At 60.1% G+C, this 57,154-nt stretch carries 51 protein-coding genes (2 of these 51 only partly in view); 19 read left to right on the plus strand and 32 right to left on the minus strand.

Features of this window, described 5'->3' with window-relative positions:
• Positions 1-902, minus strand: partial view of a beta-ketoacyl-[acyl-carrier-protein] synthase family protein gene (locus ACVWXD_RS01625; protein WP_260367579.1) — the 5' portion only. 373 nt of this gene lie to the left of the window's left edge; 902 of the gene's 1,275 nt are visible here — the first part of the coding sequence; it begins with the start codon at positions 900-902; its stop codon lies off the left edge, out of view.
• Between the two features lie 9 nt (positions 903-911).
• Complete coding sequence (locus ACVWXD_RS01630) at positions 912-1,481, minus strand: acyl carrier protein (RefSeq protein ID WP_032890945.1); 570 nt, start codon at positions 1,479-1,481, stop codon at positions 912-914.
• Between the two features lie 325 nt (positions 1,482-1,806).
• On the opposite strand from ACVWXD_RS01630, the gene nadA reads away from it, so the two are divergent.
• On the plus strand, positions 1,807-2,865 hold the full coding sequence (gene nadA, locus ACVWXD_RS01635) for a quinolinate synthase NadA (protein ID WP_032890946.1): 1,059 nt from the start codon (positions 1,807-1,809) through the stop codon (positions 2,863-2,865).
• A gap of 138 nt (positions 2,866-3,003) precedes the next feature.
• Here nadA and ACVWXD_RS01640 read toward each other — a convergent pair whose 3' ends face one another.
• From ACVWXD_RS01640 to gcvH, 6 genes are all read right to left on the minus strand, one after another.
• Positions 3,004-3,492: an RDD family protein gene (locus ACVWXD_RS01640; protein WP_032890948.1), complete on the minus strand. Its 489-nt coding sequence runs from the start codon at positions 3,490-3,492 to the stop codon at positions 3,004-3,006.
• Positions 3,493-3,586: 94 nt separating this feature from the next.
• Entirely contained in the window at positions 3,587-3,799 is a 213-nt protein-coding gene (locus tag ACVWXD_RS01645) for a cold-shock protein (protein ID WP_014339904.1), read from the minus strand.
• Between the two features lie 392 nt (positions 3,800-4,191).
• Positions 4,192-5,316 carry a glycine cleavage system aminomethyltransferase GcvT gene (gcvT, locus tag ACVWXD_RS01650; RefSeq protein ID WP_457370615.1) on the minus strand — a complete coding sequence of 375 codons (1,125 nt, stop codon included), beginning with the start codon at positions 5,314-5,316 and terminating at the stop codon, positions 4,192-4,194.
• A gap of 39 nt (positions 5,317-5,355) precedes the next feature.
• Complete coding sequence (locus tag ACVWXD_RS01655; RefSeq protein WP_032890951.1) at positions 5,356-6,732, minus strand: L-serine ammonia-lyase; 1,377 nt, start codon at positions 6,730-6,732, stop codon at positions 5,356-5,358.
• Between the two features lie 158 nt (positions 6,733-6,890).
• Entirely contained in the window at positions 6,891-9,728 is a 2,838-nt protein-coding gene (gcvP, locus tag ACVWXD_RS01660) for an aminomethyl-transferring glycine dehydrogenase (protein ID WP_260367583.1), read from the minus strand.
• A gap of 10 nt (positions 9,729-9,738) precedes the next feature.
• Positions 9,739-10,122 (minus strand): glycine cleavage system protein GcvH, encoded by a 384-nt coding sequence (gene gcvH, locus ACVWXD_RS01665; protein WP_032890954.1) that lies wholly within the window; start codon positions 10,120-10,122, stop codon positions 9,739-9,741.
• A gap of 357 nt (positions 10,123-10,479) precedes the next feature.
• Here gcvH and ACVWXD_RS01670 point away from each other — a divergent pair, with 357 nt between their 5' ends.
• Entirely contained in the window at positions 10,480-15,144 is a 4,665-nt protein-coding gene (locus ACVWXD_RS01670) for a hypothetical protein (protein WP_260367585.1), read from the plus strand.
• Positions 15,145-15,153: 9 nt separating this feature from the next.
• Here ACVWXD_RS01670 and ACVWXD_RS01675 read toward each other — a convergent pair whose 3' ends face one another.
• The 6 genes from ACVWXD_RS01675 to arcD (ACVWXD_RS01700) form a co-directional block, all read right to left on the minus strand.
• Complete coding sequence (locus ACVWXD_RS01675) at positions 15,154-16,662, minus strand: sigma-54-dependent transcriptional regulator (RefSeq protein WP_122680760.1); 1,509 nt, start codon at positions 16,660-16,662, stop codon at positions 15,154-15,156.
• Positions 16,663-16,852: 190 nt separating this feature from the next.
• On the minus strand, positions 16,853-17,215 hold the full coding sequence (locus ACVWXD_RS01680; protein ID WP_032890958.1) for a DUF5064 family protein: 363 nt from the start codon (positions 17,213-17,215) through the stop codon (positions 16,853-16,855).
• An 18-nt stretch (positions 17,216-17,233) separates the two neighbouring features.
• Entirely contained in the window at positions 17,234-18,163 is a 930-nt protein-coding gene (gene arcC / locus ACVWXD_RS01685) for a carbamate kinase (RefSeq protein WP_095185751.1), read from the minus strand.
• Between the two features lie 157 nt (positions 18,164-18,320).
• Positions 18,321-19,331, minus strand: a complete 1,011-nt coding sequence (locus tag ACVWXD_RS01690) for an ornithine carbamoyltransferase (protein ID WP_032890962.1) — start codon at positions 19,329-19,331, stop codon at positions 18,321-18,323.
• 68 nt (positions 19,332-19,399) lie between these two features.
• Positions 19,400-20,656 (minus strand): arginine deiminase, encoded by a 1,257-nt coding sequence (gene arcA / locus ACVWXD_RS01695; RefSeq protein WP_032890964.1) that lies wholly within the window; start codon positions 20,654-20,656, stop codon positions 19,400-19,402.
• Between the two features lie 24 nt (positions 20,657-20,680).
• Positions 20,681-22,108, minus strand: a complete 1,428-nt coding sequence (gene arcD, locus ACVWXD_RS01700) for an arginine-ornithine antiporter (RefSeq protein ID WP_032890966.1) — start codon at positions 22,106-22,108, stop codon at positions 20,681-20,683.
• Between the two features lie 450 nt (positions 22,109-22,558).
• Here arcD (ACVWXD_RS01700) and arcD (ACVWXD_RS01705) point away from each other — a divergent pair, with 450 nt between their 5' ends.
• The gene (arcD, locus tag ACVWXD_RS01705) at positions 22,559-23,944 is read left to right on the plus strand and encodes an arginine-ornithine antiporter (RefSeq protein WP_457370616.1); all 1,386 of its coding nucleotides are present in this window, start codon (positions 22,559-22,561) and stop codon (positions 23,942-23,944) included.
• Between the two features lie 369 nt (positions 23,945-24,313).
• On the opposite strand, the gene ACVWXD_RS01710 is transcribed toward arcD (ACVWXD_RS01705), so the two are convergent.
• The 7 genes from ACVWXD_RS01710 to ACVWXD_RS01740 form a co-directional block, all read right to left on the minus strand.
• Positions 24,314-25,663 (minus strand): CoA transferase, encoded by a 1,350-nt coding sequence (locus tag ACVWXD_RS01710; protein ID WP_457370617.1) that lies wholly within the window; start codon positions 25,661-25,663, stop codon positions 24,314-24,316.
• 40 nt (positions 25,664-25,703) lie between these two features.
• Entirely contained in the window at positions 25,704-27,047 is a 1,344-nt protein-coding gene (locus ACVWXD_RS01715; RefSeq protein ID WP_095185748.1) for a sensor histidine kinase, read from the minus strand.
• A gap of 68 nt (positions 27,048-27,115) precedes the next feature.
• Complete coding sequence (locus ACVWXD_RS01720) at positions 27,116-27,580, minus strand: LTXXQ domain protein (protein WP_032890971.1); 465 nt, start codon at positions 27,578-27,580, stop codon at positions 27,116-27,118.
• A gap of 124 nt (positions 27,581-27,704) precedes the next feature.
• The gene (locus ACVWXD_RS01725) at positions 27,705-28,382 is read right to left on the minus strand and encodes a response regulator transcription factor (RefSeq protein WP_457370618.1); all 678 of its coding nucleotides are present in this window, start codon (positions 28,380-28,382) and stop codon (positions 27,705-27,707) included.
• Between the two features lie 7 nt (positions 28,383-28,389).
• The gene (locus ACVWXD_RS01730) at positions 28,390-28,797 is read right to left on the minus strand and encodes a translation initiation factor 2 (protein WP_457370619.1); all 408 of its coding nucleotides are present in this window, start codon (positions 28,795-28,797) and stop codon (positions 28,390-28,392) included.
• Between the two features lie 106 nt (positions 28,798-28,903).
• Positions 28,904-29,203, minus strand: coding sequence for a YciI family protein (locus ACVWXD_RS01735; RefSeq protein WP_027605568.1), 300 nt, complete (start codon positions 29,201-29,203; stop codon positions 28,904-28,906).
• Position 29,204: 1 nt separating this feature from the next.
• Positions 29,205-29,801, minus strand: a complete 597-nt coding sequence (locus ACVWXD_RS01740) for a septation protein A (RefSeq protein WP_032890974.1) — start codon at positions 29,799-29,801, stop codon at positions 29,205-29,207.
• An 87-nt stretch (positions 29,802-29,888) separates the two neighbouring features.
• Here ACVWXD_RS01740 and ACVWXD_RS01745 point away from each other — a divergent pair, with 87 nt between their 5' ends.
• From ACVWXD_RS01745 to ACVWXD_RS01775, 7 genes are all read left to right on the plus strand, one after another.
• The gene (locus ACVWXD_RS01745) at positions 29,889-30,752 is read left to right on the plus strand and encodes a PHP domain-containing protein (protein ID WP_032890975.1); all 864 of its coding nucleotides are present in this window, start codon (positions 29,889-29,891) and stop codon (positions 30,750-30,752) included.
• A 13-nt stretch (positions 30,753-30,765) separates the two neighbouring features.
• On the plus strand, positions 30,766-31,395 hold the full coding sequence (locus ACVWXD_RS01750; protein ID WP_015885581.1) for an L-threonylcarbamoyladenylate synthase: 630 nt from the start codon (positions 30,766-30,768) through the stop codon (positions 31,393-31,395).
• 120 nt (positions 31,396-31,515) lie between these two features.
• Positions 31,516-32,214 carry a segregation and condensation protein A gene (locus tag ACVWXD_RS01755; protein WP_177326464.1) on the plus strand — a complete coding sequence of 233 codons (699 nt, stop codon included), beginning with the start codon at positions 31,516-31,518 and terminating at the stop codon, positions 32,212-32,214.
• Between the two features lie 12 nt (positions 32,215-32,226).
• Positions 32,227-33,153, plus strand: coding sequence for an SMC-Scp complex subunit ScpB (gene scpB, locus ACVWXD_RS01760; protein WP_401381085.1), 927 nt, complete (start codon positions 32,227-32,229; stop codon positions 33,151-33,153).
• A gap of 27 nt (positions 33,154-33,180) precedes the next feature.
• On the plus strand, positions 33,181-33,372 hold the full coding sequence (locus tag ACVWXD_RS01765) for a DUF1289 domain-containing protein (protein ID WP_032890979.1): 192 nt from the start codon (positions 33,181-33,183) through the stop codon (positions 33,370-33,372).
• Between the two features lie 144 nt (positions 33,373-33,516).
• Positions 33,517-34,728, plus strand: coding sequence for a 23S rRNA pseudouridine(2605) synthase RluB (gene rluB, locus ACVWXD_RS01770; RefSeq protein ID WP_457370620.1), 1,212 nt, complete (start codon positions 33,517-33,519; stop codon positions 34,726-34,728).
• 200 nt (positions 34,729-34,928) lie between these two features.
• Positions 34,929-35,858 (plus strand): tyrosinase family protein, encoded by a 930-nt coding sequence (locus ACVWXD_RS01775; protein ID WP_081797857.1) that lies wholly within the window; start codon positions 34,929-34,931, stop codon positions 35,856-35,858.
• Between the two features lie 126 nt (positions 35,859-35,984).
• Here ACVWXD_RS01775 and ACVWXD_RS01780 read toward each other — a convergent pair whose 3' ends face one another.
• Complete coding sequence (locus ACVWXD_RS01780) at positions 35,985-36,944, minus strand: M29 family metallopeptidase (RefSeq protein WP_122756146.1); 960 nt, start codon at positions 36,942-36,944, stop codon at positions 35,985-35,987.
• A 70-nt stretch (positions 36,945-37,014) separates the two neighbouring features.
• Positions 37,015-37,152, minus strand: a complete 138-nt coding sequence (locus tag ACVWXD_RS01785; protein ID WP_003175756.1) for a hypothetical protein — start codon at positions 37,150-37,152, stop codon at positions 37,015-37,017.
• Between the two features lie 636 nt (positions 37,153-37,788).
• Between ACVWXD_RS01785 and ACVWXD_RS01790 the strand changes: the two genes are divergently transcribed.
• Positions 37,789-39,207: an amino acid permease gene (locus ACVWXD_RS01790; RefSeq protein WP_260367593.1), complete on the plus strand. Its 1,419-nt coding sequence runs from the start codon at positions 37,789-37,791 to the stop codon at positions 39,205-39,207.
• A gap of 179 nt (positions 39,208-39,386) precedes the next feature.
• Entirely contained in the window at positions 39,387-39,800 is a 414-nt protein-coding gene (arfB, locus tag ACVWXD_RS01795; protein WP_095185741.1) for an alternative ribosome rescue aminoacyl-tRNA hydrolase ArfB, read from the plus strand.
• Here arfB and ACVWXD_RS01800 read toward each other — a convergent pair.
• The 3 genes from ACVWXD_RS01800 to ACVWXD_RS01810 all read right to left on the minus strand — a co-directional run bounded on the left by ACVWXD_RS01800 (position 39,797) and on the right by ACVWXD_RS01810 (position 41,956).
• On the minus strand, positions 39,797-40,993 hold the full coding sequence (locus ACVWXD_RS01800; RefSeq protein WP_032890985.1) for an MFS transporter: 1,197 nt from the start codon (positions 40,991-40,993) through the stop codon (positions 39,797-39,799). The genes arfB and ACVWXD_RS01800 overlap by 4 nt on opposite strands.
• 105 nt (positions 40,994-41,098) lie before the next feature.
• The gene (locus tag ACVWXD_RS01805; protein WP_032890986.1) at positions 41,099-41,281 is read right to left on the minus strand and encodes a hypothetical protein; all 183 of its coding nucleotides are present in this window, start codon (positions 41,279-41,281) and stop codon (positions 41,099-41,101) included.
• Positions 41,282-41,644: 363 nt separating this feature from the next.
• Positions 41,645-41,956 carry a DUF962 domain-containing protein gene (locus ACVWXD_RS01810; protein ID WP_032890988.1) on the minus strand — a complete coding sequence of 104 codons (312 nt, stop codon included), beginning with the start codon at positions 41,954-41,956 and terminating at the stop codon, positions 41,645-41,647.
• A gap of 162 nt (positions 41,957-42,118) precedes the next feature.
• Here ACVWXD_RS01810 and ACVWXD_RS01815 point away from each other — a divergent pair, with 162 nt between their 5' ends.
• The gene (locus ACVWXD_RS01815; protein WP_122680752.1) at positions 42,119-43,177 is read left to right on the plus strand and encodes an AraC family transcriptional regulator; all 1,059 of its coding nucleotides are present in this window, start codon (positions 42,119-42,121) and stop codon (positions 43,175-43,177) included.
• On the opposite strand, the gene ACVWXD_RS01820 is transcribed toward ACVWXD_RS01815, so the two are convergent.
• The 6 genes from ACVWXD_RS01820 to ACVWXD_RS01845 form a co-directional block, all read right to left on the minus strand.
• The gene (locus tag ACVWXD_RS01820) at positions 43,134-44,588 is read right to left on the minus strand and encodes a TrkH family potassium uptake protein (RefSeq protein WP_457370621.1); all 1,455 of its coding nucleotides are present in this window, start codon (positions 44,586-44,588) and stop codon (positions 43,134-43,136) included. The two genes, ACVWXD_RS01815 and ACVWXD_RS01820, sit on opposite strands and share 44 nt — an antisense overlap.
• Positions 44,589-44,846: 258 nt before the next feature.
• Positions 44,847-46,190: an imelysin family protein gene (locus ACVWXD_RS01825; RefSeq protein ID WP_457370622.1), complete on the minus strand. Its 1,344-nt coding sequence runs from the start codon at positions 46,188-46,190 to the stop codon at positions 44,847-44,849.
• A 126-nt stretch (positions 46,191-46,316) separates the two neighbouring features.
• Positions 46,317-48,368, minus strand: a complete 2,052-nt coding sequence (locus tag ACVWXD_RS01830) for a putative bifunctional diguanylate cyclase/phosphodiesterase (protein WP_099602785.1) — start codon at positions 48,366-48,368, stop codon at positions 46,317-46,319.
• A 514-nt stretch (positions 48,369-48,882) separates the two neighbouring features.
• Positions 48,883-49,479 (minus strand): superoxide dismutase, encoded by a 597-nt coding sequence (locus tag ACVWXD_RS01835; RefSeq protein ID WP_032862548.1) that lies wholly within the window; start codon positions 49,477-49,479, stop codon positions 48,883-48,885.
• Between the two features lie 177 nt (positions 49,480-49,656).
• Complete coding sequence (locus ACVWXD_RS01840) at positions 49,657-50,259, minus strand: LysE/ArgO family amino acid transporter (protein ID WP_032890993.1); 603 nt, start codon at positions 50,257-50,259, stop codon at positions 49,657-49,659.
• A gap of 5 nt (positions 50,260-50,264) precedes the next feature.
• Positions 50,265-50,666, minus strand: a complete 402-nt coding sequence (locus ACVWXD_RS01845; protein ID WP_032890994.1) for an ACT domain-containing protein — start codon at positions 50,664-50,666, stop codon at positions 50,265-50,267.
• Positions 50,667-50,763: 97 nt separating this feature from the next.
• On the opposite strand from ACVWXD_RS01845, the gene ACVWXD_RS01850 reads away from it, so the two are divergent.
• From ACVWXD_RS01850 to ACVWXD_RS01875, 6 genes are all read left to right on the plus strand, one after another.
• Positions 50,764-51,657: a LysR family transcriptional regulator ArgP gene (locus ACVWXD_RS01850; protein WP_032890995.1), complete on the plus strand. Its 894-nt coding sequence runs from the start codon at positions 50,764-50,766 to the stop codon at positions 51,655-51,657.
• Positions 51,658-51,709: 52 nt separating this feature from the next.
• Entirely contained in the window at positions 51,710-52,708 is a 999-nt protein-coding gene (locus tag ACVWXD_RS01855; RefSeq protein WP_032890997.1) for an NAD-dependent epimerase/dehydratase family protein, read from the plus strand.
• A 126-nt stretch (positions 52,709-52,834) separates the two neighbouring features.
• Positions 52,835-53,680, plus strand: a complete 846-nt coding sequence (locus ACVWXD_RS01860) for an ATPase (protein WP_032890998.1) — start codon at positions 52,835-52,837, stop codon at positions 53,678-53,680.
• A 250-nt stretch (positions 53,681-53,930) separates the two neighbouring features.
• The gene (locus tag ACVWXD_RS01865; protein ID WP_260367601.1) at positions 53,931-55,190 is read left to right on the plus strand and encodes a D-mannose isomerase; all 1,260 of its coding nucleotides are present in this window, start codon (positions 53,931-53,933) and stop codon (positions 55,188-55,190) included.
• A 104-nt stretch (positions 55,191-55,294) separates the two neighbouring features.
• Positions 55,295-56,581: an ABC transporter substrate-binding protein gene (locus ACVWXD_RS01870; RefSeq protein ID WP_032891000.1), complete on the plus strand. Its 1,287-nt coding sequence runs from the start codon at positions 55,295-55,297 to the stop codon at positions 56,579-56,581.
• 80 nt (positions 56,582-56,661) lie between these two features.
• Positions 56,662-57,154: the 5' portion of a carbohydrate ABC transporter permease gene (locus ACVWXD_RS01875; protein WP_003175732.1), read on the plus strand. The gene runs 416 nt beyond the window's last position; only the first 493 of its 909 coding nucleotides appear in the window; it begins with the start codon at positions 56,662-56,664; its stop codon lies beyond the right edge, outside the window.

Consider the following 57,154-nt stretch of genomic DNA (forward strand, 5'->3'; position numbering starts at 1 on the left):
ACGATGGCGGCTTGCATGCAGTGGGCGTAATGGCTGCCATCGCGGCTGCTGGAGGTGATTTTCTGCGCTTCGCAATAGTTGGCGTAACCCAGGACGCGGCCGATCGGGGTGGCCTTGCGTCGTTCGGCATGTTCCCTGGACTCCAGCACGATCATTGCCGCGCCTTCGCCGAGGACGAAACCGCAGCGGTCGTTCATGAACGGGCGGCTCTGTTGTTCGGCAGTGAGGTCGGCCCGCTGGCAAATGGCACCGAGGCCGTCGAAGCTGTAATAGGACAGTTCATGGGCCATCAACTCAACGGCGCCACAGATGGCCAAGTCGATCTCGCCGCGCTCAATGGCGCGAAACGCACTGCCGATCGCCATGGTGCCGGCCGCGCAGGCATCGGAATGGGTGCTGATATGGTCGCGAATGCCGAGCAGGTTGGCGATGTGCCAAGTCTGCTGATCAATCCGTCGAGCAAACGGGCCGCCCGCCAGTGTGTGCTGATCCAAGTAGCGATCAAGGTCGACGCTGCCGGCGTCGTCCATATAGCGGCTGGCCTCTTGCAGGTCACGGCTCACGCAATGCTTGTTGGCGCCGAGGAACACACCGCTGGCCGCGCGGGAGAAGTCCGCGGGAACCAGGCCGGCCTGCTGGAGCGCTTGCCTGGCAACAAACTCGGCGAGCAGGCACTGACGGGGCAGTGGCGTGGCGCCCACCGCAACCTGAGCGCCAATGGCGTGCCACTGATCGTGATCGATATAACCTGCGGCGTTTACCGCAAAACCCAGCTCGGCAAACACCGGGTGTTGACGAATGCACGACCGCTTGGAGCTGATCTGCGAAAACAACGTTGCAGCGTCCAGTACCGTGGGCGCTACCAGCCCGTAGCCTGTGACTAAAACCTCTCGCGGCCCCATGAAAAACTCCTAGGCCGTTTCTGGCAAACGGGACGCGGCAAACTGCTCTACCAGTTGGCGAGAAATTTCGTCGCCTTCCAGCGGCGTCAGTCGCGCACTGCAACCGCCGCACACCACTTGGCGACGCTCATTGAGACGTGCCTGCTCGGCGTTGCACTCAGGGCAGGTGGCGGGCAGGTGGTCAAACATCCGGTAGCACTGTTCGGCCCAATTGCGCACGGTCGTGGCCGCGAACACATCTGCCGGCTGCATGCCTGGACGCAATTGGCCGGGCGCAAATGCGCTCAGGCTTTGCTCCAGAAGGTCCACGCCGGACTGGGTGATACGGCCTTTTTCGACCAGCTCGCTCACGTCGCCAAACACCGCAACCGCATGGTCCAGCACGCTGGTCTTGGGCAATGTGCAGCCGTAATGGCGACCCAGCTGAAAACTCAGGTCGACGATATCCAGGGAGTCGGCATTGAGGTCCTCGACGATGCTGCTGTGTTCGTTCACCTCTGTGAGGTCCATCACCAACAGCTGCGCGAGGATTTCGCGGGTAGTGGTAATGACGCTGTTCAAGTCCAATGGATTGTTCATCGGCTATCTCCCTATAACGCGTGAATGGGGGGCTAAGCAGTGGCGCTGAGGGGCCATTTGCTTGAGGTGATGTGTGAAGGCGGCGCAGCGTAAACCCTCCCCTGAGGGGGAGAGTCAATGTGCCATTACCCTTTTTTGTCGGACAATCGAACGCGTCAAAAGCCAGATTAGGCTTTTGAATCCATTCGATATTCTGTAGCCTTGCGCAGCTTCACTTTTAGCCGTGCTTGATGAACACAATCACTTCGTCCGGCGGCGCCCGAAGGGCTCCAGAGCCGGTGGTACACTCGACTTTCGCGCTACTGCGCCTGCAGGTCTTGCGAACATGACGCAGATATCTGAACGCCTACTGGTTCAAGCCCACCTCGACGCCAAGCAGCCCAAGGCCCTCAGCGCCGATGAAGAGGCGAGCCTGCGTGCCGCCATCGCCGCCGAGCTGAAAGCTCAGGACGCGGTATTGGTTGCCCACTTCTATTGCGATCCGGTGATCCAGGCCCTGGCCGAAGAAACCGGCGGCTGCGTCTCCGACTCCCTGGAAATGGCCCGCTTCGGCGCCGCCCACCCGGCCAAGACCGTACTGGTCGCCGGTGTGCGTTTCATGGGCGAGACCGCCAAGATCCTCACCCCCGAAAAACGCATCCTCATGCCAACCCTGGAAGCCACGTGCTCCCTGGACCTTGGTTGCCCGGTCGATGAATTTTCGGCGTTCTGCGACCAGCATCCCGAGCGCACGGTGGTGGTGTATGCCAACACCTCGGCGGCAGTTAAAGCCCGAGCCGATTGGGTGGTGACCTCCAGCTGCGCGCTGGAAATCGTCGAAAGCCTGATGGACAACGGCGAGACCATCATCTGGGGACCGGACAAGCACCTGGGCACTTACATCCAGCGTCAGACCGGTGCCGACATGCTGCTGTGGGACGGTGCCTGCATCGTCCACGAAGAGTTCAAGTCCAAGCAGCTCGAAGACATGAAGGCGCTATACCCGGATGCAGCGATCCTGGTGCATCCGGAATCGCCGACCGCAGTGATCGAACTGGCGGATGCCGTAGGTTCTACCAGCCAACTGATCGCTGCGGCGCAACGACTGCCGAACAAAACCTTTATCGTCGCCACCGACCGCGGCATCTTCTACAAGATGCAGCAGCTGTGCCCGGACAAGGTCTTCGTCGAAGCGCCCACGGCCGGTAACGGCGCGGCGTGCCGCAGTTGCGCGCATTGCCCGTGGATGGCGATGAACACGCTGGAGCGCACGTTGCAGTGCCTGCGTGAGGGCAGCAACGAGATTTTCGTCGAGCCGTCGGTGATTCCTCACGCTGTTCGACCGCTCAAGCGCATGCTGGATTTCACTCAGGCGGCGCGTCTGAAGCTGGCGGGCAACGCCTGAACCGAGGCGAGCTCGGTTAAAAATGTGAGAGGGGGCTTGCCCCCGATGACGGTGTGTCAGTCAATAGAAATATTGAATGTAGAGCCGCTATCGGGGGCAAGCCCCCTCCCACATGTAGATCTTTAATTAAGAAGGGTTTTATTTCTTTTGCTTCGGGATGCGCACTAACTGGGTGTCCGAATAGATGTCATGCCAGCCGCGTTTCTGTTTATCGAACAACGCCCAGATAAACCCCAGCCCCACGCACAACCACGACGCAATCGACACCACAAAGCGCAACAGCGCCTGCCACAGGCTGATGCGCGAGCCATCGGCGTTCTGCACGCGCACGCCCCACACCTGCATGCCCAGGGTCTGCCCGGAATGGGTCCAGAACTTGGCGAAGAAGCCGAACAGCACAAAGAACAGAATCGTCGACAGCAGCGGGTCGCCGTCCAGGGCACCGGATTCGGTGAGGGTACGCATCCTGGCTTCGCCTAGAAATGCCATCCACACCAGCTTGTAGATAAATGCGGTGACGATCAGCAGGGCGGTGCACAACAGGAAGTCATAGAACATCGCTGCCAGGCGACGGCCCAGGCCAACGGCGGGGAATTCGCCTTGGGGGCTCAGCAGGGGTTTGGACATGGCAGGATTCTCTGAGGAAAAAACGCATTTTACGGAATCGCGTCCATAAAAAAGCCCCTGATGTCATATCAGGGGCTTTTTGTCGCAGTAAGGATCAACCTTCTGCTTGTACTTCGTCAGCCTGCATGCCTTTTTGGCCCTGCACCGCAACGAATGTCACTTTCTGGCCTTCTTTGAGGCTCTTGAACCCGTTGCCCTGAATAGCGCGGAAATGTACGAACAGATCCGGACCGCTTTCTGGAGTGATAAAACCAAACCCTTTTTCGTCGTTAAACCACTTGACGGTACCGCTCTGACGATCAGCCATTTTCTTATTTCCTTGACGCTATAAATTAATGACAGCCCCTTTCACATGAAAGAGTACTGGGCTGGGTTGCAGGAAAGTAAGAGACGTCGAACGGGTTGTAGCACAACTACTTCAGCTACTGCCCAGGTCCAGGTTCCAAGCGACCCATGCAAACACAGTGGGCAAACTCTACGCCAACTAATAGAGAAAAAACAAGCCCTGCAAAACCCCATGTTTTGCTCGGCCGCATGACACTTCGTTGAATAATGTAGAGCGGACTTATTCGATAGATTCGCTCACTTGTTATAGCTGTACACCTATAACAATAACTATCGTGAATGCACTGTTTTATGGCGGTTGCGTTACAGATTAGTGCACGTTAACGCAACCGCGTTACTTATAGGAACAGTCAATCAACCACGATAGTAACGCTGTGGCACGAATGGCATTTTACTTACACGAAGCGGCACCTTTTTCCCACGCACCAACGCAGAGACTTCGGTATCCAGTGCAATGAATGCGCTGTCCAGGTAACCCATGGCCAAAGGGCCGCCGAGGCTTGGGCCAAAGCCGCCGCTGCAGACGCTGCCGATCACAGTGCCGTGCTCATCGACAATTTCTGCCCCTTCGCGCACCGGAGTGCGTTCCAGGGGTAACAGGCCGACGCGTTTGCGGCTTACACCGGTCTGCTGCTGGGTGAAGATTCGGTCGGCACCCGGGAAGCCGCCGGCGCGTGCGCCATCGGCACGGCGGGCCTTGGAGATGGCCCACAGCAGGCTGGCTTCAATCGGTGTGGTTTCGGTGTTCATGTCGTGGCCGTACAGGCACAGGCCGGCTTCCAGGCGCAGGGAGTCGCGGGCGCCCAGGCCGATGGCCTGTACTTCGCTCTCGGCCAACAAGCTGCGCGCGAGGCTTTCGGCATTGGCCGCAGGCACGGAGATTTCAAAGCCGTCTTCACCGGTATAACCGGAGCGGCTGACGTAGCAGTCCACACCCAGCAGGCGCAGCGAAGCGAACTGCATAAAGGTCATCTTGGTCACTTCCGGCGCCAGGCGCGCCAGCACCTTCACCGCTGCGGGGCCTTGCAGGGCAAGCAGGGCGCGTTCTTCGAACAGCGGCTCGATGGTGCACTGATCACCAATGTGTTTGCGCAGGTGCGCTAGGTCCTGGTCCTTGCAGGCGGCGTTGACCACCAGGAACAGTTCGTCGTTGCCCAGGTTGGCGACCATCAGGTCATCCAGGATGCCGCCTTGCTCGTTGGTGAACATTGCGTAGCGCTGCATACCTACGGGCAGGTCGATGATGTCCACGGGCACCAGGGTTTCGAGGGCCTTGGCGGCATTGGCGCCGGTCAGGCGGATCTGGCCCATGTGGGACACGTCAAATAACCCGGCGTGTTCACGGGTGTGCAGGTGTTCCTTCATCACACCCAGTGGATATTGCACCGGCATGTCATAGCCGGCGAAGGGCACCATGCGTGCGCCCAGTTCGATGTGCAGGGCGTGCAATGGGGTTTTCAACAGGGTTTCGGTGGACATATTCAGCTCCTGAAAAACGTGCTGCCGCGCCTTTAGGCGTCAGCACTCGATAATGTTGACCGCCAAACCGCCACGGGCGGTTTCCTTGTATTTGCTTTTCATATCGGCACCGGTCTGGCGCATGGTGCGGATGACCTTATCCAGCGAAACGAAATGCTGCCCGTCGCCGCGCAAAGCCATGCGCACCGCATTGATGGCCTTCACCGAGCCCATGGCGTTGCGCTCGATGCACGGCACCTGAACCAGGCCGCCAATCGGATCGCAGGTCAGGCCGAGGTTGTGTTCCATGCCGATCTCGGCAGCGTTCTCCACTTGGGACACGCTGCCGCCCAGCACTTCGCACAGCGCGCCGGCAGCCATGGAACAGGCCACGCCGACTTCGCCCTGACAACCGACTTCGGCGCCGGAGATCGACGCGTTTTCCTTGTACAAAATCCCGATGGCGGCGGCGGTGAGCAGGAAGCGCACCACGCCGTCTTCGTTCGCGCCTGGGATAAAGCGCATGTAGTAATGCAGCACGGCCGGAATGATCCCGGCTGCACCATTGGTGGGCGCCGTGACCACGCGCCCGCCGTTGGCGTTTTCTTCGTTGACCGCCAGCGCGTACAGGTTGACCCAATCGAGCACCGACAACGGATCACGCAGCGCCGATTCCGGGTGCTTGCACAGTTGGCGATGCAGCGCGGCGGCACGGCGTTTGACCTTCAGGCCACCGGGCAAAATCCCTTCATTGCGACAACCGGCGTCCACGCAGTCCTGCATCACCTGCCAGATTTTCAGCAGGCCAGCGCGGGTTTCCGCTTCAGGGCGCCAGGCACTTTCATTGGTCAGCATCACTTGGCTGATGGACAGGCCGTAAGTGGCGCAATGGCCGAGCAAGTCCTTGGCGTGCTTGAAGGGGAATGTCAGCGGCGTGGCATCTTCGACAATCCGGTCGGCACCGGCGGCGTCTTCATCCACTACAAAACCACCGCCGACCGAGTAGTACTCGCGGCTGCGAATCTGGATGTTGGCAGCGTCGAAGGCACGAAAAATCATGCCGTTGGGATGGTAGGCGAGGGGCTTGCGAATCATCGCCAAGTGTTCTTTCTCGTTGAACGCAATGCTGTGTTCGCCGAGCAGGTTCAAGCGGCCATCGCTGCGCATCTGTGCCAGGCGTGCGGCGACGGTTTCAGTGTTCACGGTGTCCGGGTGTTCGCCTTCCAGGCCAAGCAACACAGCCTTGTCGCTGCCGTGACCTTTACCGGTGGCACCGAGGGAACCGTAGAGTTCCACCTTGATGCTGCAGGTGGTGGTCAGCAGGTTGTCACGTTTGAGGCCTTCGACGAATCGAGCGGCGGCGCGCATGGGGCCGACGGTGTGGGAACTGGAGGGGCCGATGCCAATCTTGAACAGGTCGAACACGCTTAAAGACATGAGTGGTTCTCCGGTTTCTTATTATGTTTTGGGTGTACTCGGTCAGTGTGGGAGGGGGCTTGCTCCCGATGGCAGTGCGTCAGTCAACAGAGATGTTGAATGTAAAACCGCCATCGGGAGCAAGCCCCCTCCCACATTTGATTGAGTTCAGCCTCAGGTTACGCGTAGCTCTCGATTGAAGGGCATGCGCATACGAGATTGCGATCACCAAACACGTTGTCGACCCGACCAACCGGCGGCCAGTACTTGCCTTCGATCAGCGAAGCAACCGGATACACCGCCTGTTCACGGCTGTAGGGGTGGCTCCATTCGCCCACCAGTTCCGCCGCAGTGTGCGGAGCGTTCTTGAGTGGGTTGTCGTCCTTGTCCAGGGTGCCGTTTTCCACTGCGCGGATTTCTTCGCGAATGGCGATCATGGCGTCGCAGAAGCGGTCCAGTTCTTCTTTGGATTCACTTTCCGTCGGCTCGATCATCAAGGTGCCAGCCACCGGGAACGACATGGTCGGTGCGTGGAAACCGAAGTCGATCAAGCGCTTGGCCACGTCATCCACGCTGATGCCGCTGCTGTCTTTCAGTGGGCGCAGGTCGAGGATGCATTCATGCGCCACCAGGCCGTTGCTGCCGGTGTAGAGCACGGGGTAGTGCTCTTCCAGGCGGCGGGAGATGTAGTTGGCATTCAGGATCGCCAGTTGCGAAGCGCGCTTCAGGCCCGCGCCGCCCATCATGCTGATGTACATCCAGGTGATCGGCAGAATGCTCGCGCTGCCGAACGGTGCCGCACAGACCGCGCCTTCTTTGCGCTCCATGGCCGCGTGGCCCGGCAGGAATGGCGTGAGGTGGGACTTGACGCCAATCGGGCCAACGCCCGGGCCGCCACCGCCGTGAGGAATGCAGAACGTCTTGTGCAGGTTCAGGTGGGACACGTCGCCGCCGAACTTGCCCGGGGCGCAGAGGCCGACCATCGCGTTCATGTTGGCGCCGTCGATGTACACCTGGCCGCCGTTGTCGTGGATGACGCCGCAAATCTCGCGGATGCCTTCCTCGAACACGCCGTGGGTAGACGGGTAGGTGATCATCAGTGCCGCGAGGTGATCGCGGTGCTCGATGGCCTTGGCGCGCAGGTCTTCAATGTCCACGTTGCCACGTGCGTCGCAGGCGGTCACGACCACGCGCATGCCAGCCATGTTGGCGGTGGCCGGGTTGGTGCCGTGGGCCGAAGACGGGATCAGGCAGATGTCGCGGCGTTCTTCGCCACGGCTCTGGTGATAGGCACGAATGGCCAACAGACCGGCGTATTCGCCTTGGGAACCGGCGTTCGGCTGCAGCGAGATCGCGTCATAGCCGGTGGCCGCGCAGAGCATGGCTTCCAGGTCGGAGGTCAGTTGCAGGTAGCCGGCGCTTTGTGCGGCTGGTGCGAAGGGGTGCAGGGCACCGAATTCGGCCCAGGTCACCGGGATCATTTCGCTGGCGGCGTTGAGCTTCATGGTGCACGAGCCCAGCGGGATCATGGTGCGGTCCAGGGCCAGGTCTTTGTCTGCCAGCTTGCGCAGGTAGCGCATCAACTCGGTTTCGGAGTGATAACGGTTGAACACCGGGTGGCTGAGGATCGGCGACTGGCGCAGCAGCGCGGCCGGCAGGGTGCTCTCAGTTGCCGCGAAGGCTGGCAGGGCCTTGCCGTCGGCGAAGATCGCCCACAGGGTTTCGATATCGGCTGGGGTGGTGGTTTCGTCCACCGACAGGCCAACACGCTCAGCGTCCACCACACGCAGGTTGATGCGCTGGGCGCGGGCCTTATCGTGCAGGGCGGCGGTGTGGGCGCCGGTGTTGAGGGTGAGGGTGTCGAAGAAGTGTTCCTGCTCGACCTTCAGGCCCAGCGCGGTCAAGCCCTTGGCGAGGATCGCGGTCAGTTGGTGAATGCGCTGGGCAATCTGCGTCAGGCCTTTAGGCCCGTGGTACACGGCATACATACTGGCGATGTTGGCCAGCAGCACTTGAGCGGTGCAGATGTTGCTGGTGGCCTTCTCGCGGCGGATATGTTGCTCGCGGGTCTGCATGGCCAGGCGCAGGGCCGGCTTGCCGAAGCGGTCAACAGACACACCGACCAGACGGCCCGGCATGTCGCGCTTGAACGCATCCTTGGTGGAGAAGTACGCCGCGTGAGGGCCACCGAAGCCCAGCGGCACGCCGAAGCGTTGCGCGCTGCCGATGGCCACGTCGGCGCCGAATTCGCCCGGAGGGGTCAGCAGGGTCAGGGCCAGCAGATCGGCGGCCACGGCTACCAATGCGTTGGCGGCGTGGAAGCGTTCGGTCAGTTCGCGGTAGTCGAACACGTCACCGTTGCTGGCCGGGTATTGCAGCAGGGCGCCGAAGAACGGGCTGACGTCGGTCAGTTCACGCTCATCGCCCACAACCACATCAATGCCCAGCGGTTCGGCGCGGGTACGCAGCACGTCGAGGGTCTGCGGGTGACTGTGCACCGAGGCGAAGAAGGCGTTGCTGCCTTTGTTCTTGCTCAGGCGTTTGCAGAAAGTCATGGCTTCGGCAGCGGCAGTAGCTTCGTCCAGCAGCGAGGCGTTGGCGATCGGCAGGCCGGTGAGGTCGCTGATCAGGGTCTGGAAGTTCAGCAGCGCTTCCAGGCGGCCTTGGGAAATTTCTGGCTGGTACGGGGTGTAGGCGGTGTACCAGGCCGGGTTTTCCAGCAGGTTGCGCAGGATCGGTGACGGCGTGTGGCAGTTGTAGTAGCCCTGGCCGATGTAGGTCTTGAACAGTTGGTTCTGGCTGGCGATGGCCTTGATCTTCGCCAGGGCCTCGGCTTCGCTCAGGCCGTCTTCCAGGCCGAGCACGCTGGTGCCCTTGATGCTTTCCGGGATCACACTGGCGCTCAGGGCTTCCAGGGAGTCAAAGCCCAGGCTGGCGAGCATGTGCTGCTCATCTTCCTGGCGCGGGCCGATGTGGCGGGCGATGAATTCGTTAGCGGTGCTGAGATTGATCGTCATGGTGCGCTCCTCAGGCTTCAGCGTTGGCTTTGATCAGGCGGTCGTACGCATCCTGATCCAACAGCTTAGCCACTGCGTCGGCATCGGCCGGTTTAAAGCGGAAGAACCAGCCTTCGCCCATTGGATCTTCGTTGACCAGTTCCGGGCTGCCATCGAGCTTGTCGTTCACTTCGAGGACTTCACCGTCCAACGGCATGTACACACCGCTGGCAGCTTTTACCGACTCCACGGTGGACGCTTCGGCGCCCTTGTCATAGGTCTGCAGCTCAGGCAGTTGCACGAAAACCACATCACCCAGCGCGTTCTGCGCAAATGCGGTAATGCCCACGGTGACGCTGCCATCGGCTTCGGCACGCAGCCATTCGTGATCTTCAGTAAAACGCAACTCGCTCATGGAAATTCCTCAGGGCCAGATTCGTCTGGTGGACGGGATTGGAATAATGGGGAGTTACTTAGCAAGATCGCGGCCAATGTTATTAATCACTTATAAATCAATAGCTTAATAATTTTGGCTGCGACGTTGGCGATGGCGGCTGTAGCGATTTCGATACAGCGCGGTGCGCGAAAAAAAGCCTATGTGGATCAAAGCCTTGCATGGCGCGTAAAAAGCAGGGCTGTAGCGATATCGTTCCGCTGTAGCGCTTTCAGTACGGTGAAGGTCGCTTTCAGCCCTTTGTGCAAGATAGATGTACTGCTTTGGGCGTTCCCTGACGCTTTAACGTGCCGTGATCTCGTTATCAGGATGCATCCCATGCGTGCTTCAACTGCAAATTCTCCGGAGCTCACCCAGGCGCGGATGTCCCGCGATTACTTATCCAAAGTGTTTGCCCATCGCTTGAGCCTGACCGCTGTGGCCCAGTCCATGATCCAGGGCTGGCTGGAGGAGCGGTTCGTCGGTGCGCGCCTGCGGGCGCACACTGCTTGGATCGGTGTGATACAGGCTGGCGGTGGTTACACACAGCTCATCACGTTGAGCGATGCGCTGATCAAACGCTGCATGAGCGGCGAAGCGCTGAACTACACGCCAGGCCATCATCAACTGCTGACTCGCTCGGGCGAGCGGGTGTTCGAGGCGGTGACCGACGCGATCACCGTGGACGACATCGAGCAGATGCTCAACGCCCTTGCCCCCGGTGTGCTGGAGGGGTTTGCCGAGCGGTTGGTGGACTACTGGAACGAGCGCGTGTCGGACGGTTCGGCGCACAGTCGCTGGGACGCGGTCGGCCGCCAATTGCGTGCGTGCCTGATGACGGCGCGGCAGAACCCGCCACTAAGCTCGGAGCACGCGCGCGCGCTGCTGGGGCAGGGCGATGAACATACCCAGGTCTGGAGCGACCGCGCGGATCGCGAAGCGTTGGGCCAGCCGCATGTATTGCGGATCTATCAGGTGTTTGCGGTCCAGAACGAACGCCAGGGCGAATGGCTGCCTTTGCTGGTGTTGCAACGTCAGGTGCAGGGCCAGCGTGTCACGCTGCTGTACGTCCCGGCGCTGAACCTGCTGACGCTCGATAACCTCGACGCGTTGGGCAATCTGTTGCCGCGCTATATGAACCACTATTTGCCCGGGGTTCCCGTCCACTGGGTGCTGCGTGAGCCCGAGGGCAACGTGTTCGATGCCCTGGCCCAGACGTTGTTGGAGCGCCAGTTACGCAGCCTGTATCGGGTCGATTGGTCGGCACTGCCGGAGATTGGCAGTTATGAACAGTTGTTCATTTCACTCACCTCACCGCTGGCCTGGTTCGACCCCGACGCACTGCAACAACCCCACGAAGAACAGTTGCCGCTCTGGTTGCAACTGGCCGGCAGCGCAGATCGTCTGGTTTATGGCCAGTGGCTTGAGCGCCTGCAGCAAACCACCGGTGGCGCATCATTTCTGGATGGCCTCGACCCAATAGATGTCTACGCGCGCAACACCCTGCGCCGGCAAATGCGCCTGGACCGCCCCGGCCAGGCGATCATCGACCCGGATGATTACCAACTGACCTTCGAGCGCACCCAGGGCGGCACCGTTGGCTGGACCCAACGCACCGCCAGGACCTTGACCCAATGGTCGCTGGAAAACCCCTTCGTCACGGCATATGCCAGCGTGCAGATCAGCCATCAGACCCAGCCGGAAAGCGTGCCCGGCTGGCTGACAGCTGCGTACCTCAAGCAACTGATCGAACGCGTGGACGTGGGCAAGCACTATCCGACGCTGCTTGAGCGCGCGTTGATTTCGGACCCTGTGGACTGCCCACGTCGGCGTCGCTTGTTTGTTGATCAGATGACGATCCAACTGCCCATGCGCGCCTTTGAAAACAGCCTGCGCCGGCGCCACGGTTTTACCCGGACCGGCGCCCTGGTGGTGCGCACGATGCTGCAGGACGACCCGCTCAAGCGTGTGCTCAGTGGCGAGGTGATTGTGGCGCGGCCCCTGGCGTTCCTGCTCCATGCCGGCGGGCGTGCCCACAAGGCGGACAACCTGTTTGTGATCGGCCCGCGCGATAACAGCCCGCTGCCCCACATTCTTTATCGGCCGGATCACGTCGACGCCGTGTTGCAACAATTCCCCAGTCGCCAGGCGCTACTTGATGAAATCGCCCGCGTCGACAGCGATCTGCAGCGCCTGGTGCTGCAACGCTTGCCGGACGCCAGTCGGGCGTTGTTCGGCAATGGCGGTTTTCTGCGGCCCCACGTTCAGCGTTTTCTGCCTGGGGATGAATACGACGCGCAGCCCACTTCAAGCCCGGTCCTGCTCAGTGATGAAGTGATAACCGGTGATTTTCTGGCGGTCGTGTTTGATGAAAACGCCCACAGCCTCTGGCAACTGGCGGTGAAGCAGTCGGCGTCCAACGAGGCGTTGCGCTGGGCCGTGTTCAAGAATGATCTGTGGCAATTGTTCAATGCGCTGCTGCCCATGATTCGCGGGCCGGTGGCGGTCGCGGGCTGGCTGTTTCAAACCTTCAAGACGTTTCGCGCGGTCCTGGCGCTGCCGCCAGACGCCAGCCAGGAAGACGCCGCCGCTGCCCTCACCGAACTGATCGGTAGCCTGGCCGGGTTGCTCCTGAGCCCGGTGGTCAAACTGGATGAACGTTTGGGCCTGAGTGCGAGCAAATCCGTCACCACCGGCACGGTGCACACCACGGACGTCATCCCGGTCGGCCACGTTCGCCAACCAACGTCGACGTTTGCCTGGCCGCGTTCGCTCGCGGATATCACCGCCATGGATTATTCCTGGGCTAATTCACGGCTCAAGCTCAATCCGCAGCAGCAGGCAAAGCTTGAGACCTTCCAGTGGGCGCCTGGTCGGGGAGAGCGTGGGCCCGACAGGCCCGCGGTGTTCTCGGCCGACAGCCCGGTGCGCGGGCAGGTCCAGGTGCTGCGCGACGGTGGCGCTGCGAGCCAGGAAAACTACACGTTGCTCGACAGCAAGGTATACGGCGTGACGGCAGTGGAAGGTGGCTGGCGAATAGCTGATCTCAGGGATCCCCAGCGCCTGGGGCCGTGGCTCAGGAAAAGCCCGGATGACGTATGGAAAGTCGACCTCGGCCTGCGCTTGCTCGGTGGGCAGAAGAGAAGCCCGGCTGCGCGGCGCTATGCGCAAGTCGAGCGCAAGAGTCTCTTGATTAAGGATGAGTACGACGCGGCTGTCGCTGAACTCATAGCGTGCGAACGCAAAGTGAAGGCAGCCGAAAGCCTGTGCGAAAAGGCCCATTCAAGCGCTGAAGGGCTATTTACCGACCAGCACCGGCGCGATGCCAGGATGCGCTTTTTGGCGGAAATGGAAAAACAAGAGGGCGCGCAACAAAAACAACTCAATCTGCTTATCCGCAAGAACAGCATTAAGCCCATGGATGGTTTTGAAAGAGAGCATTGCGCGCAACTGAAGACCATGCTGGAAACCATGCGCCGACGCATGTACGTATTGACCTTCAATCGTCGTGAGGAGCAGTTGCCACCAGCGCGCATAGAGCAAGTGACCGCGCAGTTTGAGGATGCTGACGTGACGGTGTCCCAGGCCGCCGAGCGTGTGCTGAACGAAGAAGCGCATAAGATCGGCGAGTTCCAGCAATCCATGGTTAACCTGAGCTTCTGGGAGCGTGTGTTCTACCAGCGTTTGCAGGGTATACCTGGCTATAAATCCTTCGTCGGCGACTTGGCGCCTTCGTCCTATGGTGCGCCGCTCGACTGGAGGACGCTGCAGTTGCAGACCCTCAAACAGATGATCTGGCGTCGACGGCCGACGCCCGAAGAACACGACGATTGCATGCGGGTCAAGGGGGCGATCGACGAGGCGATTCAATCGGCCCAGTCGCAAAAAACCATTGATGAAGCGGGCGTGCTCAGTGTGCAGCAGCGCATTGAAGGTATTCGGGCGATTCTTCACGAGTACGCCAGCACCCTGGCGATACTCGCGGAGTACCGCGAAGCACTGCCGGAGGTGATTCACAGCGACATTGAAGTGCCTGTGGAGTCGACAATCCTCAGTCTGGATCAAGAGTCGCGAATATCGTTGGCCAAACTGCTGCGCGAACAGGAGGGTAGCCCCCAGGCCACGGCATTGCGACGCCCTGGCGCCGATCAACGGCTGGTCCGTGACTCGAAAAAACGCTACCAACTGGGGCGGGTGCGTGCGCGTACGCCGGATTCGGGTGAAGAGATCGTCGACCTGATCAGCCCGGTTGATCAGCGCGTGGTGGTCAGTTTGCAGGAGCGGGCCGGTTCAACTGAGTTCGAAGCGATCGCCGAGGCGGCGCCCGTTGTGCCGCGTCCGACACGTTCCCTGGAAAACCTCAAGGGCGACGCCCGCCGTTTGTTGCAACGCGAACCCATGGTGCTGCAACAGGCGCGCAACGAGGCGCTCGGCAATACCCCGCCGGAGAACGTTGAGGCGCGGCTGACGCGGCAATCCGCGACCGTCCGGGCGGTTGCCGACAAGTTGCGCAAGGCGCTGCCAGCCGCGCCCGATGTTGTGTCGCAGACGTTGTTGGATGATCTGGAGAAGGTCGCGCGGCGGTACCTAGAACAGGGGCGATCGTTGCGCATCGAGATGATCAAGCGTATGCCGCCCAATGAAAGCGGGATCGCCTGGCTTCATGCTCAAGACCAACTGCAGATCGTGCGCATCGAGGGGCGTATTGCCCTCAAGCGCGTCGATGATTTTTTGCAGGAGTATGTGGTCAAGGACAAGCAGGGCAGGGTGCTGGCGTACGCGCACTTTCATTATTTGACGCCCACCGCAGCGGATGCCGATTTCAAGGCCGGGCATCTGAAACTTCCGGAGCAGCGCTTCACTAGTTTCCGCAGCCTGGCCGACAAGACCGATTCGGATGTGGTCGCGATCTATTACTCGCGCATCAGCGCGCCCATGGCCGAGCGGCTGTTCTTTCGCGCAACTGACTCGGTCAAGCACCGAGGGCGGCGGGCGTTCTGGTGACGATTGGGTTCAGGATTTGCCGGGAATGCCGTACTTGCGCAGGCGATGGGCGATGGCGGTGTGAGAGGTCTGCAGGCGGCTGGCCAGTTGTCGGGTCGAGGGGTAGCTGACGTAGAGCGTCTCCAGCAGGCCGCGTTCGAAGTCCTCGACCGCCTGTTCGAGGCTGTCGACTTCGCCGTCGCTCTGGCGTGCCACTGAGGTGCCGGCGATGTCCAGATCGCCGATGTCCACCAGGCTGCTTTCGCAGATGGCGGCGGCGCGGAAGATCACGTTCTGCAACTGGCGCACATTGCCTGGCCAGCGATTGCCCAACAGCGCCGGGTAGGTGCCTGGCGCCAGGCGGCAGACCGGACGCTGGATCTGCGCGCAGGCTTGCTGCATGAAGTAACGCGCCAGCAACAGAATGTCCTGGCCACGCTCGCGCAGCGGCGGTACTTCGACGTTGAGCACGTTGAGGCGGTAGAACAGGTCTTCGCGGAACGTGCCTTCGGCGACCATTTTTTCCAGGTCGCGGTGGGTGGCGCTGAGGATGCGCACATTGACCTTCACTTCACGGTCGCCACCCACCCGACGAAAACTGCCGTCATTGAGGAAGCGCAGCAGCTTGGCTTGCAGGTACGGCGACATTTCGCCGATTTCATCGAGGAACACCGTGCCCTGGTTGGCCAGCTCCATCAGCCCCGGCTTGCCGCCGCGCTGTGCACCGGTGAAGGCGCCGGGGGCATAACCGAACAGCTCGCTTTCGGCGAGGTTCTCCGGCAGCGCCGCGCAATTCAATGCCAGAAACGGTGCGCTGTGGCGCGTGCTGATAGCGTGGCAGGCGCGCGCCACCAGCTCTTTGCCGGTGCCGGTTTCGCCCTGGATCAACAGTGGCGCATCCAGTGCAGCGACCCGTTGGGCACGTGCCTTGAGGGTGCGGATCGCCGGTGATTCGCCGAGCAGCGCATCAAAGCCCTCGGCGTGGTCGTGGTGCAGCGCCGACAGTTGTTCGCCGATGCGGTTGGGTTGGTACAGCGTGAGCAGGGCGCCGGCGTCGGTGATCGGCGTGGCGTCCAGCAGCCAGGTCTGACCGTTGATACTGATCTCGCGCAAGGGCAGGCGAAAGCCCTGCTCCAGCAAGGTATCGAGCAACGCCGTGTCATTGAAAAGCTCGGCGATACTTTCCCCGGCCGGTTCGCGTCCGTACAACGCAATCAGCGCCGGGTTGGCCAGCAGGATCTTGCCCGCACTGTCCAGGGCCAGCACCGGGTCGGTCATCGCTGCCAGCAAAGCATCGAGTTGCAGGTGGCGGCGTTGGCCGGGGAGGATGTCCACCACCGTCACCGCCTGCACGCCCTGAACGCTGAACAGCGCGTCGCGCAACTCTTCCAGTACCTCGGCGCTCAGGGTCGGGGCGTCGATATAGACGTTGGGCGGCACCATTTCCACCGCATCCAGGTTGAGATTGCGCCCACCGAGCAAGGCCAGGACTTCCTGGGTAATGCCGACGCGGTCGATGAAGCTGACGTGGATACGCATGGGGCGCTAACAATTCTGGGGAGCGGGAGGCGGCAAGTATGCCTTGGCGCGGATGTAGATCAAAATGTGGGAGGGGCGGTGCGACGATTCGACTTGCTCCCGATAGCAGGGTGTCAGTCAGCTTATTTTCAGCTGACACACCGCCATCGGGAGCAAGCCCCCTCCCACATTTGGAGCAGGGTTGTGTCAGTTATTCCAAGTGCTCAGGCTTGATCGGGTCGCCGGATTTCACATCCAGCTGATGCCGCACATCCTCGAACATCTGGTCGTACTGCTTGTGCATCGAGCCATTCAACACCGCGATCTTCGGCATCCCGTACTTCTGCGCGATGTTCATCGCGTGCCGCGCGAAGTCGAAGGCCTGGTCCTTGGGCAGATAGAACTCTTCGTTGATGTCCTTACCCTGCACCGAGCCGTGCAGCTTGAACAGCATGCCCGTGCCTTCCTTTGGGTCCTGGCTGACTTCATAGTCAATGCACAGGTTGTAGCTGTAGTCGTCCTTGTTAAGGGCGTGACGTTCGACGTGCAGGTGACCGGGTTCAAAGGTGGCCATAGGCGTATCTCCTCTACTTCACAGATAGGTGATGCCAGGTGTTGCCGTGCTGATGCGCGTGCCGGCGCTGCCCTGGACGATGGCTTCGATGTCCGAGAGTGAACCGATGACCGCAGTTTTGCCAGTCTGACGGGCGAATTCACAGGCGGCCTGCACCTTGGGCCCCATGGAGCCGGCGGCGAAGCCGAGTTTTTCCATGTCATCGGGATGGGCCTGGCCGATGGCCTTTTGCGTCGGTTTGCCAAAGTCGATGAACGCTGCGTTGACGTCGGTGGCGATCACCAGCAGATCGGCGTTCAGTTGCGAGGCCAATAGCGAAGAGCACAGGTCTTTGTCGATGACCGCTTCAATACCTCTGAGCTTGCCGTCTTCACCGTACATGGTCGGGATACCGCCACCGCCGGCGCAAATCACAATGGCGCTTTTTTCCAGCAGCCACTTGATTGGGCGGATTTCAAAGATGCGTTTGGGGCGTGGGCTGGCGACGACGCGGCGATATTTATCGCCATCCGGGGCAATGGCCCAGCCTTTCTCGGCGGCGAGTTTTTCCGCTTCCGCCTTGGAGTACACCGGGCCGATGGGTTTGGTGGGGTTCTGGAAGGCCGGGTCCTTGGCGTCCACTTCCACCTGGGTGAGCAGGGTGGCGAACGGCACTTCAAAGTCCAGCAGGTTGCCCAGTTCCTGTTCGATGATGTAGCCGATCATGCCTTCGGTCTCGGCGCCAAGCACGTCCAGCGGGTAAGGAGAGACGCTGGTATAAGCGGCCGCCTGCAACGACAACAGGCCGACTTGCGGGCCATTGCCGTGGGCGATCACCAGCTCGTTGCCGGAGTGAATCTTGGCTATCTGTTCGGTGGCGATGCGGATATTGGCGCGTTGGTTGTCTGCGGTCATGGGTTCACCACGGCGCAGGAGGGCGTTGCCGCCCAGGGCTACGACGATGCGCATAATTCAATCCTTCTATGGGTGTGAGCACAGAGGCCAATGTGGGAGGGGGCTTGCTCCCGATAGCGGTATGTCAGGCAACTTATCTGTAGCTGATCCGCCGCCATCGGGGGCAAGTCGAATCGTCGCACCGCCCCTCCCACATTTGACCGTGTAGCCTTTAGATATCCGCGAGTGCCGACACCAGGATCGCCTTGATGGTGTGCATGCGGTTTTCCGCTTGCTCAAAGGCGATGTTGGCCGGCGACTCGAAGACTTCCTCGGTCACTTCCACGCCATTGGCCAGGTTCGGATACCGTGCGGCAATGTCCTTGCCGACCTTGGTCTCGCTGTTGTGGAACGCCGGCAGGCAGTGCATGAACTTCACGCGTGGGTTGCCCGAGGCTTTCATCATCTTGGCGTTGACTTGGTACGGCAGCAGTTGCTCGATGCGCTCGTCCCACGCTTCCACCGGCTCGCCCATGGACACCCAGATATCGGTGTGGATGAAGTCCACGCCTTTGACTGCTTCTTTCGGGTCTTCAGTGATGGTGATGCGTGCGCCGCTTTCCTCAGCAAACGCCTGGCATTGCTTGATGAAATCTTCATGGGGCCACAGGGCTTTCGGCGCGCCGATGCGCACGTCCATGCCGAGCTTGGCGCCGATCATCAGCAGCGAGTTGCCCATGTTGTAACGGGCGTCGCCCAGGTAGGCGTAGCTGATGTCATGCAGCGGCTTGTCGCTGTGCTCGCGCATGGTCAGGGTGTCGGCGATCATTTGGGTCGGGTGGAATTCAGCGGTGAGGCCGTTGAACACCGGGACCCCGGCGAACTTGGCCAGTTCTTCGACGATTTCCTGTTCGAAGCCACGGTATTCAATGGCGTCAAACATGCGGCCCAAAACGCGGGCGGTGTCTTTCATGCTTTCTTTGTGGCCGATTTGCGACGAAACCGGGTCGATATAGGTGACGTGGGCGCCTTGGTCATGGGCCGCCACTTCGAACGCGCAGCGGGTGCGGGTCGACGTTTTTTCGAAGATCAGCGCGATGTTCTTGCCTTTGAGGTGTGGGCGCTCGGTGCCGGTGTATTTGGCGCGCTTGAGGTCGCGGGACAGGTCCAGCAGGTAGTTCAGCTCGCGAGTGGTGTGGTGCATCAGCGAGAGCAGGCTGCGGTTGCGCATATTAAAAGCCATGGTGGATCTCCTTAGGTTTCGGTTATCCCCTCGGCTGCTGCTGGATAAGCAGCGGCCAAGGCCAAAAATTAATAGTCAATAGGGTCGCGGATGATCGGGCAGGTCATGCAGTGGCCGCCGCCACGGCCACGGCCGAGTTCACCGGCGCTGATGGTGATGACCTCCACGCCAGCCTTGCGCAGCAGGGTGTTGGTGTAGGTGTTGCGGTCGTAGCCGATCACCACGCCTGGCTCCAAGGCCACTACGTTGTTGCCGTCGTCCCACTGCTCGCGCTCGGCGGCGAAGCTGTTGCCGCCGGTCTCGACCACGCGCAGGGCCTTGAGGTTGAGCGCGGCGGCAACGGTCTCGAGGAAGTTGGTTTTCTCCCGTTGGATGTCGATGCCGTGGGGCTTGCTGTCGTCAGGGCGCAGGGTGAAGGGTACGATCTGGTTGACCACTTCCGGGAAGATGGTCACCAGGTCGCGGTCGCAGAAGCTGAACACGGTGTCCAGGTGCATCGCCGCGCGGGATTTCGGCAGGCCGGCAACGATTACCCGTTCCACAGCTTTGTTCTTGAACAGATTGCGCGCCAGTTGGCCAATGGCCTGGTGGGACGAACGCTCGCCCATGCCGATCAAGACCACGCCATTGCCAATGGGCATGACGTCACCGCCTTCCAGTGTGGCGGCACCGTGTTCCTGATCGGGGTCGCCGTACCAGATCTGGAAGTCGGCGTTGGTGAACTCGGGATGGAATTTGTAGATGGCGCTGGCCAGCAGGGTTTCCTGGCGTCGCGCCGGCCAGTACATCGGGTTGAGCGTCACGCCGCCGTAGATCCAGCAGGTGGTGTCGCGGGTGAACTGGGTGTTGGGCAGCGGCGGCAGAATGAAACTGGCGTGGCCGAGGAAGTCGCGGAACATCTCGATGGTCTTGCCACCGAAGCTGCTCGGCAGGTCATCGGCCGACACGCCACCAATCAGGAACTCGGCGATCTTGCGCGGCTCCAGGCTGCGCAACCAGGAGCTGACTTCATCGACCAGGCCCAGGCCCACGGTGTTGGAGGTGATCTTGCGTTCCAGGATCCAGTCCAGGGCTTCGGGGATGGCAACGATATCGGTCAGCAGGTTGTGCATTTCCAGCACATCAATATCCCGCTCGCGCATTTTGGTCACGAAGTCGAAATGGTCGCGCTTGGCCTGGGCCACCCACAACACGTCATCGAACAGCAGTTCATCGCAGTTATTCGGGGTCAGCCGTTGGTGGGCCAAGCCTGGGGAGCACACCATGACTTTGCGCAGTTTGCCGGCTTCGGAATGTACGCCGTACTTCACTTTTTCCGTGGTCATTACAGATCCTCCAAGGAGCAACAGTTACAGAGTCAGGAAGCCGTCGTAGAGGCCATAGGCTGCCACCAGGGCGCCAATGACGACTGCGGCGAAAATCAGCTTCTCGACGTTGGTGAAAATCGGTTTGCCCAGTTCATGCTTAGCCTTGGCGAACAGGATCGCGCCGGGGGCATAGAGCAGGGCGGACAACAGCAGGTACTTGGTGCCGCCGGCGTAGAGCAGCCAGACCGCGTAGATCAGCGCGACTGCGCCGATGAACAGGTCTTTCTTGCGCTCTTTGAGGGCGTTTTCGTAGGTTTCGCCGCGCACCGCCAACAGCAGCGCGTAGGCCGCCGACCACAGGTAAGGCACCAGGATCATCGAGGTGGCGAGGTAGATCAGCGACAGGTAAGTACTGGCGGAAAACAGCGTGATCACCAGGAACACTTGGACCATGGCGTTGGTCAGCCACAGGGCGTTGACCGGCACATGGTTGGCGTTTTCCTTACGCAGGAACTCCGGCATGGTGTGGTCCTTGGCGGCGGCGAACATGATCTCCGCACACAGCAGCACCCACGACAGCAACGCCCCCAGCAGCGAGATGATCAAGCCGACGCTGATCAGCACCGCGCCCCAGTGGCCTACCACATGCTCCAGCACCGCAGCCATTGACGGGTTCTGCAACTTGGCCAGTTCCGGCTGGGTCATGATGCCCAGGGACAGCACGTTCACCAGCATCAGGAACAACAGCACAGTGATAAAGCCGATCACGGTGGCCTTGCCGACGTCGCTGCGTTTTTCCGCACGGGACGAGAAGATGCTCGCGCCTTCGATGCCGATGAACACCCACACGGTGACCAGCATCATGTTGCGCACTTGGTTCATCACGCTGCCCAGGTCCGGGTTTTTTACGCCCCAGATGTCAGCGGTGAAGATGTCCAGCTTGAACGCGAACACGGCGATCAACACGAACAGTACCAGTGGCACCACCTTGGCGACCGTGGTCACCAGGTTGATGAACGCCGCTTCCTTGATCCCGCGCAGCACCAGAAAGTGCACGGCCCACAGCAACACCGACGCGCCAATCACCGCTGCGGGTGTGTTGCCTTCGCCGAAGATCGGGAAGAAGTATCCGAGTGTGCTGAACAGCAATACGAAGTAGCCGACGTTGCCCAGCCAAGCGCTGATCCAGTAGCCCCAGGCTGACGAGAAACCCATGTAGTCGCCGAATCCGGCCTTGGCGTAGGCGTACACGCCGCCATCGAGGTCGGGCTTGCGATTGGCCAGGGTCTGAAACACGAACGCGAGGGTCAACATGCCGATGGCGGTAATCACCCAACCGATCAATACCGCGCCAACATCAGCGCTGGCGGCCATATTTTGCGGCAGGGAAAAGATCCCGCCGCCGATCATTGAGCCCACGACAAGTGCAACCAGTGCACCTAATCGAAGTTTTCCGGGGGATTCAGACATTGCATAACTCCAATGCAGGAGAAGAGAGACCACAGAATAATTCCGTGTGCTAATCAAACAGCTGACTCAGATCACTTCATTGGCACATCCCATTGTGAATAAATGACTTAGGCTGGAAACTCGTGGGCGATAAAAATCCTTGGAAACGCGCTGCGCAGAGCGGTTAACCCCATTAAATTTAATTATTTGGCCGGTGAGATGGACGTTTGAAGCTAAACCTTTTTGCCGGATGTGCAAACTATTTGAGCGGTGTTTCACTTATTCGCCATAAATATTAAGAGTTGATGCACTATTTAAAATCTAAATAAGCCTTAATGTTGTTAATTTAAATGCCATTTGGTTATGAACGGATTGATTTAATCGCCATCCCTAATAAACGCTACACTCGCTGATTTAATTAGTTGAGTGCTCAGTTGTCAGCTCAACTCGGTTTTTCAGTCAGGAGTGTTCATGTCTCAACCGGCCCAGAAACTTCGACTCAGCGCCCTGATCGCCTTGGTGGTGGGGTCGATGATCGGCGGCGGGATCTTTTCCCTGCCGCAAAACATGGCCGCCCGTGCCGAGGTGGGCGCGGTATTGATCGGCTGGGCGATCACCGCCGTCGGCATGCTGACCCTCGCGTTTGTGTTCCAGACCCTGGCCAATCGCAAACCCGAGTTGGACTCAGGGGTGTATGCCTACGCCAAGGCCGGTTTTGGCGATTACATGGGGTTTTCGTCGGCTTGGGGCTATTGGATCAGTGCCTGGATGGGCAACGTCGGTTACTTCGTGTTGCTGTTCAGTACCCTTGGCTACTTTTTTCCGGTATTCGGCCAGGGCAATACGCCGGTTGCCATCGGCTGTGCATCGTTGTTGCTGTGGGCGGTGCATTTCCTGGTCATGCGTGGGATCAAGGAGGCGGCATTCATCAACCAGATCACTACCGTGGCGAAGATCGTGCCGCTGCTGATGTTTATCGTGATCGCGGCCGTGGCCTTTAAAGCCGATATTTTCACCCGTGACATTTGGGGCCTGGGCAACCCGCAGCTCGGCAGCGTGGTGGATCAGGTGCGCAACATGATGCTGGTCACGGTGTTCGTGTTTATCGGCATCGAAGGCGCCAGCGTCTATTCGGCGCGGGCCGATAAACGCTCGGACGTCGGGCGCGCCACGGTGATTGGCTTTCTTGGCGTGCTGGCGCTGTTGGCGCTCGTGAATGTGCTGTCCCTTGGGATCATGAGCCAGCCAGAGCTGGCCAGCCTGCAAAACCCCTCCCTGGCGGGCGTGCTGGAGCATATTGTCGGCCCTTGGGGCGCATTGCTGTCCTGGGCGTTACTCTGCGCGGAAATCCTCTACGCCACGGCTCACGACAAGACCATGCCGGCGTTCTTGAAGAAGGAAAACGCCAACCAGGTGCCGGTCAATGCCTTGTGGCTGACCAATGTGATGATCCAGATTTTCCTGGTGATCACGCTGTTTTCCCACAGCACTTACACCACGCTGATTTACCTGGCGTCGTCGATGATTCTGGTGCCGTACCTGTGGTCGGCGGCGTATGCCGTGCTGTTGAGCGGGCGGGGAGAAACCTATGAAGGTGCCCACCGCCATCGCATCAAGGACCTGCTGGTGGGGTTGATCGCTCTGGGCTACGCCCTGTGGCTGCTCTACGCGGGGGGGCTGAAATACCTGCTGCTGTCGGCGCTGCTGTATGCGCCGGGCGTGATCCTGTTCGCCCTGGCCAAGCGCGAACAGGGCCAGCCGTTGTTTACCCATGTTGAGAAGGGCATTTTCAGCTGCGTGATCGCCGGTGCAGGGCTGGCGGCGTATGGGTTGTACAGCGGGGTATTGTCGTTGTAGTGGGGGGACTGTGCTGGCCTCATCGGGAGCAAGCCCCCTCCCACATTTTGATGGGTGAACCTATTCAAAATGTGGGAGGTCCCACTACCTTTTCGACGTAGCGCTGTCGCGTAGCAAACGGGCGAGCTGGCTTGCGCCGCGTTGGGGGGGAAGCGCCCCTGATTAAGACGAATGCGGTGTATCAGGCACTCTTCTGTGCCTGGTTTTGGGGCTGCTTCGCAGCCCAACGCGGGGCAAGCCCGCTCGCCACAGTTACGGTGTTCCTCCTTAACTGACTGGCATTAGGACAAGCCCGCTCGCCACAGGAATGCGCTCGTCTGAAATGGTTTATGCAAGACTCAGGGCTTGCTCCCCATGGCGGAGGTCAAGTCACCATTGCGGCCTGTGTGAGCCCAATTCTCCAGCCGGCAAATCCCATTGCAATGGCGTACCGCCGATGGTCAGCGGGGGCAGCAGCCGGTGGGCCTGGCCCCAGGCGGTTTGTTCCACGACCAGGCCTTGATCTCCAGGTTCTTCCTCTCGCAACGCCGGTTGCTCCGGAGCCTGGCCTGCTTCCACCAGTAACGTCGCGGTGCGCGCCAACGACAACCGCGCCGAACCACCGCGCCCGGACTGCAACCGTTCGCCCAGCGCCTGAATCGCACTGGCCGCCATGAGGTACCCGGTCGCGTGATCCAGCGCCTGCAACGGCAGCGGCACCGGTTTATTCGCGTGTTTCCAGAGCATGCCCGCCTCGGCGATCCCGCTGCTCATCTGCACTAGGCTGTCGAAGCCCCGACGATTTCGCCACGGGCCGCTCCAGCCATAGGCGTTGAGGCTGACGTCAATCAGGCCGGGGGCGATGTGTTGCAGTTCTGGGGCGGTGTAGCCCAGGTGCTCCAGGGCGTCAGCGCGGTAACCGTGGAGCAGGATGTCGGCGTCCTTGAGCAAACGCTCGAAAATCATCCGGCCTTCGGGCGTTTTCAGGTCCAGGCGCGCGCAGCGTTTGCCCAAGGTCATTTCCGGGACCACGCCGGGTTCGTTCCAGGTGGGGGAGTCGATGCGCAGTACATCCGCGCCGAGGCCGGCAAGAAAACGACTGGCCACGGGGCCGGCCAATACGCGGGTCAGGTCCAGCACCTTGAGGCCGGCCAGCGGGCGTGCCGCCGAGCCGAGCCAGGGTTTGTCGGTTGTGGTTTTGAAAGTCCGGCGTTGGACCAACGCCTCGGCGTTCACCGCCAACCCTTGCGGATGTTGCTGCCAGGCGCGCCACGCACGCATCTGCGCCGCGCAGCCACCTTGGTCGACAATCGCCTGTTCCAATTCGGCGGCGTTCCACGCAGCGACCTTGCCGGCCATCTCGGCGCGGTCGGCGACCTTGCCCAGTACACGTTCGGCGGCGGCGCGGTGATGGGGCGCGTTGGTGTGCAGGCGAATCCAGCCATCGGCGCTGGCGTAGTCGCCGGCTACCGGGTCCCACAGTGGCGGCACTTGCCAGCCTATCGGGCGGATCGAGGAAGAAAACCAGAAAGAGGCGAGGCGCCGGTCCACACTCACACTGGGTAAGCGCCCGGTCTGTTGCTGGATCAGTTGTGCGACGGCCTGCCCGGCAGCGCCGATGCTGGCACTGGCCAGTTCGGTGACGGCGTAGGTCGAGGGCAGGGCGCCAGCCTCGGTGAAGGTCAGCGGGGTGTGGGGTAGATCGAGTGCGGCTTGGATGGGAGTCAGCAGGTCAGTCATCGAAGGCCCTCCGTAAGAGAAGGGCCACTATAGAAGATCATCACACCGGCGTTGCAACCCCTGGTTCCAACGGCAGGTCGATGCTGGCGATAAAGCCGCCGTCAGGATGATTGGCCAGGATCAGGCTGCCGCCATGGCGTTCGGCTGCACGCCTCGCAATCGCCAAGCCCAGGCCGTGGCCTTGAGCAGTCTGGCCGGGCGCGCGGTAGAACGGCTCGCCCAGTTGGCTCAGGTGTTCGGCGTCAACACCGGGGCCATGGTCGCGCACGCTGATCAGGATGCGCTCGCCGTGGCGCTGCGCCCGTAACTCGATCGCCTGGCCTGGCGGGTTGAACCGTTGGGCATTGCGCAGCAGGTTGTCGACGGCGCGTTCGATCATGGTCGGCCAGCCCTTGAGCTGCAGGTCATGTTCGCTGGCCAGTTGGACCACTTGGTCTGGCGCGCCGAGCTGGGCGTCTTTTTGCAGGGTCTTGAGCAGGGGGTTGAGGTCGACATCCTCAGCGCTGGCGTTGTCGGCATCGACGCGTGCCAGTACCAGGATCTCGCTGATCAGAGCTTCCAGGCGGTCGCATTCGCGAGTCAGGCGCGGCCAGAGTTTTTCTCGTTCTTCGGGCCCGGCGCGTTCGGCCAGGGCCAGCGCGATCCGCAGGCGGGCCAGGGGCGAGCGCAGCTCGTGGGACACATCGCGCAGCAACTGGCGCTGGCTGCCGATCAGGCTTTGCAAGCGCGCGCCCATGCGATTGAAGTCAGTGGCGAGTACACCGAACTCATCACGCCGATTGGCCAGGCGCGCCAAGCTGTTTTGCTGGTAGGTGGCCTGGCCAAGGTCATGCACCGCACCGCGCAGGCGGCTCAGCGGGCGGGTGATGGATAAGGTGACGAACAGGCTGAACAGGGTCAGCACCACCAGGGCAATGGCCAAGGCGCTCAATGGCCACGTCAGGCTGCTGCGGTGCCATTCGTCGAGCTCCGGATGGGCGATGCGGTAGATCAGCAGGTATGTGTCGCCGGTTTTCTCGCTGGTGTACTCGGCGGTCAGACGGCGCCAGGGAAGGTGGCCTTCCTTGCTGTCGTTCTGTCGGGCTTCAAAGGCGGCGGCGCGGCGCGGGAAGGTGCCACGCACCACTGGCTCGCCGCTTTCGTTCAGCACTTGCACGTCGAGGTGATACTGGCGCTTGCGCTGTTGCAGCAATTCCTGGGCAGCATCTTCGCCCTGGGTTTCGTAGAGTTGGGTCCACTCTTCGGCCAGGTTTTTGAGGCCAGGGTGCCGGCTGAGAATCCAGGCGTCTTGATTGAGCATATGCCCAAGCAAGATCGACAACCCGGCAACCAAGGCGATGGCAAGCCAGAAACTGGCCAGGATGCGCCAGAACAATGAACGCACAGGAAACCCTCAAACAGGAAAAGCCCAGTGGCGAGAGCCACTGGGCTGGGAGCTTTAACGCGGGAGCATTATTGCGCTTTTTGCGGCTGTTGCGCTTTCCAGGCCTGGAATTCCTTCCATTCGGCTCGACGCTGTTCCTGCTTCTTGACGATCTCGTCAAACTTCTTCTGTTGGTCAGGCTTGAGCACGGCACGGATATCGGCCTGCGTTTTCTGCTTACCGGCGGCGATTTCATCCTGCATGGCTTTCTGGTCAGCGGCCGGGAGTTTGTCCAGGTACTTTTTGGTCAGGTCTTTGCGAGCGTGCCATTGGTCGCCCATCAGCTTGCCGATCTGCTGGCGCTGTTCCTTGCTCAGGTCCAGTTGGCTGAAAGGGCCGCCTTTGCCACGCGGACCGTGTTCACCGCCGTGGCCCGGGCCGCCCATCATGTGGCCTTCAGGACCGCCCATCGGGCCTGGGCCTTCGGGCATCGCGGCCATGGCAACGGTTGGCAGGGCAGCGGCGAACATCAAAGCGATAAGGGTCTTGCGCATGGTGATTCTCCTGTCTCTATTCCGGTGAGTCCGGATGTGAGTAGATTACCCAGATCAAGGTCAGCGGCAGTCAGGGGAGCGTAAAGCTTGGGTAAAGACGATTTTGTGCTAACTGACAAAACTTTCAGGGGGCGTAGTAATAGCCTCGGCTGCGCAACGCCACGATCCGTGGACGTCCGTCCGGGTGCGGGCCGATCTTTTTGCGCAGGTTGCTCACGTGCATGTCGAGGCTGCGGTCGTACAGGGTCAACTTGCGGCCCAGGGCGATCTGCGCCAGTTCCTGCTTGTCCAAGGGCTCGCCGGGCTGGCGCAGCAAAGCTTCCAGCAGGCGGCTTTCGGAGACGGTGAGGGTAAATTCCTGTTCATCGATGCTGACCACGCCACGCACCGGGCTGAAACACAGGTCGCCCAGCTCAAGCTGGCTGGACACGGCGGCCGGGTGGCTGCGGCGTAATACCGCGCGCAGGCGGGCGGTCAGTTCACGGGGGTCGCAGGGCTTGGCGAGGTAATCGTCGGCACCCAGTTCCAGACCGAGGATGCGGTCCAACGGTTCGCCCCGGGCCGATAGCATCAGCACGGGCAGCTCCGGGTGATCGTTGCGCAATTGCTTGAGCAGCTCCAGGCCGCTGCCGTCTGGCAGCATTACGTCGAGCACGACCGCTGCCGGAGCACTCTCGGCCAAGGCCTTGCGCGCGCTCAAGCCATCGTGGCAGGCACGCACCTGAAAGCCTTCTTGGCTCAACCAACTGGTCAGCAGCTCGCAGAGCTCCTGGTCATCATCTATCAGTAACAGCTCGCTCATGACTCACTCAATTTAGCCATTGTCGACGGCGACGGTGCCCCCCGCTGGCGAAGATCCCGCACAGCAAGGCGATCAGTGCGACGGCCCCGCCGGTGACAAACCACTGCTGTTGCTCGGTCAGCCATCGGCTCAAGGTACCGCCCTGTGAATCTTTGAGTTGCTGGGCCAGCTTTTGGTTCTCTTGGCGAAGGCGACTCAATTGGGCGCTTTCGCGCATAGCATCCGCGCTTTGCAGTTGTTTGGTCAGTGCTTCACGCTGCCGTTCGCTTTCTTTCAAACGTTGCTGCAGCTCGCTGATCTGGCTGCCGGCACTCAAGGACAAGGGCGTGGAACTGCCGGTGTTCGAGGTTTCTTCAGCGTGGGCCGTAGCCCCGATTGTTAACACTGCCAACAGACAAAACTGACGTAAGCGCATCGGAACTCCTGATTCCACACGAATATTCAGAACGTTGTCGGCAGGTTACCGAGAATAATGAGTAATAAGCAGCGCGCCGAACGCAATCGGTTCGGCGCAGCTTGGGTTAAGGCAGGACTTGTTTGAACGGCTTGATCACAACATCGGCGTAAACGCCCGCCGCGACATAAGGATCAGCCTTCGCCCAGGCCTGGGCATCGGCCAGGGAGGCGAACTCGGCGACGATCAGGCTACCGGTGAAGCCAGCGTCGCCTGGGTCGTTGCTGTCTACGGCCGGGTGCGGGCCGGCCAGTACGATGCGGCCTTCGGCTTGCAGCACTTTGAGGCGCTCGACGTGTGCCGGGCGAACGGAAAGGCGTTTTTCCAGCGAGTTGGCAACGTCAGTAGCAATGATTGCGTAGAGCATGTCAGTCCTCGGTTTTCGGCGTAGTGGTCTCGGCATCATGCAGGTGGCGCGACAGATAAATGCCCTGGGCGACCAGGAACAACACGGTCATGCCCAGGCTGCCGAACACTTTGAAGTCGACCCAGTAATCCTGGAAGGTAAAGGCCACGAACAGGTTGGCGGCGCCGCAGAAGATGAAAAACACGATCCAGGCGATGTTCAGGCGCGTCCAGACCGGTTCTGGCAGGGTGAGCGCGTGGCCCATGATTCGCTTGATGAGCAGGCGGTCGCCGATGAAGTGGCTGCCGATAAACGCCAGGGCAAACAGCCAGTTCACCACCGGGGCTTTCCATTTAAGAAAGGTTTCGCTGTGGAAGGCCAGGGTCAGGCTGCCGAAGACCAGGCACGCGACCAGGGTCAGCCATTGGCTTTTTTCCAGTTTGCGCTGGGAGATGAAGATAGCGCCGTAGACCACGACAGAGCTGATGATCAGCACAGCGGTGGCGCTGTAGATGCCGCCGAAGGTGAGCTCGTGGCCGGCCAGATCGATGACCCGAGGGTCGAGTTTGTAAACGATGAAGAACAGCAACAGCGGGATGAAGTCGATGAATTGTTTCACAGTAAGAGCCAGAAGCTGGATGTGGCGGCATAATAACAAACATCCTTGGTTGCGAAAGCGCCAGCTGACTTGAGGTTACACACTCCCGTGAATGTTGATTTGCACTGCCACAGCACGGCCTCCGACGGCGCCCTGGCGCCTGCGGTACTGGTTGCGCGTGCGTTTGAAAAAGGCGTGCGAGTCCTGGCGTTGACCGACCACGACACCCTTGAAGGTCTTGACGAAGCGCGCGCAACCGCCCATTCGTTGGGCATGCAACTGGTCAACGGTGTCGAATTGTCCTGCACCTGGGGCGGGGCCACCATTCATGTGCTCGGTTATGGTTTCGATCAAAACGCCGCGCCGTTGATGGAGGCTATCGCGCAATTGCACGATGGCCGCTGGCTGCGGTCCGAAGAAATAAGCCGCAAGCTGGCCCTCAAAGGCATGCCTAATGCCCTCGACGGCGCCCGCGCGATCCAGCAGGAGCTGGGCGACAGCGGCAATGCGCCGGCCCGTCCGCACTTTGCCGATTGGATGGTGCGTGAAGGTTTTGTTAAAGACCGCGCCGAGGCTTTTCGCAAATGGTTGGGCGCCGGCAAGTTGGGCGATGTGAAGCAACATTGGCCGACCCTTGAAGACACCGTCGAGACCCTGCGGGCCTCCGGGGCCTGGGTCAGCCTGGCGCATCCCTGGCATTACGATTTCACTCGCAGCAAGCGCCGCAAGCTGATCAGCGACTATATTGGAGCGGGTGGCCACGCAATCGAAGTGGTCAACGGGCATCAACCCGCCGAACAGGTCGGCAGCCTGGCGATTCTTGCCCGCGAATTTGGTCTGCTGGTCAGTGCCGGCAGTGACTTTCATGGCCCAGGCGGCTGGTCCGAGATCGGCGAGTACCGCGCGATCCCGGAAGATTTGCCGCTTTTGTGGGGGCGATTCAAGCATGACCCCATTGTTGCCACCGTCTGAACAGGTAGAGCTCGTGAGTCAATTCTTCCAGATTCATCCGGAAAATCCCCAGGCGCGCCTGATTAAACAGGCCGTGGAGATTATTCGCGCCGGCGGCGTGGTGATCTACCCAACAGATTCGTCCTACGCCATCGGTTGTCAGATCGGTGACAAGGGCGCGGTCGAACGTGTTCGGCGCCTGCGTCAGCTGGACGACAAGCATAACTTTGCACTGATCTGCAGCGATCTATCCCAACTGGGGCTTTTCGCCAAGGTCGATACCGGTACTTTCCGCCTGCTCAAGGCCCACACGCCGGGGCCTTACACCTTCATTCTCAACGCCACACGCGAAGTGCCGCGCCTTCTGCTGCATCCTAAAAAACGCACCATCGGCCTGCGTGTGCCGGAGCACCCGATTGCCCTTGCGTTGCTGGCGGAGCTGGGGGAACCGCTGATGAGCGTTTCGTTGATCATGCCCGGCGACACCGAGCCGCTGGAAGACCCGTACGAAATGCGCCAATTGCTGGAAAAGCAGGTAGACCTGATCATCGATGGCGGCTTCGGCGGCGGCAAAGCCTCCACCGTGATCAACCTGGCCGACGGCGAACCTGAAGTGATCCGTGTGGGTTGTGGCGATCCGGCGCCCTTTATGGTCGAGGCCTGAATGTCGTCAGTGGAAACCGTCGACCCCCAGGCAGGTGCGCAGCAGGAGCTGCCGTTTGCGATGGTGTACGGCCAGGCCGTGCTGGAAATGCCCCTGGATCTGTACATTCCGCCGGACGCCCTGGAAGTCTTCCTTGACGCCTTCGAAGGCCCGCTGGATTTGTTGCTGTACCTGATCCGCAAGCAGAACATCAACATCCTCGACATCCCGGTGGCGGAAATCACCCGGCAGTACATGGGTTATGTCGAGTTGATGCAGTCGGTGCGCCTGGAGCTGGCAGCCGAGTATCTGGTGATGGCCGCCATGCTGGCCGAGATCAAATCGCGCATGCTGTTGCCGCGTTCGGAGACGGTGGAAGCCGAAGAGGACGACCCGCGCGCCGAACTGATCCGTCGCCTGCAAGAGTACGAACGCTTCAAAGCGGCCGCCGAAGGCATCGACGGTCTGAGCCGCGTGGGCCGCGACGTGGTGGTGCCCAAGCTGGATGCTCCCGAAGCTCGCGCACGCAAGCTGCTGCCGGACGTAAGCCTGGAAGAGTTGCTGATGTCCATGGCCGAGGTACTGCGCCGGGGCGATATGTTTGAACACCACCAGGTCAGCCGCGAGGCCCTGTCTACTCGTGAACGCATGAGCGATGTGCTGGAGCGCCTCAAGGGCGGCGGCTTTGTGCCGTTTGTCGAGCTGTTCACCAAAGAAGAAGGGCGACTGGGGGTGGTGGTGACCTTTATGGCGATCCTCGAATTGGTCAAGGAATCCTTGGTCGAGCTGGTCCAGAATGAGCCTTTTGCGGCTATCCACGTGCGGGCGCGAGCCGAATAAAGAGCTGAATCGATGAATCTGACTGAACCCCGCGAACTGGCGCCGTTGCTGGAAGCCTTTCTCCTGGCCTCGGGTAAACCGCAATCCCTGGAGCGCCTGTTCGAACTGTTTGAAGAGGCTGAGCGCCCTGAGCCGCCGGTGTTCAAGAAAGCGCTGGAGATCTTGCGCAAGTCCTGTGAAGGCCGCGCGTTTGAGCTGCGCGAAGTGGCGTCGGGTTATCGCCTGCAAATTCGTGAGAAATTTTCCCCGTGGGTCGGCCGCCTATGGGAAGAACGCCCGCAGCGTTATTCACGGGCGATGTTGGAGACCATGGCGCTGATCGCCTATCGCCAGCCGATTACTCGGGGTGAAATCGAAGATGTGCGGGGCGTGGCGGTCAACAGCCATATCGTCAAGACGTTGCTGGAGCGCGAGTGGATCCGCATCGTCGGCTACCGCGACGTGCCGGGCAAACCGGCGATGTTCGCCACTACTAAGGTGTTCCTCGACCACTTCAACCTGAAAAACCTCGACGACCTGCCGCCGCTGGCCGAATTGCGTGAGATGGAAGCCGAGCCGGTGCTGGACTTCGACGACGCCCCAGTGCCGCCAGGTTTGCAGGAACTTGCCGATGCCACGGCCGAGCCTGAAGAACCGAAAGACGAAACCAGTTTCCATACCCTTTTGCTGGAACTGGACGACATGGAGCAGGGGATCAAGACCGACTTCGATGATTTGCTGCGTGATGGTGCGGCTGAGCATGAAGCCGAAGTGAACGTTGAAGTTGAGCCTGAAGTCGAAGCTGAACCTGAGGAAGATATCCTTGGCGTGGCTGAAGCCCGCGAGAAACTCCTGGCTGCCGTTGCCGCTCTCGAACCGCCGCCGCTGAGCGATGAAGAAGACGAAGCCCGTGCATTGGCCGAAGCTATTGAGGCGGAACGCCGCAAATTTGAAGACTGATGCGGTCAATGCGGGATGTGAGAAGACATGAGTTCACCCAAAGACCCTTGCATCAGCGTCTGCAAATTCAGCGATGAGATCTGCGTCGGGTGCGGTCGCAGCAAACGCGAAATCCGTGCCTGGAAGAAACTCGACAAGACCGACAAGCGCACTGTCCTGGCCGAAGCCGAACTGCGTTTGTTGGCCTTGGGCGCCACCGGTCGGCGGAAAAACAAATGACTTGGCGCATATCGACTAGTCTGTGATGCGCAACGCGCGCCTTACGCGTATGATTCGCGACCCTTTGCCGACCTATTCGGGCAAAGCCCCGCTTTCAACACTCTTCAGGCCACGCCTGAATCGACCCACCGGGAGGTGCTTAAGATGAACGATAAAGACCAGAACGACAGCCAGGAAATCGGCCCTGCAGGCGAAAAGCTGCAAAAGGTGCTGGCGCGTATCGGTGTGGGCTCGCGACGCGACGTCGAAGCCTGGATCACCCAGAAGCGCATCAAGGTCAACGGCGTCGAGGCTACCCTCGGTCAGCGCGTCGATCTGCACGATGCAATCACCATTGATGGCAAAGTCATCAAGCGTGAAGAGGCCGCCGAATCGGTGCGCCGCGTGATCATGTACAACAAGCCCGACGGCGAGATCTGCACCCGTGACGACCCGGAAGGCCGTCCGACCGTGTTCGACAAAATGCCTAAGCCTAAAGAAGGCCGCTGGATCAACATCGGTCGTCTGGACATCAACACCACCGGCTTGCTGATGTTCACCACCGACGGTGAACTGGCCAACCGCCTGATGCACCCGTCCTACGAGATGGACCGTGAATACGCGGTACGTGTACGTGGCGAAGTCGATGACGAGATGATCGAGCGCTTGAAAGCTGGCGTCGTCCTCGAAGACGGCCCGGCCAAGTTCACCGACATCAAGCAGGCTCCAGGTGGTGAAGGTTTCAACCACTGGTACCACTGCGTGGTGATGGAAGGCCGTAACCGTGAAGTACGTCGCCTGTGGGAATCCCAGGGCCTGGTGGTCAGCCGCCTGAAGCGCGTGCGTTTTGGTCCGGTGTTCCTGAACTCCGACCTGCCGATGGGCCGCTGGCGCGAAATGAGCCAGTACGAAGTCGACATCCTCAGCGCCGAAGTGGGCCTGACGCCGGTTGCCATGCCGCAGATGAACGCCAAGAGCAAAGACAAGCTTGAGCGCATGCAGCGTAAATCGTCGCGTCCTGTGGCACGTGCCGAGCGCGTGGCGCGCACTGTGCGCCCGGCGCTGGATGCTCCGGCGACCGGCGGGCGTATCTCCCGTCAGCCGCATATTGAAGGTGAGCGTCGTCCAACGGCCCCATCGCGTCAGGAAGGCGAGCGCGCACCGCGTGCACCGCGTCCTGCGCCGGCCGGTGGTCGCAGCAACCGTGGCGAAACGGATCGCCCGGCCGACAACGCCAGCACCAAGCGCCCAGCCAAGCCGGCGGCGAACAAGCGTCCCGGCCCGAAACTGGTCGCGGACGAGCCGTCGGGCAAGCGCCGTGGCGCTCCAGCGGGTTCGGGTCAGCGTCCGGGGTTTGGTCGCAACAAGCCGCAGTGATGCAATAAGCGCTGCATAAAAAAACGCCAACTGTTGAAGTTGGCGTTTTTTTTTGCGGCGGGATTTGCGCCTGGAGCGTTTCACCGGATCGTTATTCGTCGAGTGATGGTGTGCGGTGTGGGCTAAACAGTTACCACCGGCGTTCACCACCGCGGCACTAGATTGAGCCCTGCACTCACTTATGCCACGAGGCGACGACCATGGATATCCGCATCAATCACCGCTACATGACCCGTGAACAGAAAGCCCTTTTTATCCAGGCCATCCTGCTGCTGAAAAACGACGTCCAAAGTGTCCTGCGTCCCGGACAGCAAATGCGCTATGACGATTACGTACAGGTTCACAGCAACGCCTTCGACGGCCCGGAGGCTTTCACGCCGATGCCGCACCGCTCGCCGCTGTTTTTCCCTTGGCACCGCGTATTCCTGCGTCAATTCGAGCGGGATCTGCAAAGCGCGGTTAACGATACCAGCGTCACCCTGCCATTCTGGGACTGGTCGATGGAGGGCTCAAGCAATCCATTCACGCCTGGCTTTTTGGGCGGCGACGGCGACAGTGCTCAAGCCCAGCGTGTAACGTCGGGCCCATTCGCTTATCAGGACGGGCGCTTTGAAATTCGCCAGGGGGTTCCGGAGGGGGATAAGGGCTTGCGCCGCGAACTGGGCGCAGGGCCCGGCGCGCATCTGCCGAACTCCGAACAAGTGCTGGATGCGCTGGCCAAGACGCCGTATGCCCCGGGGCCGGACAGTTGGGGCAATTTCTGTGAAGGCGTGCTGCATGACCCTGTGCATCGCTGGGTGGGCGGTAACATGTCGATGCCGTCCTCACCCAACGATCCGGTGTTTTTCCTGCACCACTGTTACCTTGACCTGTTGTGGGAGCGCTGGAAGCGTCAGCATCCCACCTCTTTGCCCTATTATCCGGTATCGGATATGCCTGGGCTGGATCGTCAGGCCACACTTGTCTTCCATGCTCCGAACAATCCCGCTCCTTGGCCGGAGACCTGGACTGTTGACAGCGTGATCACGACTGAGAGTCTGGATTACACCTACGGTCTGTTCACCTCAGTACCCGCATCCCTCGGCTCGCCGACGCTGACGACATGCGAGATGGGCTCGCAGAACGTGTGACTTTCCTCTGACACACCTGATCGATCAAGAAAACAGCAGCAGGCTTGCTCGCGCAGACGGTGTGTCAGGCGCTTTACACAGGCGTTGTCATACGGCCTCGCGAGCAAACCCATACTGGGAATATCGTTAGAACGCAAAGGTGCCATCGAACACGGGCTTGTCATCCAGTGCCAGCACCCCACTGGCGAAGATCAGGTCCAAGTGATGGCTGCCTTTCTGCCCTCCACCCAGACCCAAGTGCAGTCCACAGTGGCGCTCCTCGAACCCGGCATTGCGCGCATACAAGTCTTTCACCCCTTCATTGGTGCCAATTCCCAATTCCTCCACCCGACGATTGGACGGGTTGGCGTTCAAGTATTTGTTGAAGTCATCCACCAGCCCGGGCACATCGCTGGCCACGCTGCAGACGGTCGAATTCTCAATCCACAGCTCCAGCGGTGATTGCAGCACGCCGTATTTGCGCGCGAACGGGATGGTGCTGAGAAAGGTGCCGACAAACCGTACCTGCCCGTTGATGGCCTCGCTGTGAGTGGCGATCTCACCGGGGGCAAGGTCGTGGTTGCCCACGCCGTTGATATTGGTCCACTTCTTGATGCTGCTCAGCGGCGCCTCAAGGCGTGAGCCGTGCTTGTCGGTAAAGCTCAGCACAGTGGCCTGGCCCATGCGCCGGATCAGCGTGGCGTTGAGGTCGGCAATGCGTTGCGGTTCGACGCTGAAGGTGTCGTAGAAGTAGTCACCGTAATCCTTGAACAGCAAGGACTTCTTCCAGTGTTCAGCCATCACACCCTGCAGGGCACGGATAAAGTCAGGGCCTTCGGCGCGAGGGTTGGGCAGGGTCGAGGAATCGTACAGAAACAGATACAGGTCACAGCCTTCAATAGCCTCGGCCAGGGTGTCGCTGGCGGTCAGGTCCAGGCGCTGCACCTGGAAGTTGAAGCGTGCGGCGTTGCTGTGGTTGATGGCTTGGGCGATGGCATCGTAGCGCTCAGTATGGCCCAGCAGTACGTTTGGGCAGTTCAGGCCGCTGAGGGCCGGGTGGTGGGCGAGGTAGTAGAGAAAGTGTTCAACGGCGCGGGCCTTGTCCATGACGTCTGTCCTTGTGTGCCTGGGGTAAGGGGGCAGGCGCCGTGCACAGCACCTGCCGGATGCCTGCCGGTTAGAAAGGCCACATCGCGGTGCCAAATGGCACTACGGCATCAGCTTGCATCATTTCTACGGCGGCCTCATGGGTCGGCGCTTCAAACCAGTCGTCGAGTTGCAGTTCGGTTTCCAGGTCGTTTTCCAGTGCTTGCATGGTGTATCTCCTAGAGGACGGTGTTTGAGAACGGCCTGCCAACGGGCGTCGCTGGCAAGTGGAATGAACCTAGGAGACCCTGTTGTTTAATGCAAAATATTTATTGACACGGTTTCATTTGGATTTTTTCTTCTGTTTTTTTAGCGGGCGTTTTTTCTGAGGAAATACAGTGAGCTGCCAGCGCCTTTTGCGCGGAAATTTCTTACCGCCAATTTTTCCAAAGATGACAGCTGTAACGCAGTGTTTCCGGTATGTAACGATTAGTTTACGAGTAAGTCTCGGCGTTGTTGGTCAACTCAAGGCTGTAAGGAATCCCTGACAGATCGTCGCACGCACCGTTCGGGGGCGGGCGTAAGCTGTCGAGCGGTGTACAATGCGCCGCGTTTTACTGTGACCCCCTTTGCGTAACCCGCAAAAGGCCAAGACCTCGGGGTTTGCCGACCCTGATCATTCCGCCTGGCCACGAGCCTGGCGGGTTCGATTTCGTCACAGATAAAAACAAACAGGTGACGCATGACCGTTAGAAAGACGCTGTACTCCTGGTGCCTTCGCTGGGGTTTGAGCGGCGCTGCTTGAGGCGGAATTCAAGTCAGCCACGTGCATTCACATCATCAAACCTTGCGTGAGACCCTTTTCATGAGTGGACCCAATTCCTCTTCAGGCGAGCTGAAACGCGGCCTGAAAAATCGGCACATCCAGTTGATCGCCCTCGGTGGCGCCATCGGCACCGGCTTGTTCCTCGGCTCGGCCGGGGTGCTCAAGTCCGCCGGCCCGTCGATGATCCTGGGCTATGCCATTTGCGGCTTCATCGCCTTCATGATCATGCGCCAACTCGGCGAAATGATCGTCGAAGAGCCGGTCGCCGGTTCCTTCAGCCACTTTGCCCACAAGTACTGGGGCGGTTTTGCCGGCTTCCTGTCGGGTTGGAACTGCTGGATTTTGTACATCCTGGTGGGCATGTCCGAGCTGACCGCCGTCGGAAAATACGTGCACTACTGGTGGCCGGAGATCCCGACGTGGGTCTCGGCAGCGGCGTTCTTCGTGTTGATCAACCTGATCAACCTGGCCAACGTCAAAGTCTTCGGTGAAGCCGAGTTCTGGTTCGCCATCATCAAGGTAGTGGCGATCGTCGGCATGATCGCCTTGGGCAGCTATCTGCTGGTCAGCGGCAGCGGCGGCCCACAAGCCTCGGTGAGCAACCTGTGGGAACACGGCGGGTTCTTCCCCCATGGCGTGGGTGGCTTGGTGATGGCCATGGCGATCATCATGTTCTCCTTTGGCGGCCTGGAAATGCTCGGCTTCACCGCCGCCGAAGCCGATCAGCCACGCACTGTGATCCCCAAGGCGATCAATCAGGTGATCTACCGCATCCTGATTTTCTACATCGGCGCCTTGGTGGTGCTGTTGTCGCTGACGCCATGGGACAGCCTGCTGGCGACCCTTAATGCGTCCGGCGATGCCTACAGCGGCAGCCCGTTCGTGCAAGTGTTCTCGATGTTGGGCAGCAACACCGCCGCGCACATCCTCAACTTCGTGGTCTTGACCGCAGCGTTGTCGGTGTACAACAGCGGTACCTACTGCAACAGCCGCATGCTACTGGGCATGGCCGAGCAGGGCGATGCGCCCAAGGCCCTGGCCAAGATCGACAAACGCGGTGTACCGGTGCGATCCATCCTCGCCTCGGCGACCGTGACCCTGGTGGCCGTGCTGATGAATTACTTCATCCCGCAACATGCCCTGGAACTGCTGATGTCCCTGGTTGTGGCCACGCTGGTGATCAACTGGGCGATGATCAGCTTCTCCCACTTCAAGTTCCGCCAGCACATGAACCGCACCGGCCAAGTGCCGCTGTTCAAGGCGCTGTGGTACCCGTATGGCAACTATGTGTGTCTGGCGTTCGTGGTGTTTATCCTGGTCATCATGCTGATGATTCCGGGGATCCAGGTGTCTGTGTATGCGATCCCGGTGTGGGTGGCGTTTATGGCGGTGTGTTACTGGATCAAGAACAAGCGCAGTGCCGAAGCGGCGCTGACTGCGGCAAGTGTGCTGAAGTAAGCCCGCTGGCATAAACAGGAAACCCGGCGCTTTGCCGGGTTTTTTGTTGGCGGGGCGGTGATTTGAGCGGATTTCGTCTCAATGATGCCAAACTGTTCAAAGGCGCCGTGATTTCCAAAGCCCAGGCGTCGATGTTGTTGTCCGAGTAGGGCTTTTCCGTTTCGTAAGGTTTTTGATTGATGCTGGTTATTTCCAACAACGTGCACCTGCCCGACGCCGAGATCGAGCTGACCGCCATCCGTGCCCAGGGCGCGGGTGGGCAGAACGTCAACAAGGTGTCGAGCGCGGTGCACCTGCGTTTTGACATTCCGGGGTCGTCGTTGCCGGAGTTCTACAAGGAGCGGTTGCTGGCGCTGCGCGACAGCCGGATCACCAGCGAAGGGGTGCTGATACTCAAGGCCCAGCAATATCGCACGCAGGAACAGAACCGTGCCGATGCGTTGGAACGTCTGGTGGAATTGATCCTCAGCGCCACCAAGGTGGAGAAAAAGCGCCGGCCGACCAAGCCTACCCTGGGTTCGAAGAAGCGGCGCCTGGAATCCAAGACCAAGCGCGGCAGCATCAAGGCGGGGCGTGGCAAGGTCGACTTTTAGTCGCCGCGTGCCTCGCGGGCCAGGGGTGCTTGCCGGTAGAGGTACACGCTCAGCAGCAAGCCACCGAGGGCGGCGAGGGCGGCGAACAGGAAGATCGACGCAAAACCGAAGCCTGCCGCCACGGCCCCGGCCAACGGACCGGTGATGCCCAGGGACAGGTCGATAAACAGCGAGTAGGCGCCCACCGCCGAACCGCGGCTGGACGCGGGCACCAGGTTGACCGCTTCCACCCCCAGTGCCGGAAACACCAGGGAAAACCCGAACCCGCTCAATGCCGCGCCGGCCAAGGCCAGGTTGGCGTCAGGCGCCAGCCACAGCAACAGCAGGCCGAGGATCTCTACTGACAGGCACGCAATCGCCACGCGAAAGCCGCCGATGCGGTTGATCAAATTCCCGAACAGTAGCCGTGCGCCGATAAAACTGGCGCCAAACAGACTCAGGGCCCACACCGCGTTATCCCAGTGCTGAGTGGTGTAATACAAGGTGATGAAGGTGGCGATGGTGCCAAAGCCGATGGACCCCAAAGCCAGCGCGCAGCCGTGGGGCAATACGCGGCCCAGCACGTTCATGAACGGTAAGCGCACACCGGCCACGATCGGCGCGGCAACCTTGTTCCAGGCCAGCAACAGGCCGACGACGGCCAGCAGGATAATGCTGACGCCCATGCTCCACAGCCCGAAATTCTTCACCAGCACTACGCCCAACGGCGCGCCGACGGCCAGCGCGCCATAGCTGGCAATGCCGTTCCAGGAGATGACCTTGGCCGTATTCGCCGCGCCAACTCGGCCGATGCCCCAGCCGATGGCGCCAGACCCCACCAGGCTTTCTGCGCTGCCCAGTACCAATCGACCGACGAGCAGGCTGCCCAGGCTGACAGCCGGCAGGTTTGAAAACCACGCAGCGAGCAACATGAACACGCCACTCAGGCCGCAGCCCGCCAGGCCGATCAGCACCGCGCGCTTGCTACCCAGGTTATCGATGATTTTGCCCGCGTAAGGACGGCTCAGCAGGGTGGCCAGGTATTGCACGCTGATCACCAGCCCTGCGATCACCGCGCCATAGCCCAACTCACTGTGGACATAGCCCGGCAACACGGCCAGGGGGATACCGATATTCAGGTAGCCGATAAAGGTGAACAACACGATGGAAACAACTTGCAGCGTGACCGCCATGGGGCGCTGGGTATCTGGCATGGGGAGAGGTCCACTGTCGCAGCAGGTAAAGATAGGCTGCTAATGATACCGGTGCTTTGACGTGTGCAGGGCGGTAAAACGCAAAAACGTCGGATCAAAAAGACGTCAGGTTTTGGTCGGAGCCAGTAATTGGGTGGTGACCAGAGCAGCCAAGGCGTTTTCCTGGGTACCGAAGCGCTTGAGCAGTACGGCTTGCTTGTCCGCGCTGAGGCGGTTCCACACCTCGACCATCTGCAAGGCAGCGTCGAGTACGGCGGTGTCCGGGGTATTGGGGAGGGTATCGGTCATGGCGGGGATCTCGGAGGATTCAGGCAGTGTGGAAAGCGCTCAAAGCTGCGCTTTCCACACGGTCTGGTACGGCGTCAGTCCTGGCTTTTGCTGTCGACTGGTTTTGCTTCTTTGGCCTCAGGCTGCTTCGCGCTGGCCTGCTGCGGTGTTGGCTGCTCAGTTTCGTGCAGGCTTGGGAAGGGGAGATTAGGTATCTCGTGCATCGTCGTCGCTCCTCGCAAGGTCTGTTTTTTCAATCGCAGGTGATTCCGCGCTCTCAAAAAGCTTTGGCAGGATACAGCACTGTAAATGACAAAAAGACTTTTATATCGGCGGATGCACGAACCTTTATGGCTTTACGCAAGTGACAAGAGGTCACACCGTTCAGAACGGCACCTTGCCCAGGATCATGTCGCGGTACATCACAAAATCTCCCAGCAGGCTGTAAAACGGGTGCTGAAAGGTTGCCGGGCGGTTCTTTTCGAAGAAGAAGTGTCCGATCCAGGCAAAGCTGTAGCCGGCAATCGGCACTGCCAGCAATAGGCCTAACGACCCCCTGCCAATGGCATAGGCCAAAATACCGATCACGAGGGTGGTGCCGATAAAGTGCAGGCGACGGCAGGTGCTGTTGGCATGTTCGGCCAAATAGTAAGGGTAAAACTCGGCGAAGCTATTGAATCGCTTGACGTTTTCCACGGTGACCGGCCCTTTTGATTGTTGTGCCGCCCAACAGATGTTCGGCGGGGAGCTTATTTGAGTCTAGAGTGATCAGTGGTAACAGCCAGTGACATTAGATGCCACTTTAGTATCCTTGGATTCCTGGCTGCCGTTATGAGCCTGCTTTATTAAGAAGACGCCATGAGCGAACGAACAACTTCTGCAAGCTGGGCGATGGGGATAGTCAAGGCACTGGAAATGGATGGTCTGGATTGCCGCGCCCTGTTCAAGCAACTGGGCCTTGACTACGCCGCCCTCAATGACCCCGATGCTCGGTTCCCGCAAGACTCCATGACGCGCCTGTGGCAACGGGCGGTCGAGCTGTCGGGCAACCCCGCGATTGGCCTGAACATGGGCAAGGTAGTGCGCCCGGCGTCGTTTCATGTGGCGGGTTATGCGTTGATGTCCAGTAACACCCTGGCCGAGGGCTTCATGCGGCTGGTGCGTTACCAGCGGATCATTGCCGAAAGCGCCGACTTGAGTTTCCGATTGCTACCCGAAGGCTATGCGCTGATTCTGACGGTGCATGGCGATCATCTGCCGCCCACAAGGCAAAGTGCCGAAGCCTCTCTGGCCTGTGCATTGGCACTATGCGGCTGGCTGACCGGCCGTACCTTGCAGCCGCGTAAAGTCATGTTGCAAGGTGAACAACCGGCGGACCTGGAGCCTTATAAGCAAGCTTTCCATGCACCATTGGAGTTCAACGCGCCCTATGACGCGTTGATTTTCGAACGCGCCGACATGGACGCACCGCTGCCTACAGCCAACGAGGCGATGGCGTTGTTGCACGACCGTTTTGCCGGTGAATACCTGGCGCGCTTTTCCGAGAGCCGCGTGACCCACAAGGCGAGGCAAGTGCTGTGTCGTCTGCTGCCCCAAGGCGAACCCAAGCGTGAAGTGGTGGCCCAGACGTTGCACCTGTCCCAGCGCACCTTGCAGCGGCGTCTGCAGGAGGAGGGCACGAGTTTTCAGACCTTGCTCGACGACACCCGCCGCGAACTGGCCGAGCAATACCTGGCACAGCCGAGCATGACGCTGCTGGAGATTGCCTACCTGCTGGGCTTTGCCGATCCGAGCAACTTCTTCCGCGCGTTTCGCCGCTGGTTTGATACCACGCCCGGCGAATACCGGGCGCGGTTGCAAGAGACGTCGACCGTCAGTGACGCCAGAACGCCGGGATGCACAGAACAAAGACTGTGATGATCTCCAGCCGGCCCAGCAGCATGCCCAGGGACAGGATCCACTTGGCCGCATCCGGCAGGCTGGAGAAGTTGCCCGCCGGGCCGATGGTTTCCCCAAGGCCAGGGCCGACGCCGGAGACGGTACTGGCGGCGCCGGTGAGTGCGGTCATCCAGTCCAGGCCCAGGAGCGACAGGGCTAACGCGATAGCGCAGATGGTGATGGCAAAGAAAAACGAGAAGGTCAGGATCGAGCGCACGATCTCTTCGTCGAGACGGTGGCCGTTGTACTTCTGCTTGATCACCGCGCGCGGGTGAATCAGCTGGTTCAAGTTGGCCTTGAGCAGGATATAGGCGACCTGGAAGCGGAAGATCTTGATCCCGCCGGCGGTGGAACCTGAACAGCCACCGATAAAGCCCAGGTAGAAGAACAACATCAGTGAGAAGTTGCCCCACAGGCTGTAGTCCCCCAGCGCAAAGCCGGTGGTCGTGACGACTGAGGTGACGTTCAACGCCACGTGCCGCAGTGCATCCAGCCAGTGCAGGTTGGTGGTCCACCAGTACCAGGTGCCGAGCACCAGCCAGGTCACTACCAGCAAACCGAGCAAGCCCTGTACCTGCTGGTCCCTGAGCAGCGCCCGGCGGTTGCCGCGTAAAGTGGCGACGTACAGGGTGAATGGCAGGCTGCCGAGGATCATCACCACCACCGCGACCCAATGCACCGCCGGTTGTTTCCAGTGGGCCAGGGATTCGTCGGAGGTAGAGAACCCACCGGTGGAAATCGCCGACATCGCGTGGTTGATCGCGTCAAACAGGCCCATGCCGGCCCACCAGAACGCCAGGCTGCCGAGGATGGTGATGCCTACATACGCCGCCACAATCAGCCGCGCCACCATGTGAGAGCGGGGCATAACCTTTTCCGAACGATCCGAGGACTCGGTCTGGAACAGGCGCATGCCGCCAATGCGCAGCAGCGGCAGGATCGCTACCGCCATGCCGATAAAGCCGATACCGCCCAGCCAGTGCAGCAGCGAACGCCACATCAGGATGCCCGGCGACATGCTGTCCAGCCCGCTGAGCACCGTAGAACCGGTGGCAGTAATGCCGGACATGCTTTCGAAAAACGAGTCGGTGTAGCTGATGTGCTGGGTCAGCAAAAACGGCAGCGCGGCGAACACACACACCACCACCCAACTGGTGACCGTCAGCAGGTACATGTCCCGCGGGCGCAGGTGCACGTGCTCCGGGCGACCGGGGATTACAAGGGCAAGGCCGGCGATAAAGGTGATGAGGCTGGCCCACAGGAACGAGGGCAGGTCTCTGGTGCGTTCGAAGATCACCAGGGTGGCCATGGGCACGACCATGGCGATCGCGAGGGTGATCAGGAAGATGCCGATGATGAAACCGATGATGCGTAGGGTCGGCAACGCCATGAAATGAGCTCGAAATAGGGCAGAGGCGTCATTCTACCTAGGGTGCAGGGCATGTAAACCGGGCCTTGAAAGCGACGCAAATCAAATGAGGGAGGGGGCTTGCCCCCGATGGCGGTGTGTCAGCGAAGGAAATATCTGCTGAACCAGCGCTATCGGGGGCAAGCCCCCTCCCGCATTGGTTCCTGGGTGGTGGTACTGCTGTGAAAGGCAGGTAAAAAAAAGGCGACCCGAAGGTCGCCTCATTCAACACGGCACTGATCAGAACTCGTGATCAGCGTTATCCGGGTTCAGGTCGCTGATGCCCAGCTTGCCCGCTGCGGCTTCGATCGAACCGGTCTGCTTGACCAGCGAAGCAATCGCGTCGCGCACGATTTGGTTGCCTGCGTCGTTGCCGGCCGCGATCAACTGGTCGTAGTGCTCACCCTTGTTGGCATGATCAACGATGACCTGCATCTTGGCTTCGGTCGCAGCCAGGTCGGCCTTCAGAGCGGTGTCGGCAGCCGGATCGGCCTTGGCTACCAGGGACGACAGGCTCGCGCCGGTCATCTTGGTGCCGTCGACGCGGGTGTATTCGCCCAAGTAGACGTTGCGGATGCCCTTGGCGTCGTAGAACTGCGAGTTGTGGGTGTTATCGCTGAAGCAATCGTGTTCGTCTTCCGGCGAGTTGGCTTCCAGGGAAACCTTCATGCGCTCACCGGCCAGCTCGCCCAGGGACAGGCTGCCCATGCCGAACAGCATTTTGCGCAGGCCGTCGGTGGCAGGTTCTGCCTCCAGGGTGGCGCGGTAGTTGTCTTCGACGTTGGGTTTCCAGTTGCCGACCATTTCCTGCAGGTCGCTGACCAGCAATTGGGTCACGGCGCTGAGGTAGGCACGACGACGCTCGTTGTGGCCGCCAGTGGCGCCATCGCCGGTCAGGTAGTCCGAGGCAGGACGGTTGCCGGCGCCAGGGCCGGTGCCGTTCAGGTCTTGGCCCCAGAGCAGGAATTCGATGGCGTGGTAGCCGGTGGCGACGTTGGCTTCGGAACCACCCAGCTCGTTAAGACTGGCGAGTTTTTCCGGGGTGATGTCCTTCACGTCGATCTTGTCTTCGCCGACCTGGATCTCGGTGTTGGCGATGATGTTGGCAGTGGCGCCTGGGTTACCCAGGGCGTGCTCGTAGGATTTGTCGACGTAGTCGATCAGGCCTTCGTCCAGGGGCCAGGCGTTAACCTGACCTTCCCAATCATCAATGATGGTGTTGCCGAAGCGAAACACTTCGCTCTGCAGGTACGGCACGCGCGCTGCAACCCAAGCGGCACGGGCGGCTTTCAGGGTTTCGTCGTTGGGCTTGGCGAGGAAGGCGTCGATCGCGGTTTGCAGGGTTTTTGCGGTGGATTCGGCATCGCTGTACACCGCGAAGACCATATCGGCGTAATGCGCGACAACGGCCTTGGCAGCCGCTTCGTCGACCTGACCGGCAGGAGTGGCAGCCGCTGGAGCGGTGGTGCTGGCGGCCGGGGTCGGCGCCTGGGGCACTGCGGCCTTGTCTTTACCTTCGCCGCAACCGACGAGAGAAATGGCAATGGCCAGCAGACTGGCGGTGGCCAGGGGCATACGAATCATGGCGAACATCCTGCTTCGGTTGTTAATAGGGCACGCGGGGGCGCGCAAAACTGCAACATAATGCGAAAGATTTGCATTTTGTGTAAAGGGTTAAACGCGGGAAATATTCAGTATCGTTTTGCCACGTCAGAGAATGGCTGCGTTATTACGCTCAGCCTGCTTCAGAAAAACTGCCAGCTCCCGGGCCTGCAAGGGTTTGCTGTAGTAGTAGCCCTGACCTTCATGACAGCCCTCAGAGATGATGTAGGCCTCTTGCTCGGCGGTTTCCACGCCTTCAGCGATGACCTGCATGCCCAGGCTTTTGCCCAGTTGGATAATCGCCCGCACGATGGTGGCATCGTCGTCGTCGTCCAGCAGGTCTTGGACGAAGCTTTTGTCGATCTTGATCTTGTCCAGCGGCAGGCTCTTGAGATAGCTGAGCGATGAATAGCCGGTGCCAAAGTCATCGATGGCGATCAACGCCCCGGAGCGGCGCAGGCTCAGCAGGTGTTGGGCGGCGGTGCTGATGTCTTCCATCAGCCCGGTTTCGGTAACTTCCAACTCCAGGCTGCGCGGCGGTAAACGGTAAATCTGCATCAGGTTATTGACCACCCGCGGCAATTCGGCGTGGTGTAACTGCACGGTGGACAGGTTGACCGCCATGCGCAGGTCGATGAAACCCTGGTCATGCCATTCGCGCAATTGCCGGCAAGCCTGGTCCAGCACCCATTCGCCGATCGCAATAATGGTGCCGTTCTGTTCGGCCAGCGGGATAAACAGGTCCGGCGGCACCAAGCCGTGTTCTGGATGTTGCCAGCGGATGAGCGCTTCCACACCGACCACATGCTGGTCGCGATAGCTGATCTGCGGTTGGTACACCAGGTGAAACTGGTCACGTCCCAGGGCGTCCCGCAGGTCTTTCTCCAACTCACGGCGACGGCGCATCTCGCTGTCGACGCTGGCGATATAAAACTGATAGCGGTTGCGCGAACGGCTCTTGGCCAGGGTCATGGTCTGTTCGGCTTTTTGCAGCAGCTTCTCGGTGCTGTCACCGTCTTCCGGGAACAGGGTGATGCCGATCGTGGCCCGCAGACGAATCTGTTCGTGGTCGAGGGCGAATTCCCCTTCCAGATCGTCGAGGATACTTTGCGCCAGTTCGGCGGCTTCATAAGGCTGTTCGATATCGGCCTGTACCAGGGCGAACTGGTCACCCCCCAAGCGGGCGAGCGCGCCGAGGCGGCCGCTGTGGGCCCGCAGACGGTCGGCCAGGGCGAGTAGCAATTTATCGCCGGCCTGGTAGGTGAACTGCTCGTTCACGCTTTTAAAATCATCCAGCCCCACGCACAACACCGCCACGCGGCGCTGACGGCGGCCGGCGTCGATCAGGATCTTGTCCAGCTGCTCCTGCAGTTTCTGGCGATTCGGCAGGCCGGTCAGGAAATCATACTGGGCCATGCGCAGCAGGCTGCTTTCTGCTTCGTGGCGCAGATGGGTATTACGTTCGATAGATTCGAGTAACTGATTGGCGGTATTGATCCACAACCCTAATTCGTTGCGTTCATGGCCCTTGAGCTGCGGGATCTTGTGTTCGCTGGGGCGGTCCGGGTTGATCGACGTCAGGTGCCCGATAATCCGCGACAGCGGCTTGGTCAGCAGCCAGTGATACACCAAGTACAACACCAGGCCCATGGCCAATGCGCGTAATACCCCGGAAATAAAGATGATCACTGAGCTGACAATAAAGCCTTTGCCATAGGTGGCGGTGTCGAGGGTGATGCTCAGGTCGCCGTAGTACTCGCTGTAGGGGCCTTTGCCGACCAATGCGGTGGTGAACGTGCGCTCCTGTCCCAGAATCAGGTCGGTCAACCAGCGGCTGGAGGAATGCTGCAAAGCGCGGCTTTTTTCCGCGAGCATGGTTTCGTTGGGATGGCCGATGGAGGCCATGCGCACGGCATCGTCCTGAAACAGACCTTCAATCACCTGCATACCCATCTCGCGGTCCAGGCTGTAGACAGCCTGGGTCGAGGGGTCGCGGAACATGTCGAGGATGCGCTGGGCATCTTCGGCCACGGCCTGGCGCGTCTTGTAGGCATCGAAAACGATCTGCGCCACGCTCAGCGCAACGCCCACGATCAATGCCGACAGCAGCACAACCCGTAGCAACTTCACCGACAAGCTGTTTTTGAGTTCCAGCTTCAAAGGGGCATTCCTTGTCTCATGCGGGTGGCCTTCAATATGCCATGAGTATTGGCAATCTGGTGATGGCAGTCAAAGGAACATTGCAGTGAGAAGGGGATGGATGTTTTGTTCGGGCAGGGGGCAGGAAAACGGCGGATTTGATCCGCCGTTATTTGTTACGCGTGCGAGTGCGAAGGGGCGTCAAGCGGGTGGCGGATTAAAACTCAATCTTTGGCGGGGCTGGTGGCTGTTGATCCGCCCCTAACTGAGGAGCCTTGGCGCCCAATATGTCCTTAACCACATCCATCCCTATTTCCGCCGCTTTACCCAGGACAGGCAAGAGCGCGGAGGCTGCGCCGCCGATCATCGACATTGGATTCATCACTGATTCTCCGACATTGAGTGAGAGGTGTATTCCTCTCACCGGTTGGGTGGCGTATTCCGCTTATTGAGTTCCGCACTTCCCGGTCGGTCCAGAGTCGACGCCCACAAAAAAGCCCGGCAATCGCCGGGCTCTTTCTACTGCAAGGGTTGCTTAGGCAGTGAAGGTCTTGCCTTCGAACTGCTCAGCCACGAACTTCCAGTTGACCAGGTTCCAGAACGCTTCCACATACTTTGGACGTACGTTGCGGTAGTCGATGTAGTAGGCGTGTTCCCAAACGTCGCAGGTCAGCAGCGGGGTGTCGCCGCTGGTCAGCGGGTTGCCGGCGCCGATGGTGCTGGCCAGGGCCAGGGAACCGTCAGCCTTTTTCACCAGCCAGCCCCAACCGGAACCGAAGGTGCCGACGGACGTCTTGGTGAACTCTTCCTTGAACTTGTCGAACGAACCGAACGCAGTGTTGATGGCTTCAGCCAGCGCGCCGGTTGGTTGGCCGCCGGCGTTTGGCGCCAGGCAGTTCCAGTAGAAAGTGTGGTTCCAGACCTGAGCGGCGTTGTTGAAGATGCCGCCCGAAGAAGATTTGACGATCTCTTCCAGAGTCTTGCCTTCGAACTCGGTGCCAGGCACCAGGTTGTTCAGGTTCACGACGTAGGTGTTGTGGTGCTTGTCGTGGTGGAACTCCAAGGTTTCCTTGGAGATGTGCGGCTGCAGGGCATCGTGTGCGTAGGGCAGCGGCGGCAATTCGAAAGCCATGATGATTCTCCTAATCAGGTCAGTTGCGGTGAGCGCAAGGCCGATCACGGGCGGCCAAACAAGCGCCGGGGAGTTTGTACTCTTTGCGGCGCAGGGGCAGGATCATAGCACCGGGGGTGCGGCAAAACCACGCAACAACTGTGTGGGATAGAGGTTCCAGAGCCTTTTGGAATAAGTTCATGGCGCGCTTATTAATTGGTAAGCCACGCTGAACATCATCACTGCCACCACCAAGTCCAGCAGCCGCCATGTGGCCGGGCGTGCGAGCCAAGGGGCCAGCCACGCGGCGCCGAGTGCCAGGGTGGCAAACCACAGGAATGATGCACTTGCGGCCCCTGCTACGTAGGCGCCAGGTTCGGTCTGTTGCGCGCCGAGTGAGCCGATCAGCAGCACCGTGTCCAGGTAAACGTGAGGGTTGAGCAGTGTCACCGCCAAGGCACTGAGCATCACCGCGCGCAACGAGCGCACTTTGAGGTTGCCGCCTTGTTCCAGGCTCTGTGTCGAGAACGCCCGACGCAGTGCCAAGGTGCCGTACCACAACAGGAAGGCCGCGCCGCCCCAGCGGGCAACTGCCAACAGCAGCGGGTTCTGCGCAAGGACCGTGGCCAGGCCGAACACCCCGGCCGCCACAAGTAGCGCATCACACACCACGCACAACGCCGCCACCGGCAGGTGATGTTCACGGCGCAGGCTTTGCGCCAATACAAAAGCGTTCTGCGTACCGATGGCCATGATCAGGCCCAGCGCCACCAACAGCCCATTCAGATAGCTTTGCCACATAGGGTTTACTCCGAGTCCGTAGCCAGTTGCCGCAACACATGCATCGCGCGTTCTGCATCGGCCCGGCCGACAAATAGATGGTCGTGGTAGTAGCCGGCAATCACGTTACAACTGATCCCAGCCTTGCCCAGCGCACTGGCGAAGGCGGCCGTCAGGCCAACGGCTTCCAGGGCTGAATGCACATTCAGGGTGATCCAGGCGGCTACGTAATCGAAGGCCAACCCAGCGTGTTCGGCTTGCTGGCGTTCCAGGATCAGCGTCAGGCCTTCCTGTTCACGGAAGCTGCCGATCACTTCGCATCCTGCCGGGATGTTGTGATCGGGCAGGGTGCAGAACACGTAATCACCGTCATTGAGGTGAGGGCTCATACTGCGCAACAGGGTTGCCAGGGCGGTTTCGCCAGCCATGTGAGATTCCTTGATAGAGGTAAGCAATGCTGGTCATTCTCACGGGCTTACCTGTATAAGAAAAACCAATACTGCTGATCGCTCATTAGAGAAACTGATGTTCGACTATAAATTGCTTTCCGCCCTGGCGGCGGTGGTGGAACAGGCTGGCTTTGAACGAGGCGCCCAAGTGCTGGGGCTGTCGCAATCGGCGATTTCCCAGCGCATCAAATTATTGGAAGCGCGCATCGGCCAGCCGGTGCTGGTGCGCGCCTCACCGCCGACGCCGACCGATATTGGCCGACGTCTGCTTAACCATGTGCAGCAGGTGCGCTTGCTGGAGCGCGATCTGCAAAGCCAGGTGCCCGCGCTGGACGAAGAAGGCATGCCCGAACGCCTGCGCATCGCCCTCAATGCCGACAGCCTTGCCACGTGGTGGGCTGAGGCCGTCAGTGACTTCTGCGCCGAACAGCATTTGCTGCTGGATCTGATTGTGGAAGACCAGACCGTTGGTCTCAAACGCATGCGCGCCGGTGAAGTGGCTGCGTGTATCTGCGCCAGCGAACGTCCGGTGGCCGGCGCCCGCAGTCTGTTGTTGGGCGCCATGCGCTATCGGGCCCTCGCCAGCCCGGCCTTTATTGCCCGTCACTTTCCACAGGGAGTGCGCGCCGATCAACTGGCCCGCACACCAGCGCTGGTGTTTGGTCCGGATGACTTCCTACAGCACCGCTACCTGGCATCCCTCGGCGTGGACGGTGGTTTCGAACACCATTTATGCCCATCGTCCGAAGGCTTTATCCGCCTGGCGGAATCCGGGCTTGGCTGGGGATTGGTGCCTGAACTGCAGGTTCGCGACCAGCTGGAAAAGGGTGTGCTGGTGGAGTTATTGCCAGATAAGCCCATCGATGTGCCGTTGTACTGGCATCATTGGCGCAGTGGCGGGCAGTTGTTGGGCCTGCTGACCGATCACTTGGCCCACGCATGTGGCCAATGGTTGGTGCCGTTGGACTGAGAGCGGTCGTCAAGGCAACAGCGATGAAAAACGAAAGAACACGGGGTAATACATGAAGATTCTGGTCACCGGCGCAAGCGGCTTCATCGGCGGGCGCTTTGCGCGTTTCGCCCTGGAGCAGGGCCTGGACGTGCGGGTCAACGGGCGGCGCGCCGAGGGTGTGGAACACCTGGTACGGCGCGGCGCCGAGTTTATCCAGGGTGATCTGAACGACGCCGACCTGGTGCGCGACCTGTGCCGCGATGTCGAAGCCGTGGTGCACTGCGCGGGTGCGGTGGGACTGTGGGGGCGTTACCAGGACTTTCACCAGGGCAACGTGCTGGTCACCGAAAACGTCGTTGAAGCCTGCCTTAAACAGCGGGTTGGGCGCCTGGTGCACCTGTCGTCGCCTTCGATTTATTTTGATGGCCGCGATCATCTGGGCCTGACTGAAGAACAAGTGCCAAAACGCTTCAAACATCCCTACGCTGCGACTAAATACCTGGCGGAACAAAAGGTTTTCGGTGCCCAGGAGTTCGGCCTTGAAGTGCTCGCCCTGCGCCCGCGTTTCGTTACTGGTGCCGGGGACATGAGCATTTTCCCGCGCTTGCTGAAAATGCAGCGCAAGAAGCGCCTGGCGATCGTCGGCGACGGCCTGAACAAGGTCGACTTCACAAGTATCCATAACCTCAACGAAGCCCTGCTCAGCAGTTTGCTGGCCCCCGGTTCGGCGTTGGGGCGGGCCTACAACATCAGCAACGGCGCGCCAGTGCCGGTGTGGGATGTGGTGAACTACGTGATGCGCCAAATGGAACTGCCTCAGGTCACCCGGTATCGGTCCTACGGCTTGTCCTACAGCGTGGCGGCGTTGAACGAGGCAGTCTGCGCACTGTGGCCCGGGCGCCCGGAGCCGGCGTTGACGCGTCTGGGCATGCAGGTGATGAACAAAGATTTCACCCTCGACATCAGCCGCGCCAGGCATTATTTGGATTACGAGCCGAAGGTCAGCCTGTGGACCGCCCTCGACGAGTTCTGCAGTTGGTGGAAGGCGCAGGATCCGGGGCTCAAATAAGGTCACACCAGGCAACACATCGGGAACCGAATTCAGGGTTCCGGGTCGATCAGTGCGACGGGGCTGGGGTTTATACTCCCGTCGCTCGGCCACCAGCCAGCTAACTCACCGATTCAGGGTTGATTCATGCGTAACGATGCTAAAGACGATTTCGACAACGTTCCCAGCCTGCGGGCCGATCATGGGGATGACGATGATTTCGAACCTTCCCCGGCCACCTCGGTGCGTTCGCGCAACGTGCCGGTCGTCAAGGTCAAGGGCGCCAGCACCGGCCCGCTGTGGGCATTGATCGGCGCGCTGCTGATCGCCTTTGCCGGCCTGGCCTGGTGGAGCTTCCAGCAGATATCCCTGATGGGCCAGCAGTTGGTTGCCACCCAGGAAAGTTTTGCGCGGATCAGCGAAGAAGCGGCGGGGCGCCTGCAGGATATCTCCGGCAAAGTGGTGGCCAGCGAAGCCAGCGTGAACAACGGCAGCGAAGCATTGAAACTGCAGATCAAGCAGTTGGAAAGCCAACTGCTGGAGCAGGGCAAGCAGCAACTCGGCGTAGCCGGCCAGGCCACCGAACTGGACAAGCGTCTCGCACAAATGACGTCCAGCACCAACGAGCTGTCGAGCGCCAATGCCAAGCTGCAAGGTCAGGTGCAGGCCCTGACCGACGCCGTAGCCAGCCTCAAGGCTGCGCAAGGTGATGCAGGCAAGCGCGACGGTGAGATAAAAGAGTTGGTCGCCGACGTTGCCGCGCTGAAAAAACAAGGCAACCCAAGCGCCGCCATCGCCCGTCTTGAGCAGGATTTGGTTGTGCTCAAAAGTGCGCAGGACAACCAGCCGGCCAATAACGATGCGCCGACCAATAAAGAGTTCGATGTGTTCCGCATCCAGACCACCCGCAATATCACTACCCTGCAAAGCCAGGTGCAGAACCTGCAACAACAGCTCAACGCACCGGCGAAGATCACCCCTCTGGGTCAATGATCAAAACCAGCCTTAATGTGGGAGGGGGTTTGGTCCCGATGGCGGTGGATCAGTCAATAGATGTAACGACTGACACTCTGCTATCGGGAGCAAGCCCCCTCTTACATTTGGATTGGATGCTGAGGGTGGAATAATGCTCACCTTTAACATTGTCACTGCTTGGTGACATTTACCTTCCCCTTCGTTACTTGCCCTCATCTCGCCCTTGTTTAGACTCCGGTCACCCCACAAAAAATAATAAGGGCCACCCATGACTACGCAACGACTGCCTGCCAGCAGTTGGCTGAATGCACCTGCCCATCACGCTTGGCTCGCCGCCGAAGGGCAGCGCTTGCTGGCATTCGCCAAGGCCTCGCGTCTGCCTGAAGGTTTTGGCAACCTCGACGAAAAAGGCCAACTGCCAGCCAATGCCCACGCCGAAACCATGAATACCGCACGCATGACCCACAGCTTCGCCATGGCCCATGCCATGGGCTTGCCGGGCTATGCCGAATTGGTTGAGCACGGTGTTGCGGCTCTCAGTGGCCCTTTGCGTGATAGCAAACACGGCGGTTGGTTCGCCACGCCTCAGGCCTTCGATGGCAATACCGGTAAGGCCGCCTACCTGCATGCTTTCGTCGCCCTGGCAGCCAGTTCTGCCGTGGTGGCGGGCGCGCCTGGTGCGCAAAACCTGCTCAATGATGCGACCCACATCATCGACCAGTTTTTCTGGAGCGAAGAGGAGGGCGTTATGCTCGAATCCTTTGCTCAGGATTGGAGCGGCGTCGAAGCCTATCGCGGCGCCAACAGCAATATGCACGCGACCGAAGCCTTCCTTGCATTGGCCGATGTGACGGGCGATACCCGCTGGCTGGACCGTGCACTGCGTATAGTCGAGCGCGTGATCCACACCCACGCCGCCAGTAACCAGTTTATGGTCATCGAGCATTTCGACCCGCACTGGCGCCCGTTGCTGAACTACAACGAAGATAACCGCGCCGACGGCTTCCGCCCCTACGGCATCACCCCAGGTCACGGTTTTGAATGGGCGCGGCTGGTGCTGCACCTCGAGGCCGCCCGTCTGCAAGCGGGGCTGGCCACGCCGGATTGGTTGGTGAGCGACGCCAAAGGCTTGTTCGCCAGCGCCTGCGAATACGCCTGGGCCGTGGATGGCGCCCCCGGCATCGTTTACACCCTGGACTGGAATCACCAGCCGGTGGTGCGCGAACGCTTGCATTGGACCCACGCCGAAGCCTGCGCCGCAGCCCAAGCCTTGCTTAAACGCACTGGCGAACTGCATTACGAAACCTGGTATCGGCGCTTCTGGGAGTTCTGCGAAACCCACTTTATCGACCGCATCCACGGCAGTTGGCACCACGAACTCAACCCGCATAACCAGCCCAGCAGCACTATCTGGGGGGGCAAGCCGGACCTGTACCATGCCTGGCAAGCGGTGGTGCTGCCTGCACTGCCCTTGGCACCAAGCATGACCAGCGCATTAAGCGCTGGGCGCTATGTCACCAACTGGTGACATTTGTGCGTCCCTTTGTTACCCGCGCTCGAAAAAACCATGTTTAAACTCCGTGCAGCGCAAGCTCTAGACTTGCATGCATAACAACAAGAAAAGGTATTCAGATGAACGCGATTAATCGCCTCGCCGTAGCTATTTCCGTTGCCTCGTTGTTTCCCCTCAGTGCATTTGCCGCCGACTCCAAAGGTACGGTTGAAGTTGTGCATTGGTGGACCTCGGGTGGCGAAAAAGCGGCTGTAGATGTCCTGAAGGCCCAAGTCGAGAAAGACGGCTTCACCTGGAAAGACGGTGCCGTTGCAGGCGGCGGTGGCGCCACTGCCATGACCGTGCTCAAAAGCCGCGCGGTCGCCGGTAACCCTCCCGGCGTTGCCCAGATCAAAGGCCCCGATATCCAGGAATGGGCGTCCACTGGCCTGCTCGACACTGACGTGCTCAAAGACGTCGCCAAAGAAGAAAAATGGGACTCCCTGCTCGACAAGAAAGTCTCCGACACCGTGAAGTACGACGGTGACTACGTCGCCGTGCCGGTCAACATTCACCGTGTGAACTGGCTGTGGATCAACCCGGAAGTCTTCAAGAAAGCCGGTATCACCAAGAACCCAACCACCCTCGAAGAATTCTACGCAGCCGGCGACAAGCTCAAGGCTGCGGGCTTTATTCCGCTCGCCCACGGTGGCCAGCCTTGGCAGGACAGCACCGTGTTCGAAGCGGTCGTGCTCTCGGTGATGGGTGCCGATGGCTACAAGAAAGCCTTGGTTGACCTGGATAACGCCGCGCTGACCGGCCCGGAAATGGTCAAGTCCCTCACCGAGCTTAAGAAAGTCGCGACCTACATGGACGTCGATGGCAAAGGCCAGGACTGGAACCTCGAAGCTGGGAAAGTCATCAACGGCAAGGCCGGTATGCAGATCATGGGTGACTGGGCCAAGTCCGAATGGACTGCCGCCAAGAAAGTCGCCGGTAAAGACTACGAGTGCGTAGCCTTCCCGGGCACCGACAAAGCCTTCACCTACAACATCGACTCCCTGGCGGTGTTCAAGCAGAAAGACAAAGGCACCGCTGCCGGTCAGCAGGACATCGCCAAAGTCGTGCTGGGTGAAAACTTCCAGAAAGTGTTCAGCATCAACAAGGGTTCGATCCCTGTTCGTACCGACATGCTCAATGAAATGGACAAACTCGGCTTTGACTCCTGCGCCCAGACCGCTGCCAAAGACTTCCTGGCAGACGCCAAGTCTGGCGGCCTGCAGCCAAGCATGGCGCACAACATGGCCACCACACTGGCCGTGCAAGGCGCGTTCTTTGATGTCGTGACCAACTTCATCAACGACCCGAAAGCAGACCCGGCCGACACCGCCAAGAAACTCGGCGCTGCGATCAAGTCAGCCAAGTAAAAGCTGACCTTGTGAGGGGGACCCCTAACCCCTCACAAGGCCTGTTCCTGTAGTCCTTTTTCCCTGTATTGGATTTCCCCATGAGTTCTGTTGCTGTGTTCAGCAAAGCCTCGCCGTTCGATGCACTGCAGCGCTGGCTACCCAAACTGGTGCTGGCGCCCAGCATGTTCATCGTCTTGGTGGGCTTCTACGGCTACATCCTGTGGACGTTTGTGCTGTCGTTCACCACATCCACGTTCCTGCCAAGCTACAAATGGGCGGGTCTGGCGCAGTACGAGCGTTTATTCGACAACGATCGCTGGTGGGTGGCGAGCAAGAACCTGGCGCTGTTTGGCGGCATGTTTATCGGCATCACCTTGGTGATCGGCGTGACGCTGGCGATTTTCCTCGACCAGAAAATCCGCCGCGAAGGCTTCATTCGCACCATTTACCTGTACCCGATGGCGCTCTCGATGATCGTCACCGGTACCGCCTGGAAATGGCTGCTCAACCCGGGCATGGGCCTGGACAAACTCCTGCGTGACTGGGGCTGGGAAGGCTTCCGTCTCGATTGGCTGATCGACCCGGATCGTG

It is taken from the genome of Pseudomonas sp. TE3911, assembly GCF_054062775.1.

What these genes read in the sequence shown, in the direction of transcription:
- ACVWXD_RS01730 (WP_457370619.1), bottom strand. Translation starts at nt 28,797, where the DNA reads ATGCGCTTACGTCAGTTTTGTCTGTTGGCAGTGTTAACAATCGGGGCT.
- nadA (WP_032890946.1), top strand. Translation starts at nt 1,807, where the DNA reads ATGACGCAGATATCTGAACGCCTACTGGTTCAAGCCCACCTCGACGCC.
- ACVWXD_RS01765 (WP_032890979.1), top strand. Translation starts at nt 33,181, where the DNA reads ATGAGTTCACCCAAAGACCCTTGCATCAGCGTCTGCAAATTCAGCGAT.
- ACVWXD_RS01800 (WP_032890985.1), bottom strand. Translation starts at nt 40,993, where the DNA reads ATGCCAGATACCCAGCGCCCCATGGCGGTCACGCTGCAAGTTGTTTCC.
- ACVWXD_RS01775 (WP_081797857.1), top strand. Translation starts at nt 34,929, where the DNA reads ATGGATATCCGCATCAATCACCGCTACATGACCCGTGAACAGAAAGCC.
- ACVWXD_RS01710 (WP_457370617.1), bottom strand. Translation starts at nt 25,663, where the DNA reads ATGACTGACCTGCTGACTCCCATCCAAGCCGCACTCGATCTACCCCAC.
- gcvH (WP_032890954.1), bottom strand. Translation starts at nt 10,122, where the DNA reads ATGAGCGAGTTGCGTTTTACTGAAGATCACGAATGGCTGCGTGCCGAA.
- arcA (WP_032890964.1), bottom strand. Translation starts at nt 20,656, where the DNA reads ATGACCACGGAAAAAGTGAAGTACGGCGTACATTCCGAAGCCGGCAAA.
- ACVWXD_RS01630 (WP_032890945.1), bottom strand. Translation starts at nt 1,481, where the DNA reads ATGAACAATCCATTGGACTTGAACAGCGTCATTACCACTACCCGCGAA.
- ACVWXD_RS01675 (WP_122680760.1), bottom strand. Translation starts at nt 16,662, where the DNA reads ATGCGTATCCACGTCAGCTTCATCGACCGCGTCGGCATTACCCAGGAA.
- ACVWXD_RS01690 (WP_032890962.1), bottom strand. Translation starts at nt 19,331, where the DNA reads ATGGCTTTTAATATGCGCAACCGCAGCCTGCTCTCGCTGATGCACCAC.
- ACVWXD_RS01735 (WP_027605568.1), bottom strand. Translation starts at nt 29,203, where the DNA reads ATGCTCTACGCAATCATTGCTACTGACGTTGCCAACTCGCTGGAAAAA.
- ACVWXD_RS01780 (WP_122756146.1), bottom strand. Translation starts at nt 36,944, where the DNA reads ATGGACAAGGCCCGCGCCGTTGAACACTTTCTCTACTACCTCGCCCAC.
- ACVWXD_RS01640 (WP_032890948.1), bottom strand. Translation starts at nt 3,492, where the DNA reads ATGTCCAAACCCCTGCTGAGCCCCCAAGGCGAATTCCCCGCCGTTGGC.
- ACVWXD_RS01670 (WP_260367585.1), top strand. Translation starts at nt 10,480, where the DNA reads ATGCGTGCTTCAACTGCAAATTCTCCGGAGCTCACCCAGGCGCGGATG.
- ACVWXD_RS01680 (WP_032890958.1), bottom strand. Translation starts at nt 17,215, where the DNA reads ATGGCCACCTTTGAACCCGGTCACCTGCACGTCGAACGTCACGCCCTT.
- ACVWXD_RS01720 (WP_032890971.1), bottom strand. Translation starts at nt 27,580, where the DNA reads ATGCGCAAGACCCTTATCGCTTTGATGTTCGCCGCTGCCCTGCCAACC.
- ACVWXD_RS01655 (WP_032890951.1), bottom strand. Translation starts at nt 6,732, where the DNA reads ATGTCTTTAAGCGTGTTCGACCTGTTCAAGATTGGCATCGGCCCCTCC.
- ACVWXD_RS01790 (WP_260367593.1), top strand. Translation starts at nt 37,789, where the DNA reads ATGAGTGGACCCAATTCCTCTTCAGGCGAGCTGAAACGCGGCCTGAAA.
- arfB (WP_095185741.1), top strand. Translation starts at nt 39,387, where the DNA reads ATGCTGGTTATTTCCAACAACGTGCACCTGCCCGACGCCGAGATCGAG.
- rluB (WP_457370620.1), top strand. Translation starts at nt 33,517, where the DNA reads ATGAACGATAAAGACCAGAACGACAGCCAGGAAATCGGCCCTGCAGGC.
- ACVWXD_RS01825 (WP_457370622.1), bottom strand. Translation starts at nt 46,190, where the DNA reads ATGATTCGTATGCCCCTGGCCACCGCCAGTCTGCTGGCCATTGCCATT.
- ACVWXD_RS01845 (WP_032890994.1), bottom strand. Translation starts at nt 50,666, where the DNA reads ATGGCTGGCGAAACCGCCCTGGCAACCCTGTTGCGCAGTATGAGCCCT.
- arcD (WP_457370616.1), top strand. Translation starts at nt 22,559, where the DNA reads ATGTCTCAACCGGCCCAGAAACTTCGACTCAGCGCCCTGATCGCCTTG.
- ACVWXD_RS01835 (WP_032862548.1), bottom strand. Translation starts at nt 49,479, where the DNA reads ATGGCTTTCGAATTGCCGCCGCTGCCCTACGCACACGATGCCCTGCAG.
- ACVWXD_RS01855 (WP_032890997.1), top strand. Translation starts at nt 51,710, where the DNA reads ATGAAGATTCTGGTCACCGGCGCAAGCGGCTTCATCGGCGGGCGCTTT.
- ACVWXD_RS01805 (WP_032890986.1), bottom strand. Translation starts at nt 41,281, where the DNA reads ATGACCGATACCCTCCCCAATACCCCGGACACCGCCGTACTCGACGCT.
- gcvT (WP_457370615.1), bottom strand. Translation starts at nt 5,316, where the DNA reads ATGTCCACCGAAACCCTGTTGAAAACCCCATTGCACGCCCTGCACATC.
- ACVWXD_RS01815 (WP_122680752.1), top strand. Translation starts at nt 42,119, where the DNA reads ATGAGCGAACGAACAACTTCTGCAAGCTGGGCGATGGGGATAGTCAAG.
- ACVWXD_RS01820 (WP_457370621.1), bottom strand. Translation starts at nt 44,588, where the DNA reads ATGGCGTTGCCGACCCTACGCATCATCGGTTTCATCATCGGCATCTTC.
- ACVWXD_RS01725 (WP_457370618.1), bottom strand. Translation starts at nt 28,382, where the DNA reads ATGAGCGAGCTGTTACTGATAGATGATGACCAGGAGCTCTGCGAGCTG.
- ACVWXD_RS01850 (WP_032890995.1), top strand. Translation starts at nt 50,764, where the DNA reads ATGTTCGACTATAAATTGCTTTCCGCCCTGGCGGCGGTGGTGGAACAG.
- ACVWXD_RS01840 (WP_032890993.1), bottom strand. Translation starts at nt 50,259, where the DNA reads ATGTGGCAAAGCTATCTGAATGGGCTGTTGGTGGCGCTGGGCCTGATC.
- scpB (WP_401381085.1), top strand. Translation starts at nt 32,227, where the DNA reads ATGAATCTGACTGAACCCCGCGAACTGGCGCCGTTGCTGGAAGCCTTT.
- arcD (WP_032890966.1), bottom strand. Translation starts at nt 22,108, where the DNA reads ATGTCTGAATCCCCCGGAAAACTTCGATTAGGTGCACTGGTTGCACTT.
- ACVWXD_RS01865 (WP_260367601.1), top strand. Translation starts at nt 53,931, where the DNA reads ATGACTACGCAACGACTGCCTGCCAGCAGTTGGCTGAATGCACCTGCC.
- ACVWXD_RS01645 (WP_014339904.1), bottom strand. Translation starts at nt 3,799, where the DNA reads ATGGCTGATCGTCAGAGCGGTACCGTCAAGTGGTTTAACGACGAAAAA.
- ACVWXD_RS01785 (WP_003175756.1), bottom strand. Translation starts at nt 37,152, where the DNA reads ATGCAAGCACTGGAAAACGACCTGGAAACCGAACTGCAACTCGACGAC.
- ACVWXD_RS01870 (WP_032891000.1), top strand. Translation starts at nt 55,295, where the DNA reads ATGAACGCGATTAATCGCCTCGCCGTAGCTATTTCCGTTGCCTCGTTG.
- arcC (WP_095185751.1), bottom strand. Translation starts at nt 18,163, where the DNA reads ATGCGCATCGTCGTAGCCCTGGGCGGCAACGCCCTCCTGCGCCGTGGT.
- ACVWXD_RS01860 (WP_032890998.1), top strand. Translation starts at nt 52,835, where the DNA reads ATGCGTAACGATGCTAAAGACGATTTCGACAACGTTCCCAGCCTGCGG.
- gcvP (WP_260367583.1), bottom strand. Translation starts at nt 9,728, where the DNA reads ATGACGATCAATCTCAGCACCGCTAACGAATTCATCGCCCGCCACATC.